The organism is Cohnella hongkongensis, assembly GCF_042654645.1.
Lineage (GTDB): Bacteria > Bacillota > Bacilli > Paenibacillales > Paenibacillaceae > Cohnella > Cohnella hongkongensis.
In genome coordinates this window covers 1-57,671 of record NZ_JBHSEP010000017.1, presented here as the reverse complement: position 1 = coordinate 57,671, position 57,671 = coordinate 1, and the positions used below count along the sequence as shown (strand labels likewise).

Genomic DNA, 57,671 nt, shown 5'->3' with positions numbered 1-57,671 from the left:
AGCGAGAAGCTGAACACTTCGCGGCTCTGGATAATTTTAAGCTGATGCGTAAGGAGATCGTCCAGCCGTTCCCCGGCGTGCAGAGGCTGCTGCTCAGCGCTCACGAGCTCGCACCTCCCTTTGTAGTCCTTCTGCCCCTTAGCTTACTTGATTCGGAGCGGGATCGCAAACGGGGCCAGCCTCATCGGCCGGGCATCCGACAAAAGGACACCCCGCCGGGTGTCCTTATATATTAGAAGCGACATTGCTCGCCTGCTCGTCCAGCTTCTGGACAAAGTCGACGATGCTGTCGAAGTCCTCCAGCGTCACGCCGATCTGCTGCTGGCCTTCCGCGACGGAAGACTGGATGCGGCGGACTCCGTCGGACATCTCGGAGATCTCCCTTGTAATGCCGGTAATCGTGCCCTGCACCTGAGTGATAGACTCGGACACTTCATTAGACAGCTTGCGCACCTCCGAAGCGACGATCTCGAAGCCTCTGCCGTGCGGACCCGCATGGGCGGCCTCGATGGCGGCATTGAGAGCGAGCAGATTCGTCTGCGAGGCAATATCGCGAATGGTGCGGACGATGCCCTGGATCAGCCTGGCCTGCTCCTGCAGACCTGCCAGGGTTCGGGTGTTGTCCTCCGAGACTTCGGCAATGCGGTTCACGCTGGATAACAGCTCCCGGCTTCGGCTGATGCCCTGTTCCGCTCGTTGATTCAAGAACCGGGAGGTCGTCTCCAGCTCTTTCACCACTGTCGTCAGACTCGCCCGACGCGCCGTAATGTCCGTGGCAATCTTGGAGACGCCGATTACCTCCGATTCCTGCTCGTCATAGATCGGCATGTAGGTGGCCTCCAGCCATACCGTCTCTCCGCGGACGTTTTTCCTTTCAATTTTGTCCTGAAAGCTCTGTCCCGACAGCAGCGATCCCCAGAACTGCTCGTAATCGGGAGAGTTCGCGAAAGCCTCAAAGCAGAAGTCCCGGTGCTGCATTCCCAGAATACTCTCCTTGGAGTAGCCCATCGTGCTCGCGAATACTTCATTCACGTAGGTGACCTTGCGGTTCGTGTCAAAACGGATCATGGCCAGATTTGTCTCGATCGCTCGGATGACTAATTCGTTCGTGACCTGTCGACTGTTCATGAGTAGCGTTGTCAACCTCCATATATTAGTACTTATAACATATCATAAAAAACTTGCCATGACTTCCAGTAAAATTTCTCCGCGCGTTCTGCGACGAAGGATTCCCGGCTCCGCGATCCGGTCTTATCTTCAAGTTTAAATAAATTTTGTTAATGCGGGATAAATTAAAGCTTCATGTGAACGCTTAATCTTGGATTTTTACGTTGGAGGGATCTGCTGCGAGTCTGCCATGAGCCGGTACGGCAAGCTGAGCCGTAATTTCCCCAAGCAGATGAAGGGCGGCTTCGAACAGAAGAGGGATGGAGGGGAGCGCCCGCATTCTGAACGGCATGGCGAAGGCCTGCCGAACGATCCGCAGCCTCTGCTCGCGGTTCATTACGGCAGGGCAATCGCCGCGATTCGGAGAAGTTCTCCGGAGGGCCGAGTATACGGAGTATCCGACGGAGGGTCGGCAGCGAATCAATGCCGGCTGGCCCGGTAATCGCCGGGAGTCACTCCGCAATATTTTTTGAAGATGCTGAAAAAGTGACGAACGTTCTCGTAACCGACCTTCTCCGAGATTTGGTGGAGGGACATCTCCTGATGCTTGGTCATTAGCTGCTTGGCCTTCTGAATGCGATAGAGGTGCAAATAATGAATAAACGTAATTCCCGTTTCCTTCCGGAATAGAGAGCTGATATAGTTGGGATGCAAGTAGACGTGCTCGGCGATCTGATCCAGGGAAAGATCGAGCGCGTAGTTCTCATGGATGTATTGAATCATTTTCTCCACATTTCTCGACAGCGGGGCGTTATTCTCCAGCCGGATTAACGACGAATCCTTCTCCTCGGCGCTCCCCCAGACGGGCTGGCGGGTCGAAGCCTTATCCATAATCTCGATCGATACGTTGGCCAGCACGTCGTACAGCTCGGTCTTGTTGATCGGCTTGAGCAGGTAGTCGATCACTTGGCAGCGGATCGCTTTTCTCAAGTATTCCGTATGGTCGAAGCCCGTCAGCAGAATAAAGCGTTTGCACAGCTCGCGGCTTTTCGCTTCGGCAATCAGCTCGAGCCCGTTCATCTCCGGCATCTGAATGTCGGTAATGACCAAGTCCGGTTTAAACTCCCGCATTTTCTCCAACGCTTCGATGCCGTCGTACGCGCATACGATTTCCGAGCATGGGGTGCTGCCTTTTTCAATAATGTTGATGAGTCCTTTATGGATAATCGGCTCGTCGTCTACAATCATCAGGTTCAGCATCTTTTCACTCCCAATCTCAACGTGTAGGTCGTGCCCGCTCCGACGGTGCTGTTGATTTCCAGCCCCGAACGTTCTCCGTAGAACGCTTTGATCCTCTCGCTTACATTATAGAGACCGAGGCCGGAGTCTTCCGTCTGCAGGACGCTGCGATCGACTTTGTTGTCGAGCACGTCGCGGATAATCTTCAGTCTCTCCTCGGGAATGCCCGCTCCGTTGTCCGAAATTTCGATCCGGATCCCGTCTTCCTCCTGGTCTACCGTAACCCGGATCTCGCCCTTGCCCCTTCTTTTCGAGATGCCGTGATTAATGCAATTCTCCAGCAGCGGCTGCAGAATAAATCTCGGGCAGCGCATATCCCCGATTTCCGCGCGAATCTGAATGTCGTAATGCAGCAGATCCATCATGCGGGGCTTATGAACGTCCAGATAATGCGTTACGTTGGCTAGCTCCTTCTTGAGCGTCGATTCGTTCTCCTGCGACGACAGGCTGTAGCGCAGCAGCTTGCCCAAGGAGTAGATCGCATCGACGACTTCGTCATCGTCGTGGATCTCGGCCAGCATCCGAATCGACTCCAACGTATTATAGAGAAAATGAGGCTTGACCTGCGCTTGGAGCACCAGATAATCGGCTTCCTTTTTCATGAGCTCCGCTTTATGAACGGTATTGAGCAATTCGTCGAGTCTATGGATCAAGGAGTTATAGGAGAGGATCAGGAAGCCGATCTCATCCTTGCTGCCCTTGTCCTTGAACGGCGCCAGGTTGTTCTCGTTCACTCTCCGCATATGCTTGGTCAGGTTCAGTATCCGTTTCGTCAGCATGGACGCAATCGCATAGTAGACCGCCGAGAGCAGGAGGAGCAGGCCGAACATCACCCATGCCAGATTTTCCGTCTGCTTGGACAAATCCGAGAACAGAGCCTCCGTGGAGGTCATAAAATAAAACGTCAATTGAAGGTCCGGAATAGAGATCGAGTTCACGAGAATCCCCCGTTCGCTCCAGATGGCCCGTTCCGGGCTTTCACTCCGAATCTTCCCTAGAATGGAACGGTAAGCCTCCGGGTGAAGTCGCTGCCCGAAGCTCTCGTATACGCTTTCATGATCTTTAATCGCAATGACGCCCACGTTGTCGTTAATGTCGACCGCATCCAGAAAGTCGCCGATAATGCGGCCGTCGACGCGAATTTCCAGCACGCCCAGCTGGTTGGAATAGTTCTCGTTGTACAGATTCTGATAGTAGATCAAGCCGGGAACGCTGCCGTTATTGGAGGAATCGGTGACCCACCTCTTCTGGTTCATTCTCAGATTCTGAAAAACGTCTCTGGCCGTAAGCGATTCGGCCTCCTGAATGTCCCGGATCTCGTTCCCGACCGGCATGACGGCCGGCTTCGTCTTGTACAGCCGCACGGACTCGATCGAAGGATTGGAGCTGTTGGCGAAGGTGAAGATGGGCCGAATATCCTTCAGAAAATAATAAACGTAGTCGCCGGGCGTCTGATAAAGCCCTTTCAAATATTCAAGCATCTGCGAGTTATGCTGGAACAGAGCGTGAATCGACTCCACCTGGGTCAGACTGACCTTCAGGCTGTTGGAAGCTTGAATGATCAATTGCTGCTTGGCCTGGGAGAAATCGTTCCCGATCTTGGCGTGAAATTGATTGTAGATAAACGTTGCCGACAGAATAACCGGCAGCAGCACAAGCACGATGTAGCCGAGTATCATCTTGTGAACGATCCGGATGTTTTTCAAATATTGAATCACGACGATCCCATCGCTTCCCGGTGTAAAATGACAATACGGGTAAGATTCCGGAGAATCTTACCCTGCCGACTCAAGATCATCGATCGTATTACTTCATTAACGCTTTGGCTTCATTATACTCCTTCGTCGCCCACTCTTCCAACCGCTCGATTCCGATGTCTCTGGCTTTGTCCAGCATCGCCTTGAACGCCGCTTTGGCATCGTCCTCGGACTTGGCCAGATAGATTTTCATTTCCTCGTTCTTGATCATGTTGTCGATATTGGCCTGAATGACCTGTTCATTGGAATCCGCTTCAGGAACGACCTTGCCGAACAACGAGTCGACCTCGGTCACTTTTTTCAATTCCAGCATCGCTTCGGTGGAAGCGGAGTCCGGAACGTAGCGCTGCAGACTGGAGGTTTCCCCTTTATCGGCGAGAATGCCCCACCATACGACGCCCATCTGAACCTGTTTATCCTGATCCTTCGAATCGAACGTAAACACCGGGTACCCGTCCGGGTGCATCGTCCAGTCCTCGCCCTCGATCCCCCACGAAGCCAGACGCTGTCCTTCAATGCTGTACATATATTGAATAAACTTGATTGCGGCTTCCGTATTTTTCGCGGTTTTCGGCACGTACATGCCGGACCAGCCGATGCTGTTCGCATATACCTTCGCATTCGCGCCCAGATTTTTGACGACCTGCGTCATTCGGAAGTCTTTGCCGTCCGATTCGAGGCGAGGATTCAGCGTCTCCGAGTCGCCCGAAGCGTTGAGCAGGGAGAATGCTTTGCCGTTGAGAATCTGATTTTCCGCTTCCGTCCGCTCCTGCCAGGTGAAGTTCTCCGCCACGATGTATCCCTCGCGGTAAAGCTTGTTCACGTACAGGTAGAAAGCCTCCTGATCGGGATGATGGATATAATACTTGGCGCCGTCTCCGGCGTTATAGAAGGAGAACCGGGGCACACCGTGCTGAACGCGCAAGTAGCTTCCCGCTTCCCCCGGAGTGATGACCGCAGGGATGAGATCCGGGTATTTCGCCTTCACCTGTCCGAGAATGTCCAGGTAATCTTCCAGCGTCTCCAGCTTCGGATTGCCGAGCGCTTCCATAATATCGGCGCGAACCGACAGCCCTTGGCCGGGATTCAAGCACTTGTCGCACGCCGCCAGCTCTTCGGCCGTCATGAATCCGTTGCGGACGGTGTAGAGCCGGCCGTCCTTCGTCGCGTTAACGGCTCTGACGATCGGAGCGATCTCGAAATCCTGCAATTGATACTGATCGATCAATTCGTCCCACGTGTACGAGATGTCCGGGTTGGACATCGACTGATGGTTATTGTACGTATAGACGATGTCGGGCATTTGGGCGCCGGATGCGATCATCAGCGGCAGCTGCTGAGCGTCGGCCGCAATCTGCACGTTAACCTTGATGCCGGTTCTCTTGGTGATTTCCTCCGGAATTTTGCCCTTCCATTCGGTCATCGGCCACCAGGGGTGATCGACGAACAGGGTGATTTCCCCCAGCTCCTGAGCCGTCTCTTCTCCGTTCCCCGTCTGCGCGGGAGCCGACGAGCCGGCCGCGGGCGATGATGGGCCGTTGCCGCCTTCCGACGAACAAGCCGCAAGCAAGGCGATGACGATCGCCAGCAGACCGAGCGTTTTGAACGCTTTGCCGGTTTTCTTTTTCATGGCTTTAACCCTCCTGCTGAAAGATTGTATTGGTTGTATGTGAACATGCAGCGACGAGAGGGGCGATTCCCCCATGATCGTGCAAGCCGATACCGAAGCGTCGTCATTAACCTTTGACCGCGCCGATCATCGCGCCTTTAACGAAATACTTCTGCAGGAACGGATAGACGATCATGATCGGCACGACGGCCACCACCATGGAGGTCACCTGCAGCGAATACGTCGTCACTCTTGCCGCATTGGCCGCGTATTCGATGCTGACCGCATCCGTCGGGATATTTCCCCTGTTGATGACCTCGATCATCCGGTAGGTGAGCGTCCTCAAGTTTTCGTTCTGCACGTAATACGCCGAGTCGAGCCAGGAATTCCACTGGCCGACGCCCAGGAACAGCGCCATCGTCGCCATTAAGGGCTTCGAGATCGGCAGTATAAGCGACCGGAAAATTCGCAGATCGCTCGCCCCGTCGATCGTGGCGGCCTCCTTCAGCTCGGAAGGAATTTCCCGGAAAAAGGAGACGGCGATGAACAGGAAGAAAATATTCAGCATGGACGGAATGACGTACACCCAGAAGGTGTTCAGCAAGTAGACGTGCCTTAAAACAATGTAGAACGGAATCAACCCGCCGGAGACGTACATGCCGAAGACGAACAACGAGAAATAGATTTTCTTGAACACCAGATCCTTATGCGCCAAGCCGTAAGACACGAGGCAGGTGAACATGACGCCGAGCAGCGTGCCGACCGCCGTTCTCGCCACGGTGACGAAGAACGCCAGCGTCCATTTGGGATCGCCCATGATCTTCTCGTAGTTGGCCAGCGTAAAGTCTCTCGGCCAGAAGTAGATGCCCCCGAGTCCCGTATCCAGTCCGTTGTTAAACGAAATCACGAACAAGTAATAGAACGGATAGGCCGTTACGACGAAGATCAGGAGCAGGACGGCATAGATGATTCCTTCTACGGAGTAATCCTCCAAAGTTCTTTTTCTCAAGCGAATGACGCCTCCTTCCTAGAACAAGCCCGATTTCGTCGTCTTCTTGGAAATCCAGTTGCTGCCGAATATGAGAATGACCGAAATGACGGCCTGCAGCAGATCGATGGCGGTTGCGAACGAGTAGCGGCCCTGCGACAGCCCCACCTTGAAGGCGTACGTCTGCAGAATCTCCGACCTGTCCGCATTAACGGGATTGCCGAGCAGGAAGGCTTGCTCGAAATTCGAGCCGACCAGTCCGCCGCCTAGCAAGCTCCCGATCGCCAAAATCAGAACGACGATCGTCGTGCTCCGAATGCCGGGAAGCGTAATGTGCCAGATTCGGCGCAGGCGGCCGGCCCCGTCAATATGCGCCGCCTCGTACAGCGCCGGCGAGATGCCGCTGACGGCAGCCAGGAAGATGATGGTCCACCAGCCGGATTCCTTCCATACCGCCGTGCTTACGGCTAGTCCCCAGAAGTTGCCGGGATCGGACAGGAAGGCGATCGGTTGGTTGATCAGGCCCAGCCCCATAAGCAGTTGATTGAATATGCCGCTGCTCTCGGACAGGAAAACCGAAGCCAATCCGGCCACGACGACCCAGGAGATGAAGTGCGGCAAATAGCTGGCCGTCTGCACCGCCCGTTTGAAAAAGCCGTCCCTGATCTCGTTGAGCATCAGCGCCAGCAGAATCGGAACCGGGAAGGCGAAGATCAGCTTGAGGAAGCTGATTCCGAGCGTATTGACGACAATCGTGCTGAAGTTGTAGCTGTTCACGAACTCCTTGAAGTATTTGAGCCCGACCCATTCGCTGGTGAAGATCCCGGAGATCCCGGAAGCGATCTTGTAGTCCTTGAAGGCGATCAGGATGCCGAACATCGGGAGGTAATGGAAGACGAACAGGGAGATCAGGCCGAGCCATACGAAGGCTTGCATATATTTTTGCTGTCTAAAGCGCTTCCATACGAGGCCGACGGATTGACCCGATTTCATCTCTCGTTTCTTTGCCGTTTGCAGTTCCAATCGAATCACTCCTTATCAGCGCGTATTGCAGCCTCAATTCGAGGTTACAATACGCGCTCGAACCGCTCAATTGTTCATTTTACAACTCTGATGATCGATTTTAAGATCTCTAGGACGTTTCTTCGCAGATTTGAACCGGTCCGTACAGCCCCCCTGCGGCGAAGCGCTGCTGCCAGCTCGGATCGATGCCGGTGTTCCAGTAGGAAACTTTAGGATCGGTGCTGCCTCCCACATTATGCGAGGGCCTGCCGATTTCATAATGCGCGCCTAGCGTGTTCGTCACGCGAATGCGCAGACGGTGGGTCCCTTTCTCCAGCCCCTCGCCAAGCTCGAAGCGATAGGGACGCCATGCCCGGACGCCCATCGGGCGCCCGTCCAGCCACACCTCGGCCGTGCCGCGGACGTGTCCCAGATCCAGCGTCGTCCGCCGGGCACCCCCCAGCTCCATGAGTCGTTCATACTCGATAGCGCCGCTATGATGCGGCAGGGCGAGAGCGGTCCGCCAATCGCCCAGCGCGCCGGACGCGGGCGCGAGGCTGAACCGGATCGGCGCCAGCAGGACGTCGGCCTCCGAGCAGGGCCCGGCCGGTTCGATCCGGATTGCCGCCATCGTCCCCGCCGCCTGCGGCGGGAAGACGACGCGGCCGTCGCGCGCGGCGAACTCCCGACCGGCCACCCAGACGGTCATCGAGCCGGCGGCCCTGATGTCCATGCCGCAAGCGCCGACGGGCAGCGGGAACCGCACCCAGACGGGACGGCCGATCGAAGCCGGATCGCGTTGGAACGGCAGCGGCTTCGGGACCGGCACGGATTGAGGCATCAGCCAGCCGACCTCCGGCAGCGGGTGCGGCCGCGGAGACAGCCACAGCGTCTCGGTCTCGGCGAACTGCAGCACCGCTTCGTGCAGAACGGCCGCAGCATAGCCTTTCTCGTCCACCCAATCCTCCCCGGTCCAGAACTCCATCCGCTCCCCGTTCGCCAGCTCGACGACTCCGTCTGCGAGCACTTCGCCGGCGCCCTCGGGCAGCTCAAACCGGACTTCGTTGACGCCCTCCCGCCACAAGGAGGTGATATCCGCCTCTTCCTGGCCTTGGCGGATATAGGGATTGAAATCCCCGTGCTCCGTTACCTTCGTTCCGTTCACATACAGCGAGACCCGGCCGCGAGCGGCGAACACAAGCCTTACGCGCTCTACCGCCTCGCCCGCCTTCTGCTCGATCGTCCGGGTCAGGCGCGAGCCGGCGTTCGGATTCGTCGTCAGAATCCACTTGGGCAAGGAGGGCCGCGCTACGTCGTTCACTTCCACGCCGGCTCTGATCAGACCCGCGACGATCGGTTCCGCCCGCAGCGTTAACTCGTTCGGACCGGCGTTCAGATCCAGCCAGGCGGTCCGCTCTTCGGGGCCTCCCTGCCATCGGATCTCTGCGCCGTTGATCCGCCCGGTCATCTCGGCGTTGCTCTCGACGCGAATCCAGTAGCGCCCTGCCGCAGGCGCGAGGACGTAAGTGCGCGCCCACACTGCCTGACCCCGCTCCGCCTCGCCCAGGTTCAGAAATCTTCGCGGCACCCGGCCCATTCGGCCGGCCCAGGACCTGAATTGATGATCTCCGAACACAAGGCTGTATACGACCGGCCTGCGATGCTCGGGCTCGAATCGCTCGTTCGGGCAAGCCTCCCAATAGGCCGCCTCGCTCCATAGCCGACTCGCCCAGGCTGCGTCGTCGAAGCCGGGAAGCTGCCATCCGGCCCGCTCCCCGGAGACGCTGTCCGCCTCCTGCCTGACCCGGACCAGACGCCGCTCGATCGGCGCGTTCGGCGTACGTTCCCCGTGCAAGTCGAAGTCTCCGTACAGATTGTCCAGCGTCGGCACAGCCGTAATCCGCCAGCCGTCCGACGGCAGCTCCCGACGGGCCGGCGCGGCGGGGAGCGGCGCCGATCGGGCGGGCATTACCGCACGCTCCGCTGCCGGGAAAGCCTCGCCGTCGGCCGCTTCATACGGGCAGACGACCAGCGCGGCCGGCCAGGAAGCGAAGTCGACCGTCAGCTCCGCCCATTCGCCGTCGCGCACGTATGTCGCGGGAGCGATAGCTCCGCTGACCGGATCCCAGAGCTGGGGCCGGCCGGGCGTGCGCAGCCGGTAAACCGCGCTTTCCTGCACGGCCGTATGGCTGTCGGCCGGCTGGTGCATCGTGAGCAATCGCCCTTCCTCGGGCAGCAGCAGGAAGATGTCCGCATCCTCAGTCCGCCGATGGAGAGACGCGCCCGGCCCGTGAACGAAGCGGGCAATCCGCTCGCCGAGCAGACGGACGGCTTCGGCGGCGGAGCCGACCTTGACGACGCCCTCGAATGCCGGATCGTCCTCCGGCACCTCGACGCCGATCACCCATCCCCCTTCTTTCATCCAGCGTTCCACCTTGCGGCGGGCCGCCTCGTCCATCCTCGTCGTCCCGCACAGCAGAAGAACGCCGAACGTCTCGCCCGCGATACGCAGCTTGCCGTCCTCCACCGTGCTTTTCTCTAATGCCGAATCGTCGACGACGTCGAAATCGAGCCGCGCCTCGCGCAGCGCGCCAGTCCGATGCTGATCTCTGCGCGCGTTGCGCCCGGCGACGTCGGCATACACTCTCTGGAGATGCTCCATCTCCCGGTTCGGCGTCCGGTTGGCCACCAGCATCGGATGCTCGGAGCTCTTGCCGTCGTTTAACGACATATAGCCGGCAGCGGCATAAGACGGATAATGCACCGCGATCGGCGCGACATGCGTTCCTGCGCTCAGCAGGGAGCAGACGCGGCTGACCGTATCGGCGAACACCGAATAATGCTCGAAGTACGGCTGCCGCCAGCCGGTATCGGGCGGCGCCCATTCCCACCAGCCGCCTCTCGTGCTGTAGTAGACGGAATGCGGACTGTACAGGGTGACGCCCGCCTGAAACCACGGAAGGAGCCAGTGCAGCGTTTCCTCCAGCGTTCCGCCCCAGCCGCTCGTATGGAACGCTTCCAGGAAGACGCGTTTTCCTCCGTGCAGGTGGACCATCGACGAATGAGGCTTGATCTCTCCGTCCATGTCGCAGCCCGCCGCATTGTACCAGCGGTGCGTCCGGATATAGTCCAAATACAGACGCTGCGCCCCATGCACGTCTACCTTCCTCGCCGGCCCCGCCTGATCGCAGCACAGCAGCATATCGTGCTTCTCGTGCCACCTCGCGATCGGAATGAAGAAGGCCTGCTCCGCGAGCTCTGCCGCCAGCTCGTAGACTTGCCTGCGAACCTGCCCCGACTCCGGCAGATCGTCGAACAGCGCCGGAAGACGGGACAGCAGATCTTCCCCGTAACGGGCCTCGTACAGCTCCGCGACCTGCGGCGTCCATAAAGGCAGCGGAGGCAGCTCGTCCTGGAAGCTTCCGGCGATCGTCCGTCCCAGATCGTGCGGAAATCTGCGCTCGAACTCCCCGTGCACCCGGTCGAGCAGCCGGGAACAGGCGTCCGGGTCCAGCCAGTTAAACCCTTGGCGCACGGAAGCGTACCGGTATTCCTCCGTCCGAAGCAGCAATGTCGAGCCTTCCGGCAGCCGTTCGTCCGCAGCGAATCTTCGCAGAACGTATCCGGCGCACTCGGGGCTCTCGGCGACGATCCGCGCCGGGAAGTTCGAGCCCGAAAAGCCGATCTGATCGTAGAAGTAGAGATACATGCCAAGGCGCTCCGCTTCCCGCAGCGCCGCTTCGAACATCGCCCACCACCGCTCGCTGAAGTAGAACGGGTTGTCGCTTACGCTTCCGTACTGGGGACCGGTCGGCGCAATATTGATAATGCCGATGTTGCGCAAGCCGCCCGCCCGGAATTTCCGCAGCTGCCAGCGAATGCGTTCCTCCGTCACTTCCTCCGCACTCCACCACCAGAAAGGCACCGGCCCGTAACGCGGATCGGCGGTTCTGAACTGACGTCTCAATCGTTCTATCTTCATCGTGTCCCCTCGCTCGCCTCTCTCGTTTCGCCATTCCATACCCCCTATCTTAGAAGCCCGCCGGATGCGGTGTATAGCGATCATTCTTAATCAAAAGCCTTAATTATCCGGATATCCATCCGTGTTATGATGGTTCAAACTTCAATCGTCCTCAGGACAAGGAGGGAACATTCGCTTGAATATCCGCCCTTACTTAACGCCCTGCAAGTATGGCCGGCCCGTACTGATCGGCTCCGGAATCCCCGGCAGCTTCGACTGCCACGCGGTCGATTGCCCGTTCGTCTTCCGGCACCGGGACCGCTTCTATATGATGTACGTCGGCTTCGACGGCGTAGGCTACCAGACCGCGCTGGCGACAAGCGACGATCTGCTCCGCTGGGAGCCTCTGTCGACGATTCTGGACAGGGACGAAGGCTCCCGCTGGGATTCGCGCAACATCGCCGGTACGTGGATTCTTCGGGAGAACGATCTGCACGGCGCGCCGACGCTGAAAAAATGGCAGGGGAAATACTGGCTCACCTATCATTCCTATCCCGGGGACGGTTACGAAGCCGGGCCGGCGAAGATCGGGCTGGCCTGGACGGAGGATGAGAGTCTGCTGACTTGGCATCGTCTCGAAGAGCCGATTCTATTGCCGGAGGACGGCGCGGATTGGGAGCGCGGCGGCTTGTACAAGGAATGCCTCGTGGAGCACGAGGGAACGTTCTATCTGTTCTACAATGCGAAAAACCAGGATCACGGCCGCTGGGTCGAGCAGACCGGGCTGGCCGTATCGACCGACCTGCTGCATTGGCGGAGGCACGAGCGCAACCCCGTTCTCCGGGTGACCCCCGAAGCCTGGGACAGCGGCTTCGTCAGCGATCCCTGCGTGCTTCGCGACGGCGACCGATGGGTGATGTACTTTTTCGGTTACGACTACAAGAAGGCGCAGGAAGGCATCGCACTGTCGAACGATCTGCTGCACTGGGACAAATATCCCGAACCGATTATCGAGACGGGCGCGGAAGGCGAACTGGACGCCATCTTCGCGCACAAGCCCTCCGTGATCAGTCATAACGGCATTCTGTACCACTTCTATACCGCCAGCCGGCGACCGCAGGACGGGGACCGGACATGCAATATTTTTCCCGAGTTTCGCACGATCACGGTCGCGGCGTCCGAACCGCTGACCGAATCTTCGCCTTCAGGAGGAACAAAATGACCGAGCTGCAGATCGAATCGATGTGGACCGAAGGCCGGCGCTGTCCGCTGGGATTGGATGCAACCGCTCCCATGCTCGGCTGGACGTTCGCATCCTCCCGGTCGCCCTCCCGCGCGCAATCCGCTTACCGAATTCTGGTGGCCACGAGCGAGGAGCGTCTGGCCGACGGGCGGCCCGACGTCTGGGACAGCGGGAAGCGGGCCGGCAGCGGCCATGCCGCGATCGCGTACGAAGGCGCCGAGCTGGAAGCCCGGCGCCGCTATTATTGGCAAGTCACCGTATGGGACGAACAGAATCGCTCCTCCGACAGCCCCGTCTCCTGGTGGGAGACGGGCATGCTTCGCGGCGGGCGATGGATCGGGCGGTGGATCGGAGGAGCCCCGGAAGGCGATCTGCCCCTGTTCCGGCGCAGCTTCCGGATCGAGAAGCCCGTACGGCGCGCCAGGGCGTACATTAGCGGTCTTGGGCACTATGAGCTTCGCCTGAACGGCGTCAAAGTCGGCGACTACGAGCTGGATCCCGGGTGGACCGATTACGACAAAACGGTGCTGTACACGGTGTACGACATTACCGATTCGCTCGCGCAAGGAGAGAACGCCTTAGGCATTCTGCTCGGCAACGGCTTCTATCATGTCGAAGGCGGCCGGTATACGAAATTCAAGGACTCTTACGGCGCGCCCAGGTGCCTGGCCGACCTGGTCGTCGATTATGCCGACGGGACGAGCGAGACGATCGGCACGGACCGGTCGTGGCGAACGGCCTCGGGTCCCCTGGCCTTCTCCTGTATATACGGCGGAGAGGATTACGATGCGGGAAGGGAACCCCACGGCTGGGATCGGCCCGGCTTTGCCGAAGGCGTCGACTGGAGCGGCGCCGCGGAAGTAGAAGCGCCTTCGGGCGAGCTGGTTGCGCAGCCGGCGCCGCCCGTCAGGGTAATGGAGCGGCTGACGCCGGTCTCCGTAACGGAGCCGAAGCCCGGAGTGTTCGTCGTCGACCTGGGAAGAAATTTCTCGGGCTGGGCGGAAATCGCAGTCTCGGGCTCCCGCGGCGCGACGGTCAAGCTGGTTCCCGCCGAGCTGCTGACCGACGAAGGGCTGGCCAATCAGAAATGGACCGGCTCCCCTTACGAATGGAATTACACGCTGAAGGGGGAGGGCACGGAATGCTGGAGGCCGAGGTTCACGTACTACGGCTTCCGGTACGTACAGATTGAGGGCGTCGAAGCGGTCGCCCCGGAAGACGGCAGCCTCGATCGCCGCGGGCGTCCCCTCCTTCATCGCATTGAAGGTCAGATGATCTACCCGGACATTCGGACGACGGGAAGCTTCCGCTGCTCGGACGACCGGTTGAACCGCATACACGAGATCATCGACCGGGCCATCCTCAGCAACATGAAGAGCGTGCTGACCGATTGTCCTCACCGCGAGAAGCTGGGCTGGCTGGAGCAGGTTCATCTGATGGGTCCGTCGATGATGTTTAACTACGACATCGAGGCGCTGCTGATGAAGGTGCTGGCCGACATCGCCGACGCCCAGCAGCCCGATGGGCTCATTCCGACGACGGCGCCGGAATACGTCGTGTTCCGGGAGCCGTGGGACGTCTTCCGGCATGCGGCTGCTTGGGGCGGCGCCTTCGTTCTGGCAGCCTGGGAGCTGCTGCAGCGCTACGGAAACGCCGGCGTTCTGCAGCGGCATTACGATTCGATGAGACGTTACATCGATTATTTGACGGCAACCGCGGACGGCCACATCCTCCGGGACGGGCTGGGGGACTGGTACGACGTCGGTCCGAAAGGTCCGGGCTTCTCTCAGAACACCCCGGTGCCGCTGGCGGAGACCGCCATCTATTATAAGCTGACGGTCGTCATGCAAAGCATCGCGGTTCAGCTTGGCCTCGAGGGAGACCGCGATGTCTACGCCCGTCTGGCCGATTCGATCAAAGCCGCCTTCAACCGCGAGTTCTTCGACGAGCGGACGGCGCTCTACGCCGAGGGAAGCGATGCCGCCCTGGCGATGCCGCTGGCCATCGGACTGGCTCCGGACGTCCATCGCGACGCCTTGTTCGCGCGGCTCGTCCGGAACATCGAGGAGCGCGGCGACCGGACAACGTCCGGCGACGTAGGGCACCGTTACGTGCTGCTTGCGCTCGCTCGGGGCGGACGGGCGGACCTGATCTATCGGATGACGCGAAGCACCGATACGCCCGGCTACGGCTATCAGATCGCCAACGGCGCGACCACGCTGACCGAAGCCTGGAACGGCCCGACCGTCGGCAAATCGCAGAACCATTTTATGCTCGGGCATCTGGAGGAATGGCTGTACGCCGGTCTTGCCGGGCTGGATTACCGGTATCGGCCGGAGACCGGACGGTTCGCCGTGACGGTGAAGCCGACGGTCGTCGGCGACGTGCGGTGGGCGGAAGCCCGCCATAAGCTGCGCTCCGGTCTGTCATCCGTTCGGTGGGAACGAGGCGAAGGACGCGAGCTGTCCGTTGCCGTCGAAATTCCGGTCAATGCCGACGGTTTCATCCATATTCCGGCCTCTGGGCCGGATGCGGTCGCCGTAACGGGCGACGGCGCGCGGTTCGTCGGATACGAGGAAGGCTGTGCCGTCTATCGGACCGGCTCGGGCGCGTTCACGTTTACAAGGAGTGGATCGGCATGATCAGCAGAGCGTGGAACAAGATGTATTACGGCGGCGACTACAATCCCGAGCAGTGGCCCCGGGAGGTCTGGGACGAGGATATGCGGCTGTTCAAGCTGGCCGGCATCGACGTCGCGACGATCAACGTGTTCTCGTGGGCGTCCGTCCAGCCGGACGAGAACACGTACTGTTTCGAGCGGCTCGACGAGATCGTCAGCCTGCTCCATCGCAACGGCATTCGGATCGTGCTCGGAACGGGAACGGCCATGTATCCGGCGTGGATGGCGACGCGGCATCCGGACGTGCTGTCGGTCGATTTCGCCGGGAAGAAGCGCAAATACGGCATGCGGCACAACAACTGTCCGAACAGCCCGACCTGGCGGCTGTACGCGGAGCGGATGAGCCGCAAGCTCGCCGAGCGATACGGAAGCCACCCGGCTCTGCTCGTCTGGCACGTCAACAACGAGATGGGCTGCCAATGCTACTGCGACAATTGCGAGAAAGCTTTCCGGGTATGGCTGCGGACAAAATACGGCTCGCTGGACGCGCTGAATCGAGCCTGGTACACCCGGTTCTGGGGGCATACGTTCTACGATTGGGACGAGATCGTGCTGCCGAATCTGCTGAGCGAGCATCTCGATCCGAGCGATCCGGACAAAACCGCCTTTCAGTCGATCTCGCTGGACTACCTCCGCTTCAACTCGGAGAGCGTGCTGGAGACGTACCTGCTCGAATATGACGCCATTAAGGCGCTGTCGCCGGACGTTCCGATTACGACCAACCTGCACGGACACGGCACTTATCAGCCGCTCGATTATTTTCAGTGGGGCAAGCGCTGCGATATTGTCGCCTGGGACAACTATCCGGCCTTCGACACGCCGACCTCCGTCACCGCCTTCCGCCTCGATCTGATGCGCGGGCTGAAGAACGGAGCGCCGTTCATGCTGATGGAGCAGACGCCGAGCCAGCAGAACTGGCAGCCTTACAACTCGCTCAAGCGTCCGGGCGTCATGCGGCTGTGGAGCTGGCAAGCCGTCGCCCGCGGGGCGGATACGGTCATGTTCTTCCAGCTGCGCCGCTCGTTCGGCGCCTGCGAGAAGTTTCACGGAGCCGTCATCGAGCATGCCGGCCATGAGCATACAAGGGTGTTCGAGGAGGCGACCGCGCTCGGCTCCGAGCTGCAAGCGATCGGCGATACGCTGCTCGATTCCCGCGTGGAGGCCCGCGTTGCGATCGTGTTCGACTGGGAGGTCTGGTGGGCGGCCGAGCTGTCGAGCGGACCGAGCGTTTATCTGAAATACGTCGACGAGGTGCAGAAATATTACGATGCGTTCTTCGCGCGGAACATCCCCGTCGACATCGTGAATGCCGGCGGCGAGCTCGACCGCTACAGTCTCGTCGTTGCGCCGATGTTGTACATGGTCAAGCCGGGTTATGCGGATAAGCTGGAGCGATTCGTCGACCGGGGCGGCACGCTCGTGACGACGTATTTCAGCGGCATCGTCGGCGAGACCGATCTGGTGACGCTTGGCGGCTATCCCGGAGAGCTGCGCAGGCTGCTCGGCCTGTGGGTGGAAGAGACGGATGCGCTCTATCCCGGCCAGAGCAACCGGATCGTGCTGCGAGAGAGATTTGGCGGCAGCGAACGGACGGAATACGGATGCGGCATCGTCTGCGACGTGCTTCATCCCGAGGGCGCGGAAGTGCTCGCCGTCTATGGCGACGAGTTCTATCGGGGCAGCCCGGTTCTGACCCGAAACCGGTTCGGTCAAGGCGAGGCTTGGTACGTCGCGTCCAGCCCGGACGCGGATTTCCTGCTCGACTGGACGGCGGAGCTGTGCCGGGGGCTCGGCATCTCTCCGCTGCTGGAAGACGCGCCGGCGGGCGTGGAGATCACGCAGCGCGCGAAGGACGGACGGAGCTATTGGTTTCTGCTGAATCACAGCGGAGAAGAGCGCTCCGTGCCGCTAGGGAAACTGAAGCTAAGAAACCTGCCGGACGGGCGGCTGCTCGAAGGCACGATAAAGTTGGAGCCCGCAGGCGTAACGATTGCGGAGCAAATCGGACAAGGGAGTGGATGGAGCAATGAATAAACGGCTGATCCCCGACACGCTGCTGCTCGAAGAGCGAGCGGTGCACGCGCTTAACGCGACGGTGGGCATGGCGGACGAGGACCATGGGGGAATTCCCTTTTTTAACGCCGACCTGAATCATAAACCGGCCTTCATGACGCACGGAGATTGGGATTACGGCTCCTCTCACGGCCGGATGATCGATGCGATGACGCTGGCCAGACTGATGTCGGGCTCGACGTTCGGCATCGAGACGGAGGAACGGTATCGGGCCAACCTGCTCAGCTTCTTCAAGGAGGACGGACTGAGCTATCGCGGCGTCAATCCGGTGCGGAAGTGGGAGCCGAACGCGAACCTGATCGACCAGCGCGCCGTACTGCTCGCCCTGACGAGCTGGTATATGACGACGGGCGACGCCCGGGCGAAGGAAGCGGCGGACCGCCATGTGGCGGCGCTGAAGCGAATCGCGGTGAAGGAACGGGACGTCTGGTATTACCCGGCTTCGGAATACAAGGAGGGCGGCTGGCCGTCCCTAAACGCCGTGCAGCTGCGGCTCGCGCCCGATCCGGCGGCCTTCTGCGGACGGCTGGTTATGCCCCTGCTGAAATATCACGAGCTGACCGGCAACTCCGACGCTTACGAGCTGTGCCAGTATTTTACCCATCTGATTATTCACCGCAGCGGCGTGTTCAACGAGGACGGCAGCTTTAATTCCTCTTTGGCCTACCGCAGCGGGCATTTCCATACGCGGCTCGGCACGCTGGACGCGATCGCCCGATTCGGGTATTACACCCGAGACGCCTCGATGATCGCTTGGGTGAAGAGAAGCTACGACTGGGCGCTCACCTGGTGCACCGCGTTCGGCTGGACGCCGGGCGACATGCAGGAGCAGGCCTACGAGCACGAAACCTGCTCGCTCGTCGATCTGATTGCGACGGGCATTACGCTTGCGCGGAGCGGGTATACGCATTATTGGGGCGTCGTCGAACGGTTTATCCGCAATCATCTCGCCGAATCGCAGCTGCTCGACCTGAGCTGGGTCGAGGAGACGGACGACAAGTCGAGGGACGTTCAAGGCTGGCTCTCTTACTATAAGGTGGCGCAGCGCACGAGGGGCTCGTTCGCCGGATACTCGGCTCCGAACGACTTTATCTGCGACCACAACCACGGCCGGGGTCATACGAGCGATCTGCAAATCTGCTGTCTCGGCTCGGGCACGCGAGGCCTGTTTATGGGATGGAGCAACGCCATTACGGAGGAGCGAGGCACGGTCAGCGTCAATTTCCTGCTCAGCCGAGGCTCGCAAAAGCTGGACGTCAGCAGCTATCTTCCCTATGAGGGCAAGGTGGTGCTGGACATTCGCGAGGATATCCCGAAGCTTCAGGTGCGCATACCCGAATGGGCCGGATTCACGAAGGTGCGGTTTACTCGCGAGCTTGGCGGGGAAACGACGGAAGGCTCGGGCTCGGAGCCGAGCCGGTGGGCCGGACAATGCTTCCTTCAGTTGGGCGCGGCGCGCGCGGGCGAGAAAATCTCCGTTACGTTCCCGCTCAGCGTGCGCACGACGATCGAGACGGCGCTCGGCGAGCGGTTCGAGACCCATTGGCGCGGAGACGACGTCGTCGACATCGCGCCGCGAGGCAAGCGGAAGCCGCTGTACAGCGGCCGCAAGGTTGCGGATCAGGCGCCGATGCGCGAAGGCGACTATTATCGCCCCGAGCGGCAATTCGTCTGGTAGTTAAGTCTCTCTTAAGGAGGAATCGCGCATGACCAAAACGGTTGCGGCCATCTACACCGGCCAAGGGCTGGCGGAGCCGCTGAAGAAGGTGTTCGGCGAGCTGCTGCCGGATTGCCGCCTCGTCAACATTATCGACGACAGCCTCATCCACGACGTCGTTCGGGCGGGCGGCGTAACCCCCCAAGTCGCCGGAAGGCTGCTCGGCTATTATCGCAGCGCGGCGGAGCTTGGCGCCGACGTCATTCTGAACACTTGCTCCTCGGTCGGCGAGGCGGCGGATCGGGCCAGAAGCTTCGTGAACGCGCCGATCGTGAAAATCGACGAAGGAATGGCACAGGAGGCGGTCGGCCTCTACGGCCGGATCGGCGTCATTGCGACGCTGCCGACGACGCTGGCGCCGACGATGGCTCTGCTGCGCTCCCAGGCGGAAGCCGCCGGCAAGGCGGTCTCGCTGACGGAGGGCTTGGCGGCCGGCGCCTACGACGCCCTGGTCGACGGGCGGCCGGAGGAGCACGACCGGAGAATCGCGGAGACTGCGGCGGAGCTCGCCTCCTCCGTCGACGCGATCGTGCTGGCGCAGGGCTCGATGGCGAGAATGGAAGCGTCGCTAAGGGAGATCACCGGCAAGCCGGTGCTCTCCAGCCCGAGATTGGGCGTATTGGCGGTCAAACGGCTGTTGGAGTCTCTGGATTAAATCGAAGGACGAGGTGTTGCATATGAAACGGGTGATCGCAACCTACCTGGCGGAAACCCCGTTTACGCTGGAACGGGCGGCGGAGGCGATCGCCGGCGAGCAGTCGACCGGCACGTTCACCGCGGTCCCCGGCGAGACGACGGCGCTGAAGGAACGCTTCGGCGCCCGCATCGAGCGGGTCGTCGCATTGGAGCAGGTGCGGCAGCCGTCTCTGCCGGGAGCGGCGATACCGCCGGGTCACAACGACGTCTATACGCGCGGAGAGATCGTCGTCTCCTTCCCGCTGCACAACTTCGGGCCGTCGATCCCGAATCTGATGGCCTGCGTGGCCGGCAACCTGTACGAGCTGCGCGAGCTGTCAGGCCTTCGGCTGCTCGACCTGGAGCTGCCGGAAGAGTTCGCGGCGGCTTATCCGGGACCGCGCTTCGGCATCGAAGGAACGAGACGGCTGACCGGCGTCCGGGGACGCCCGGTTATCGGCACGATTATTAAGCCGAGCGTCGGGCTCGGTCCGGCCGAGCTGGAGGCGCTCGTCTATGCTCTGGCGACCTCGGGTCTGGACTTCATCAAGGACGACGAGCTGAACGCCGACCCGCCCTATTGCCCTCTGCCCGTCAAAGTCGCGGCGGTGTCCCGCGCGATCGAGCGGGCGGCGGAGGCGACCGGCCGCAGAATCATGTACGCCTACAACATTACGGGCGACATCGAGGCGCTGAAGCGGAATCACGATACGGTCGTCCGGGCCGGAGGAAACTGCGTGATGGTCAGCGTCAACAGCGTCGGACTCGCCGGTCTGGCCTATCTGAATACGTTCAGCGAGGTTCCGATCCACGGTCATCGCAATCAATGGGGCATGCTGACCCGGCATGGACAGCTGGGCATGGATTTTCAAGTCTATCAGAAGCTGTGCCGGCTTGCCGGCGCGGATCACCTGCACGTGAACGGACTGGGAAGCAAGTTCTATGAAAGCGACGATTCCGTCGTGGCGTCCGTGCGGGCCTGCATGCAGCCTCTGCTCGGCGGCTATGCGACGATGCCGGTGCTGTCCTCCGGCCAATGGGCGGGCACGGCCGAAATCACGTATGCGCGGACGAACACGGTGGACGTGATGCATCTGGCCGGAGGCGGCATCCTGGCTCACCCGGACGGTCCGTCTGCCGGCGTCGAGAGCCTGAAGCAGGGATGGGAGGCGGCCATGCTCGGCATTCCGGCCGAGACGTACGCGGAGAGCCGCGCGGAGCTGCGCCGCGCCTTCGATAAATTCAAACGCAAGGAAGCTGCGCGATGATCGGTCAGAACCACAAGAGCCGGAGGCTGCTCTGTTACTATGGAGACGATTTTACCGGCTCCACCGACGTCATGGAAGCGCTGACGACGGGGGGCGCTGACACGGTGCTGTTTCTGGAGCCGCCGTCGGAGGAGCAGTTGGCGCGCTTCCCGGACGCGCAGTGCTTCGGCGTAGCCGGCGTCGGACGCTCGATGTCTCCGGAGCGGATGGACAGCGAGCTGAAGCCGCTGTTGGAACGGCTGAAGCATAGCGGTGCAGCCGTCGTCCATTATAAAATCTGCTCCACCTTCGATTCCTCGCCCCGCGCAGGCAGCATCGGCAAGGTGCTGGAGCTCGGGCGCGAGCTCTTCCCGGGCCAGCGGTACGTGCCGATCGTCGCCGGAGCGCCGAGACTGAAGCGCTATACCGTATTCGGACACCATTACGCCGCCGGCGGGGACGGCACGACCTATCGGCTGGACCGCCATCCGACGATGGCCCGTCATCCGGTCACTCCGATGTCCGAGGCCGATCTTCGCCTTCATTTGCGGCAGCAGACGGAACGGCCCGTGGCGCTGATGGAGCTGACCGCGCTGGCGGGGTCGCCGGAGGAGGCCGCAGCCCGGCTTCGGGCCAAGCTGGCCGATTCGGAAGCGGAGGCCGTGCTGTTCGACGTGCTGGACGACGAGCGGCTCGAGACGGTCGGCCGGCTGATCTGGCAAGAAGCGGACGCGGCGAACGCGGCGCTGTTCGTCGTCGGCTCCTCCGGCGTATCGGACGGCTTGGCCGCTTACTGGAAGCGGCTGGGGCTGCTTCGTCCGTCGAACGCGATCCTGCCGGCGCCGGAGGAGACGGACCGGCTGCTCGTGCTGTCCGGCAGCTGCTCGCCCGTTACGCAAGCGCAGATCGAACGGGCGATGGCCCGGGGCTATGCCGGCATCCAGGCTCCGGTGGAGGATTGGCTTGACCCGGAGCGGGCCGAAGCGGCAAGCGACGCCGTCTTTCGGGAGGCGCTCCTCCATCTGGAGGCGGGCCGCAGCGTCATCCTCTATTCCGCAAGCGGACCGGACGACCCGGCGATCGCGGCGATGCGCGGCCGAATGCGGACGCTCGGGCTGGAGACGGCGGATTCGGGCCGGCTGATCGGAACCCGCTTCGGCCAGCTTGCCCGCCAGCTGGTCCTGGAGGCCGGCCTGCGACGGCTTCTCGTGGCAGGAGGAGACACGTCCGGCTATGTCACGCAGGAGTTGGGCATCGACGCGATGTCCTGCCTGAGCGCCATCGTACCGGGGGGACCGCTCTGCTGCTGCTATTCGCACGACGCCCGGATCGACGGGCTTGAGCTGTCGCTTAAAGGCGGCCAAGTCGGCGGCGACGATTATTTCGAGCTTGTTAGACGAGGAGGTCGATCCGTATGAACCCCGCCAGCGAAGCGCTGCCGGACTGGGAGAACTTGCAGGCGCTGCAGCGCAATGCCCTGCCGCCGCGAGCGACGTCGATTCCTTACGCAAGTCGGCAGCAAGCAATCGACTCGGTTCGGGAAGCGTCCCCTTATTACCGGCTGCTGAACGGAATGTGGAAATTCCGCTATGCGGAAAGCCCCGCCGATGCGCCAGAGCTTTTTTACGAGGAATCGTTCTCCGCGGACGGCTGGGACGACCTGCCGGTTCCGTCCAACTGGCAGCTGCACGGCTACGGCGTGCCGCTTTACAGCAGCAGCAAGTACCCGTTTCCCGTCGATCCTCCCCATGTTCCGGCGCTCAATCCGACAGGCTCCTACCTGCGAGCTTTCGCCGTTCCCGAGGAATGGCGGAACAGAACCGTGATTTTGGCGTTCGACGGGGTTGATGCGGCCTTCCACGTCTGGCTCAACGGGAAGCTGGTCGGCTTCGGCCAGGGCAGCCACAATCGGATGGAGTTCGACGTGACCGATTTCCTGAAGGACGGGGATAACCGCTTGGCCGTTCGCGTCTACCAGTGGTCAACAGGCAGTTATTTGGAGGATCAGGACAAATGGCGGCTGAGCGGCATTTTCCGGGACGTCTATCTGTTGGCGGTTCCTGGCGCGCATCTTCGCGATGTGCAGCTTCTGACCCGGCTGGACGAGAGCGGTGCAAACGGCGCGTTGGAGGCCCGAATTCAGCTGTGCCGCAGCGGAGCCCGAGCCGAGCCGGCGGCTGCGGGCGGATACCGGCTGCAGGCCGAGCTGTTGGACGACAAGCTCCGAACGGTGCGGGCGCTGACGCTGGACGGCGAGCTTCCGGCTCCAGGCGGCGAGCTTCGGCTTCATGCCGAGCTTCCTGTTCCGGCGCCCAGGCTGTGGTCGGCGGATCGCCCCGAGCTGTATACGCTTCTGCTCACGCTGTCGAACGAGTCTGGAGACGTAGAAGAGGTGCACCGTTATGCGGTCGGCTTCCGGGAAGTGTGCATACGGGACGGCCGGCTGCTCGTCAACGGACGTCCGATCGTCATTCGCGGAGTGAACCGCAACGAATTCGATCCCGACCTGGGTCATGTGACGACGATCGAAGCGATGAAACGGGATATTCTGCTCATGAAGCGGCATAACGTCAATACCGTTCGCTGCTCGCATTACCCGAACGACTCGCGTTGGCTGGAGCTGTGCGATTTCTACGGCTTGTACGTGATAGATGAAGCAGACTTGGAGACGCATGGCTGCGTCTTTCTCGGCGAAATCAGCCGCTGGATCGACAATCCGGACGAGAAAACGGCCTACGAGAGCCGTCTGGCCGAGGATCCGGCTTGGCGCGACGCCTTCCTCGACCGCGCGAAGCGAATGGTGGAGAGGGACAAAAATCATCCCTCGGTCATCGTCTGGTCGCTCGGCAACGAGTCGGGCTACGGGCCCAACCACGACGCCATGGCCGCGTGGGTGAGGGAAGCCGATCCGACGCGTCCGGTTCATTACGAGCGGGCGAAGGACGCGCCGGTCACGGATATCGTCAGCAGCATGTATCCTTCTGTCGATATGCTGATCGAGGAGGGCCGGAAAACGGAGGATAAGCGTCCCTATCTCATGGTCGAATTCGGCCATGCAATGGGCAACGCGCTCGGCAACCAGAAGGAATATTGGGACGCTGTCTATCGCTATCCCCGGCTGTGCGGCGGCCTGATCTGGGAATGGACGGATTTGTCCATCCGCCGCAAGCGTGTCGTGCCCGGCGGGGACAGCAGCGGCTTCGAATATACGTATGGAGGCGATTACGGCGACGCTCCGAACAGCGGGCACTTCTGCCTCGACGGCCTGCTGTTCCCGCATCGCGGGATCAAGCCGGCGCTGCTGGAATTCAAGAAGGCGATCGAGCCGGTCTCCGTCACGCCGATCCCCGGCGAATCGGGGACGGAGGCGGCAGGGGAGCTTGCCGTTCGCATCGAGAACCGGTACGACCATGCCACGCTCGCCCACCTCGACGGGCATTGGACGCTGCTGCACGACGGGGAGATCGCGGAGGGCGGACGCCTTCCGCCCCTCTCCGCTCCGCCCGGCGGGTACGAGGAGCTTCGGCTGATCTTCGGGACGCGGCCCGAAACGCTGAAAGGCGAATGCTGGGTTCGCCTGAGCTTTACGCTTCGGAATTCGACTTCGTGGGCGGAAGCCGGGCACGAGGTCGCTTGGACCGATCTGCCGCTGAGCGAGCCCCGCGGCCGGCGCAGTTCCGACGGCCCGGATCGGGCCGACCGGAAGACGGCGCCGCCTCCTCTGGCTTTGACCGAGACCAGGCGTCTGGTCGTCGTCTCAGGCTCCGGGTTCAGGCTTGCATTCGATAAAACGCTCGGCCGCCTCGCGAGCTGGATCGCGGGCGGGGTCGAGCTGCTGGAGGCGGGGCCTTCCATTCGGCTGTGGCGCGCGCCGCTGGACAACGACGTTCATCTGGCCAAGCGCTGGATGGAGGCGGGATATCATGAGCTGGAGCTGTATGCGCGGCAGACCGTCGCGGAGAGCTGCGGCCGAGACGGCGCGCGAATTCGGGTGGAAGGCATCCTGGGCGTTAAGGGCTCCGGGCCGTTGTTCGCCGTCGTTCAGCAATACTCGATCTCCTGCGCCGGCGAGCTTGTCGTCGACACGAGCATCGAGCCGAGGAAGGAAAATCTCCCGCCTCTGCCGAGGCTCGGCCTGGAATTGATCCTGCCGAACGGCTTCGACCGTCTCGCCTGGTTCGGCCGCGGACCGCACGAATGCTATCCGGACCGCCGGGAAAGCGGCAAGCTCGGCCGATACGAAGGAAGCGTGTCGGAGCAGTTCGTGCCTTACATCAAGCCGCAGGAAAACGGCGGCAAAGCCGACGTGAGATGGGCCTCCGTCGCCAACAAGGAAGGCGCCGGCCTGTACATGGCGTCTGATTCGCCTTTTCAGATGAGCGCCCGGCATTATACGACCGAGAGTCTCGGCACAAGCCGGCGCGTGACCGATCTGCAGCCGATTCCGGCAACCGTCGTCAACATCGACGGCTATCACTCCGGCGTCGGCAACCACAGCTGCGGCTACGCTCCGACGCTGCCGCAATATTTGATTCCCGCGGAACCGTTATCGTTCCGGGTTGCCTTGCGTCCCCTTCTTCGCGAAGGACAAGAGGCTAGATAAGGAGGCTGCAAACCGATGAACCGCAAATGGTCGAAAATCGTCTACGGCGGAGATTACAATCCCGAACAATGGCCAAGAGAAATCTGGGACGAGGATATGCGTCTGTTCAAGCTGGCCGGCATCGATATCGTCACCTTAAACGTCTTCTCCTGGGCGCTGAATCAGCCGGACGAGCGCACTTACCGGTTCGAATGGCTGGACGAGGCCATGGACCTGCTCCACGAGCACGGCGTCGCGGTCTGTCTGGGCACGAGCACGGCCGCGCATCCGGCCTGGATGGCGCGTAAGTATCCGGACGTGCTGACCGTCGATTCCGAAGGCCGCAAGAAGAAGTTCGGGCGCCGGCACAATTCCTGCCCGAACAGTCCGACCTTCCGCCGCTATTCGGCGCTTATGGCCGGCAAGCTGGCCGAGCGTTACAAGAGCCATCCGGCGCTGCGGCTCTGGCACGTCAACAACGAGTACGGCTGGCGCTGCTATTGCGACAACTGCGAGCGGGCGTTCCGCGAATGGCTGAAGAAGCGGTACGGCACGCTGGAGGCTCTGAACGCCGCCTGGTATACCCGCTTCTGGGGCCATACGTTCTACGACTGGGACGAGATCGTCCTCCCCAGCCTGTTGTCCGAGCATATCGATCCGGCTCATCCCGACAAGACGGCGTTCCAAGGCATCTCTCTCGACTACGCCCGGTTCGCCTCGGACAGTCTGCTCGACTGCTATAAGCTGGAGAGGGACGCCATCAAGGCGGTCATTCCGGACGCTGTCGTGACCACCAACTTCCAGGGCAACGGCGCTTATAAGCCGCTCGATTACTTCAAGTGGGCGAAGGAGCTCGACGTCGTCGCGCTGGACAGCTACCCGACGAACGACATGCCGATGAGCCAGATCGCCATGCGGCACGATCTGATGCGAGGATTGAAGGGCGGAGATGCCTTCCTGCTGATGGAGCAGAGCCCGAGCGTGCTGAACTGGAAGGACGTCAACCCGCTCAAGCGTCCCGGCGTGATGCGCCTCTGGAGCTATCAATCGATCGCGCGCGGAGCGGAGAGCCTCATGTTCTTCCAGATGCGGCGCAACGCGGGAGCGTTCGAGAAGTTCCACGGCGCGATTATCGACCATGCCGGCCATGAGCATACCCGCGTATTTCGCGAAATCTCGGAGCTGGGAGGCGAGCTGCAGCTGTTGGGCGACACGCTGCTCGGCGCCAGAACGCCGTCCAGGGTCGCCATCGTCTTCGACTGGGACAACTGGTGGGCAATCGAATATTCCAGCGGCCCGACCGTCGCGCTGAAATATCTCGATCAGATTCAGCGCTATTACGACGCCTTCTACGAGCAACACATTCCGGTCGATCTGATCGGAGTGGAAGACGATCTTGCCGCCTACGACCTGGTGCTGGCTCCCGTGCTGTATATGGTCAAGCCGGGTTATGCCGACAAGCTGGAGACTTACGTGAGCGGCGGCGGAACGTTCGTCACCACCTTCTTCAGCGGCATCGTCGGAGAGAGCGATCTGGTGACGCTCGGCGGCTACCCGGGAGAGCTTCGCAGGCTGCTCGGCCTATGGGCGGAGGAGATTGACGCGCTGTTCCCGGAGCAGGCCAATACGATCGTCATGACGCAGCCGCTGGGCGCCGTTCAAGGCCAATACTCATGCGGTCTGCTCTGCGATCTGATTCATCCGGAAGGCGCCGACGTGCTGGCGGAGTACGGAGACGACTTCTACCGGGGCAGACCTGCGCTTACCCGTCATCGCTTCGGGCAAGGCGAAGCCTGGTACATCGCCTCCAGCCCGGAGCCTCGGTTCCTGTCCGACTTCGTGTCGGAGCTGTGCGAGCGCTTAGGCATCCGCCCGCCGCTGAACGCGCCGAGCGGCGTCGAGGTCGCGCAGCGCGTTAACGCCAACGGACGGTTCACCTTCCTGCTGAATCATCGCGAAGACGAGGCTGAGGTGGACGTCGGTCCCGATGCCTGCAGAGAGCTGCTGTCCGGCTCCGATCTGCAGGGAACGGTCAAGCTCCCTCCGAAAGGCGTTCTCATCCTGCAATGCGCTTGCGAAAAGGAGGCTCTCCCATGACCGGCGGCGATAACAAGCTCAAGCTCTGGTACCGCCGCCCCGCAGCGGAATGGGTCGAGGCGCTGCCGCTCGGCAACGGACGGCTGGGCGGCATGGCGTTCGGAGGGATCAAGCACGAACGAATCCAGCTCAACGAAGATACTCTATGGTCCGGACGTCCGACCGACCCGAACCATTACGGAGCCGCAGCGCATCTGGATGAGGTGCGGAGGTTGAATTTCGCCGGACGATACGCGGATGCGCAAGCTGTGATCGAGGAGCATATGCTCGGTCCTTGGGTCGAATCGTATCAATCGATGGGCGATCTTCGCCTTGAGTTCGAAGGGGACGAGACGGTCGAGGACTACCGGCGCGAGCTGGACTTGCGGGAAGCCGTCTTCCGCACGAGCTTCGTTCGCCAGGGGGTTCGTCATACGAGAGAAGTATTCGTTTCCGAGCCGGACCAGGTCATGGTCGTTCGTCTGGCCGTCGATCAGCCCGGCAAGCTGCATGTGAAGGCCTCGCTGGACAGTCCGCTTAACTATTCGGCAGGGCGGGCGGACGGACGCCGCATCGTGCTGTCCGGCCATAGTCCGGTTCACGTCGAGCCCTATCACGTCGACACCGAGCAGTCGGTATTCTATGAAGATCGGCAAGGATTAAAATTCGAGATTCATCTTCAGGCCGCATCGACGGACGGGCGGGTGGAGACCTACGGCAACCGCATCGTGATCCAGCATGCGACGGAAGCCGTACTGCTGCTGGCCGCAGCGACCAGCTTCAACGGCTTCGACCGCGATCCGTGGCACGACGGGAAAGATCCGGCCGAACAGTGCCTCTCCCGGCTGAGCGCCGCTTCTCCGCAAGCCTACGAACAGCTGCTCGCTCGCCATACGGCCGACTACCGTCGCCTGTTCGACCGAGTCGAATGGCGGCTCGATGCCCCTGGCCTCGATACGCTGCCGACGGACGAACGGATCGATGCGCTGCGCGCCGGGAGAAGCGACCCCCAACTGGCGGTGCTCTTCTATCAATACGGACGCTACTTGCTGATCTCCAGCTCCCGTCCGGGCACGCAGGCGGCGACGCTGCAAGGCATCTGGAACGATATGACCCGTCCGCCCTGGGCTTGCTGCTACACGATCAATATCAACACGCAGATGAACTATTGGGCGGCGGAGGCGAACCACTTGGCCGAATGCCACGAGCCGCTGTTCGACCTGCTGGACGATCTGCAGAAGACGGGAGAGCAAACGGCGAGAATCCATTACAACAGCCGCGGATGGGTCGTTCACCACTCGACCGACCTGTGGCGGACGGCCACCCCTTCCGGCGGTCCGTCGAAGGGACCCGCCAGCTGGGCATTCTGGCCGATGGGCGGCGTCTGGCTTTGTCGGCACCTGTGGGAGCACTACGAATTCGGCGGAGACCGGGCTTTCCTGCGGCAGCGGGCCTATCCGGTTATGAAAGGAGCCGCCCTGTTCTGCCTGGACTGGCTTGTGGAGGACGGCGAAGGGCGTCTCGTGACGAATCCGTCCACATCTCCGGAGAACACGTTTATCGGTCCGGACGGACGCAAGGCCGCCGTCAGCATCGGCTCGACGATGGACATGATCTTGATTCGGGAGCTGTTCGGACACTGTATCGAGGCCGCTTCGATTCTGGACGTCGACGGGGAATTCAGACGTACGCTGGAGCAAGCCCGCAGCCGGCTGCTTCCGCTGCGAATCGGCCGATACGGCCAGCTTCAGGAGTGGTTTCGGGACTTCGAGGAAAGCGAGCCGGGCCACCGGCATACGGCCCATCTGTATGCGCTGCATCCGGGAAACGAAATCGTCCCTTCCCGCGATCCGGAGCTCGCCGATGCGGTCAGAACAACGCTCGGACGAAGGCGGGAGCATGAGAAGCTCGATACGATCGGGTGGTGCTTCTCCTGGATGATCAGCATGTATGCTCGGCTGGGGGACGGGGAGACCGCTCACGATTATTTGGAGAAGCTGCTCCGCAATCCGTTCCCGAACCTGTTTAACGCGCACCGGCATCCGAAGCTGGTTTTCTATCCGATGACCATCGAGGCGAATTTCGGGGCAACCGCAGGGATTGCCGAGCTGCTTCTCCAGAGCCACTCCGGGGAAGTTCGTCTGCTGCCGGCGCTGCCTTCGGCTTGGCCCGACGGCGGCATTCGCGGCTTGCGGGCGCGCGGAGGCTTCGAGGTAGCCATGGAGTGGCAGGGCGGCAAGCTGATCCGCGCCGAAATCCTCTCTCGTAACGGAAGTTCGTGCCTGCTCCGAACGGACGTGCCGTTCGTCGTCGTTGCGGCCGACTCCGGCGAGCGGCTAGCCAGCGATGAGCTCTGCGAGGTTCAGTTTGCCACGCGATCGGGCGGCGTGTACGCTATCGAGACGATGCAATAAATGTCTTCGCTGAACGAGCTGATGCTGGCCTATTATTGGCAGCGCGGCATCCTGTCCAGAAGCCAGAACCGCACCGTCTGCTTGCCGGAGCGCATTCCCCGAAGCTCGGCAGCCCCGATCTGGGCTTTGAGCGGACAGCCGCCGAGCAAGTGTCTGCTGAATAGAACGAAGGAGAGGGGAAGCGCTTCCCCTCTCTTCTGATGTTTCCGAAACGGGAAGCCCCGCGCCCGGATTTCTTGTCGGAGCCCGACTGGCGGCGCCGAAAAGGATGATCCCGCACCGCCATTTCGCTCATTCCCTCGATAACCGGACAAGCAGGTCGTTCAGCCGGTCGAAGTTCTGCTCGTTGCCTTCGACGCAGTACGTCTTCGCTTGTTCGAACTCTTCCGCTTTCCCGAAAACCTGGCGGAACACGATTGTTGTGCGACCGGCCAGCTCCTCGAAGGTGGCGGTCACTTGAAACTCGGGGCTGTTCCGATGCTTGATCACGATTCGCTCATGCGGCACGACCTCGACAAATTCGTTATGGTTCGGGTAGTCCGTGCCATCCGGTCCGTGCATGACGAACCTCCACGTGCCGCCCGGACGCATATCGAATTCGTGGAACGTATTGGCGAACCCCTTCGGTCCCCACCAGCGAGCCAATTTTTTGGGGTCGGTCCAAGCTTCAAATACTTGTTCGCGCGGGAATTCGAACTCCCGCGAGGAAATGACTTCATTTTCCCCTACGATTGCCGCCATCCTGCTTTCCTCCTCCCTTAGAGCGACTTGCCCAGAGCGTCCAGCATTTCGTTCGTGCCGTGCTCGCGGATTTCCGGCGTATCGTGCCCGTCGATGAAAGCACCCTGTTCGGTGAATACGAGCTTGGTGCCGTTCTCGACCGGAATGAACTCAACCGTCGTCAGCGAGACGGAAATCCGCGTATCCCCCGCGTCCAGAGTGTAGGTGTAGACGATGCGCTGCCCGGGAACGATCTCGTTGTAGCGCGCCTCGAAGGTGAAGATCGGCCCCTCCGGCGGTCCTCCGCTGCTGTATTCCCGCCCTCCGACGCGGAATTCGAACACTTCGGGCTTCGAGAACCACTTGGCTTTGGCCTCCGGGTCGGACCAAGCTTGATAAACCCTCTCGGGTGCTGCGGAATAGATCTTTTCGACGACGAAGGTGGCATGTTTAACGAATCTCTCGGTCACGGTTTGTCCTCCTTTAATGTTGTCCCGTTTCGTCCCTCGGCTAGAAACCGTCCCAATGCGTCCAGACGGTGCTCCAAGCTCTTGCTGCGTTCGATGACCAGTTTTTCATGGCTTCTTTTCATCGCCTGCAGCAGCTTCGCGAAATCCTCGACGGCTAACGGTTCTTTTCCCTTAATGCTCTTGGCCAGATGCTGGAGCTGTTCAAGAAGATTCTGCTGCAATCGGATCTGCTCTTTGATCCGAGCCGTCTGCAGGTCCACGATCTCAAGCGCGCCGATCTGCCCTTCGGCCAAAACGGATTTGATTTCGTCAAGGGACAAGCCCAGTTCCTTGAGAGACAAAACCTGCTGCAGACGAGACAGATCGGAATCGTTGTACAGTCTGTGCCCGGATTCCGTCAACTCGGATGGCGAGAACAATCCGATCTGATCGTAGAACCGCAGGGTACGTACGGTAAGCCCCGTTAATTTGGCCAGATCTCCTACCTTCCAATACCGTTCCATACTGTCTCCTTCGTTAGCGCTAACTGTTTACCGGTGATTTGATTATAAAACATGACGTAACGTAAGGTGCAAGCAAAAATAAAAAAGAGCCCACGATCGAGAAACGATCCGTGGACTCGGAAGTCCTCCACTTATCTTGGCGTTAATCGAACGACCGAATGGCCGCGGTCAACTCTATTTCCACCGGGGCATTATACGGCAGCTCGGCTACGCCGATGGCCGAACGAGCATGGGCCCCCCGGTCTCCGAAAATATCCAGCAGCAAGGCCGACGCCCCCTCCACCACTTCCGGCTGATTAACGAAACCCGGAGCCGATGCGACGAATCCGGTCATTTTGACGAATCGCTCGATGCGGTTCAAGTCGCCCAGCACATGCTCCAGCTCGGACAGACAGTTGAGCAGCGACAGCCGGGCCGACTCCTTGCCTTCCTCGATCGTGACCTCCCGGCCGAGCTTCCCCGTATGGACGAGCTTCTGCTTCACCGTGCCGGTCTGGCCGGCGGAATAGATCAGCCCGTTATAGATCACGGCCGGCTCGTAGGACGCTACCGGCTTCGGCAGCTCCGGGACGGCAAGACCCAGCTCTTCCAATCGCTTATAAATGTCCATAACTTGCAATCCTTCTCCCTTCTATCCCATATAGGTTGAACCAACCATCATATGAAGTCCCTTTCGTCATTGCGCTCAGTCTGCCCGTTGTCGCCTCTTTGGTTCAACCTATATCGTTTATTCGCCCACCGATAATCCGCCGTCTACGTAAAGCACTTGACCGGTAATGTAAGCCGCCTTTTCCGAACCGAGAAAGAGCACCGCATTCGCGATGTCGAGCGGAGTGCCTACCGTACGCATCGGCACCCCCTTGGCATCCGCGGGATGCGGCTGCCTCTCGATCCAAGGCCGCGTGGCCGGCGTGTCGATCAGGCCCGGGGCGACCGCGTTGAAGCGGATACCGGAAGCGGCATACTCCAGCGCCAGCGTCCGGGTCAGCGTATCGATGCTGCCCTTGGACCAGGCGTAGGCCGCAAAGCCGGGAGCGCCAAGCGCCATCGTAGACGATACGCTGACGACGGCGCCCCGCCCGCGATCCATCATCCCCGGGAGAAAGCCTTGCACGCAGCGGACGCAGCTCATCACGTTCGTCTGGTACGAGGCATGAAAATCGGCCTCCGTGTGACTCAAAATGCCGCCGCTCCGATAATTGACCCCGACATTGTTAACCAGAACATCCGCATATCCGAGCAGGCCGACGGCTTTGTCGATAAATTCGCGCATCTGCGTCGGATTGGACAGGTCCGCCTGAATGAACTCAACCTCTCCGCCGCAGGATGACGAGGCGATCGCCTTCGCCGTCTCCTCCCCCGCGGAGCCGTTCCGGTCGGCGAACACGACGGTCGCCCCGGCTTCGGCGAAAGCTTCGACGATGCCTCGGCCGATCCCCATGGCGCCGCCGGTCACCACTACTCGTTTGCCCGCAAAATCGCCCAACTCATGCCCTCCTCATCAAGGCCGCCACGGCTTTATATACGGCATTTCACTTCACGGCCAGATAACGCAGCTTCTGCTCGTCCACCTCGACGCCGAGACCGGGGCCCTCCGGCACGAGGTAGCTGCCGCTGTCGATGCGGATTTTCTCGGTCAGCACGTCGTCGCCATGAGCCTGGTAGGTGCTGTCCATCGCGTAGCTGAAGGCCGGCATCGTACTGGTCGCATGCAGAATGGCCGCCAGCTTGACGCCCATATCCCAGCCGCAATGATGCGCAAGAGGCAGATCGGCCTCCTGGGCGATGCTCTCCAGCCGGATCAGTTCGGTAATGCCGCCGAGCGGCTCGAAATCGACGATGGCGATGTCGATGGCGGCGCGTCGGATCGCCTCGAGCAGGTTGCCGGGAATGTAGCAGTCCTCGTTGATGCCGATCGGCGTGCGGGTGCGATCGCGAAGCGACTTCAGGTCGTCGAACTTGTTCACTTTAATGGGCTGCTCGATATATTGCAGATCGCAGTCCTCGACTCCGCGCAAATAACGCAGCGCCGTCGGCGTATCGTAGCCTTGGTTCATGTCGACGCGGAGCTCGAAGTCATCTCCGGCCGCCTCGCGCATCGCAATCGCCCGTTTGACGTCCCAGACGACGTCCTTGCCGCCCTTCGTCTTGAGTGTTCGGAAGCCTTCCGCTTTCACCTGCGCGATTTTTTCCTTCGTCTCCCCGATGTCCAGCATGCCCAGGGCGTACGCAATGTCAATCCGCTCTCTGACCTTGCCGCCGAGCAGCTCGTATACCGGCTTGTTGACCGCTTTGCCCATGATGTCCCAGCACGCCATCTCAATGGCTGTCAGGAAGCTTTTCGTATTGATTTGCGGATTGTACACCGGGCTGAACGCTCGCATGATCTTCTTGAGCTCGAACGGATTCTGGCCGATCACGAGCGGAGCGATATAATCGTCCAGCAGCGCCTTCGTCAGCTTGACAGAAATAATAGGGTTCATTTCTCCCCAGCCCGCGATGCCTTCGTCGGTCGTCACTTTAAAAATCAGACTGGTTGCCTTTGTCGTTCCCACTTTGTCCTGACTGCCCCGGTAAGGCGCGATCCCTCCCTCGGAGAGAGGGATGACGGGGATTTCCACGGGCGTCATTTCGATTCCGATGATTTTCATGAGAGCACCCTCCACGTTTCCTTATTCACAAGCAAGCGGTTTATCCTTTGACGGCGCCCTGACCCAGACCTTGCACGAAATATTTTTGCAGCCACAGGAAGAACAAAATCGGCGGCAGAGAGACGAGCGTGGCCGCAGCCATTGTGCCCCCCCAGTCCACGTCGAACATCGTCGAGAACTCGGTCAGCCCGATCGGAACCGTACGCGCCGCATCCGACGATGTCAGAATAGACGCGAGAACGAACTCGTTGTAGGACATGATGAAAGCGTAAATGCCCGTTGCCGCAATGCCTGGCGCAGCCAAAGGCAGGATGACGACGAACAGCGCCTTCAGATGGGAGCAGCCGTCCATCTGGGCCGCTTCCTCCAGCTCCCGGGGAATCGACGCGAAATAGCTTCGGCACATCCAAGTTACTACGGGCAAGGTGAGAATGAGATGGGCAAGAGCCAGACCCGCGATCGAATCAAGCAGTCCGAGCCGCAGCAGGATAAAATAAATCGGGATCATCAACACCGTCAGCGGCAGCATCTGGCTGAATAGCATAAACAGCGACAACGGCTGGCTTCCCTTGAACCTGTAGCGCGCGAAGCCGTAACCGGCTGCGCCTCCTAGCAGAAGCGACAATAAAGTGGTGCCGAGACCGACGAGCACGCTGTTGGCGAAATACCGGGGAATCGAGGAATGCTGCAGTACGTTATCGTAATGCTCCAGGGAAATTTTGCTCGGAATCCAACGCGGCGGAATCGAGAATACCTCCGATGACGGCTTGACGGACGTGCTGAGCACCCAGGCGAGCGGGAAAAGGACGAAAAGAACGAGCAGAACGAGCAAACCGTAGGTTGCCGCCTTGCGCGGCCATTTGGCTTTGCTTCTATCCATCCCTCACACCTCCTTGGCAGATCTGCGAATGTACCAGATCGCGAAGACGAGACTGATCAGCAGCTGCAGCACCGAAATAGCGGAAGCGCCGTGAATATCGAAATCGCGGAACCTATCGTATATGGACAAGGCCAGCACTTCCGTGCTTCCCGCCGGTCCCCCCTGGGTCATGATCCAGATCAGCGTAAAGCCGTTTAGAGACCAGATGATCAGGATGAGCAGCGCGATGAAAATGACGTCCTTGAGCAGCGGAAGCGTAATGAGCCGCAACCGCTGCGTACCGCTTGCCCCTTCCAGATCGGCCACCTCATACAAGTCTTTCGAAATGGCCTGCAGCCCGGCGCTCATCATCAGCATGGCGTAAGGGAACGTTTCCCAGACTTGCACCAGCATAACCGAGGGCAGCGCGAGCGACGTGCTGGACAGCCAAGACACCGGCTCGCGGATCAAGTGCAGGCTCATGAGCATATGGTTAAGCATGCCGAAATCGTAGCTGTACAGCCACTTCCATACGACCGCCTTGACGACGCCCGGCGTGATCCAGGACAGCATCAGCACAGTCCTCCACAGGTTGCGGCCCCGGACGAAATCCTGGTTCAGCAGCAGCGCCGCCCCCGTGCCGATCGCGAAAGCCAGCGCTACCGTCCCGACCGTCCATATGGCCGTGTTTCCGAGCATTTTTCCGAACAGGGGAGAGCGGAATACGGACGAATAATTGTCCAGCCCTACGAACGCGGAGCCTTCGTTCACGAAGCTGTAGTACAGCACGGACAAGATCGGATATAGGATCAGCAGCGTAGTGACGAGCAAACCCGGCGCCACGAAAGCGATTCCCCGCCTCTCGGACGCCGTAAACCATTTGCCAAGCATGGAAATCGACCCTCCCCGCGTTAATAAATGAACCGGCCAGGAGATCGCTCTCCCGACCTAACGTCACGATTTCAACGCGGCATCCACTTCGGCCGTCATTTTGTCCGCGGCCTCCTGAACGTCCATGTTGTTCAAAATGACGAGTTGGATATAGCGGTACATCGTTTTTTCGATGTTCGACCAGTTCTCGTGGATCGGCTTCGACTTGCCTTTTTCCAGCTGATCGGAGAACGGCTTGAGCAGCGGATCGGAAAATTTCGGCTGCTCGAGAGCGCTCTTGCGTCCGGGGAACGTCGCCGTCAGCTCCGCCATGTGCTCCGGTTGGGCGATGAACTGTACCAGCTTGCGCGCTCCGTCCTTATGCTTGGCCGGTTCAGGCACGATGAGCGAAAATCCGTCAACCGTCGTCGTGCCCATGCCGCCCGTTCCCGGCAGCACGGCCGTTCCCAGCTCGATGGACGGCTTGTCCTTTCCGATCGGCTCGATATCGAACTGGCCGCCGATGTACATCGCGATTTTCTCGTTCATGAACAGGTCTCGCATCGACGTATTGTCGAGTTCCACCGTGCTCTTGGGCGCCTCGCCGTTCTTGATCGTGTCAGTCAGCTTCCGCAGCGCTTCAACAGCCTCCGGCGTATTGAGCAGCGATTTCGTCTTGTCTTCGTTGAACACGTCTCCGCCCTCGGTGAACAGCATCTGGATGTAGCGGGTCACCGCATTCGCCTGGTTGCCGAGCGGCCACGCCGTGGCATATTGATCGGTAGTGCCGTCCTGGTTCGTATCCTTGGTCAGCTTTTGCGCCGCAGCCATGAATTCGTCCCACGTCTCCGGGAATTTGTCCGGATCGAGGCCGGCGTCCTTGAACATCTTCTTGTTATACAGGACGCCGGACCCGTCATGCCGGAAAGGAACGCCGTATACGCCGCCGTCGTAGGTGTTGATCTCCAGCGCCGATTTGATGAAGTCGTCCTTGGGCATCTTGTCGTCGAAATAATCGTCCAGCTTGAGCAGCAAGCCTTTGGCGGCATAGCCCTGAATGCGCGATTCCAGCTCGGTAATGACATCGGGCACGTCTTTCGTCATGAGAGCGACGCGGATTTTGTTCTCCATCGTATCCCATGTCGTTACGACGATGTCTACCTTCACGTCGGGATTTTCCGTCTCGAACTGCGAGACGAGCTTTCGTGCCGTCGCTTCATCCCAGTTTGGCAACCACCAGGTGACGGTCTCTTTTTTACCGCTTTCGCCCGCGCTCCCTCCGTTCGATGCTGCCGTACCTTCCGAGTTCCCTCCGCCGCAAGCGGCCAGCCCCAACATAGCAACGATGACAAGCATAAGTCCCCATTTCCGCATTCCGTTTTCCTCCCTAAGAAAATTGTTTATCCATGACCCCCGTCTGGCTCGCATTTGTCTAGAAGGAAGGGGGACAGAACCGTATGCGAATGCTACAAAGCGCTCATGTAAGCGATTAAGCGCTTCAGATTGTCGACGGACAGCTCCAGCATGCGCCGGCCCTGCGCAAGATCAGTCTTGGCCGGATTGCCGGTAGCCCCCGTCGGAGAGAAATCCTTAACCGTCTGGGAAATCATCGTCCCTTCATAGAATTGCCCCCATTCACCAGCGCCACGAGAAGAAGCTTCGTACTGATCCGGCTGGATATAGTCGGGTTGGATCGCCATGAGCATGGACGTCTCCGTCTCGTCTGCATGCAGCGGAGGCCGGCGGCCGTACATGCGGACGATCTCCGGCTCGATGCTCTCGAACCATGTCCAGACGACCACCCGAATGTCGGCATCCATCATGACATATCGGGCCATCTCCTTCAGCGGCTCCCGGTTCCCTCCGTGTCCGTTAACGACTATGACTTTCTTCACGCCATGATACGCCAGGCTTTTCACGATTTCCCCGACGTACCGCTTCAGCGTCTCGGGGCTTACCCACAGCGATCCGGCGAAATGACGGTGGTATTCGGCCACGCCAACCGGAACCGAAGGAAGCAGCATCGCGTGCTCCACCCCGTCAACCGACTGGGCCAAGCCTTCCGCGATGTACAAGTCCGTTCCGAGCGGCGCGTGCAGTCCGTGCTGCTCGATGCTTCCGACCGGCAAGATCGCGACCGTCGCTTCCGTCAGCTTTTCCCGGAAATCGTGCCATGTTCCTCTTCTCATCGCCTTCGCCCCCTTTACTTAATCTCTCCAAGCCGGCGAAGCTGATCGCCGAACGCCACGACGTTCTCTTTGGGCGCCTTGCCGTACCACAGGTGCAGCATGTAGCCGTCCGCGCCGCCTTTGTGGGCCATCGAAACGGCTTCTCGCACGTCGTTCGGCGTCGCCGGCGGATCGCCGACGAGCCCGGCAATGATTTTGTGTTCGGGGCCTACCTCAAGCTTCGCCTTCTTCACTTCGTAGTAGACGTTTTCCACCCCGACGCCCTCTTCCTCGAAGCCGCGGAACGAATCCGGTCCGGTGAACGCTTTGAGCCGGAAATACTGGTCCAGCAGCTCCTCTTCCTTGATAGCCGGAATCGCCTGCTGAATTCGCTTCAGGGGTTTGATTTCAAACGAGCCGATCCGCTTGTGGTAGAGCATCAGCTTCGTCAGGTCGGTAATCGCCGGCTGGGTATGGTACAGCTGGCCAAGCGTCCAGGAGAAGCTCGGAGATACCAGGTCGCTGGACACGAGAATGCCGGGATCAATGCCTTTGACCATGCGGTTAATCCCGCTGACAAATTCGTCGACCGAGCTCCCGCGGAACTGCAGCCACTTCACGAGGTCTGGATGCTTGATTACGAAACGCATGACATCAAACAGGCCGCGGTACGAATCGGCGAAATTCTTGAAATTGTCGTACGTCAGTGTAGTCGCTTCTTTATACAAGGCGCCGATTTCCGCTCTGATCTTATCGATGTCGAGACCGGCGTTTCTAGCCTTGGCCATGCAGTGATCGCAGAAGCAGTTGCCGATGGCCAGCTGACGGAGCGGATACAGCTCGGGAAGCACCCAGTCCGGGACGACCTGCGGATCGTAGAAGTCGATGCTGACGACGTCCAGCTCCACTTCCTTGATTCCCTTGTAGTTGCGGAGAATGTCCTCCGTCCTGCCGAAGAAATAATGCCGTACGTCCGGATTGTTCGGACACATCCAGTGCTTGCTGCGCTTGCCTTCGATATCGACGACCGCCGTATCCGGATAGGCCTCGACGATCGGATCGCTGACTCCCGGCGTGATATCGAAATCAAGGCTCAAGCCGTACCGGTTTGCGAGCGCATTCAATTCGTCGAACTCGGAATTAATCAAATTAAACTTGGTTCCGAACGCGTCGCCTACGTTCTTCTCGTAATCGATCTGTACCCACGGGTCGATTTTGGTCTGGCGGTAATACTCCTCGTGAACATCGAAAGCATGAGCGATGCCGCCATACATGATGTGGGTGATCCCGGCCTCCTTATACCTCTGGAAAGCAGTCTCCAAACCCTCCGCGTAATCCTCCTCGAAAACGCCCCAAACGCCCACGTACTTCGTTCCCACCGCGAAAGCCTCCTTAAGTTAAGCAGGTTGTGAAAGAAATTATAAGGAAATTATAAGAGAAATAGTTTCCTTATTTGTCCCCAATTATACTCCGTTAAACCGTAAATGCAACATTTTTTTCTCGTTCTTTCGAAGGGTCGTTCCGACTAAATTCCTATTTAATTGCCAATTTTCGTTGATTTATTTGATATTTATCAGGTTTTCTTTTATGATATAGCTGAGAAAAGAAATACATTTATGATGGAAACTATTAAGAAATTATTTCTCTGTCGTTTCGTCCGATTTCGATTGCAAGGATTGAAAATGGATATAACAGGTTCATCCCTATATAATGGGAGATGATAGGACACGGAACGGCAAAGGACATAAGTTTGAATCCGTTAAAGGAGTGTTCAGGATGTCCGTTACCTTTAAAGATGTCGCGAAGGAATTGGGGGTGTCCGCTTCGACCATTTCCAAAGCGATCAACGATCGCCCCGGCGTCAGCGAGGATTTGCGCAAGCGCATTTTGCAGGCGCTGGACGAAAAAAATTTGCGCCCCAAGCAGCGGATCGGCGGACTGGTGAAGGAGGCAGGAGTCAGCATCACCCTCCTGGTCCGTATTAACCAGTCGGTGAAGACGGACCCGTTTTACGCGCTCATCACGGAAGCCATCTCTGCGGAGCTGCAGAATCACCGCTGCAGCCCGCTGTACAACGTCATGCACGAGCGGCGCCTGGAGCCGGAGGCGTTTCATGAAATGTTCGAGTCCGGTTCTATTAGCGGCGCGATCATGGTCGGCGCGGACTTCGACGTCGAACTGCTCGAGCAGGTGGCGCGCCTGGGCGTTCCCGTCGTCACCGTGGACAATCAGTATGACGGTTTCGGCTCGGTCAATACCGATAATTGCGCCGGCGCAATGGATGCGACCCGCCATCTGATCGAACTCGGCCACCGGAACATCATTTTTCTTTCGGGTCCGCTGGACCACAAGAGCATCCAGCAGCGCTACAAGGGCTATCTGGACGGCCTCAGCGAGGGCCGGGGCGGAAGTCCCATCTTTATCGAATGCGAAGGCGTCAGCGTCGACGACGGGTACGATGCGATCCGCTCCTGCAGCCACGGCGATTTCACCGCCGTTTTCGCCGCCAACGACAAGCTTGCCATCGGGGCGATCAAGGCTTTGAAGGAGAAAGGCAAGCGCATCCCGGAAGACATAAGCGTCGTCGGCTTCGACGATATTGAATGGGCCCTGCATACGGAACCGCCGCTTACGACCGTGCGAACGGCCAAGCATCAGTTAGGCGCGCTTGCAGCCCAACTGCTCATGCATCAGATGAACGGGAACGAGGAATTCCACGCCGTTAACATTACGGTGGCCGCCAAGCTCATCACGAGAGGCTCCACGGCTCCGGTTAAGATACGCAAGAACTAATCCGGAGAAGAGGTCCGGATGGCATGGTCGAATTGATCGTTAAACGATGCAAAAAGCACCCGTCCCTTCAAAGAGGGGATGGGTGCTTCTATTCTGTGCATTATTTTTAACGCAGCTGCAAATCAACGCATTGGATACCGACGATCAGTCTAATATTTGCCTCGCCAGCCTCAGAGACAGCTCCCGCACCTGCTCGACCTCCAGCCGGAAGGTGGCGTTCAGCTCGCTGGCGTCCTTGGAGCGGCCGATGCAATTGTGAAGCACGCCTTCAAGCATCAAATAATATTTGGCGTTGATCGGGTAAAGCTGCTTTTCCACCCAAGAAGCCGCCGTCAGAATCGGCATCAGGCGCTCGGCCTCCTCCGGGCGGTCCTGCCAATGTCTCACCAGCCACGCGTACAGCTCCGGATGGAAGTTCGCCATCACGCCGCTGTATCCGGATATTCCGAGCTTCAGCGATTCCAGCAGAGTCGTCGTGTTGGCGTTGTAGATTTTCAGCCCGCTGTCGCGAACAGCCTCCATTCGGCTTCTCAGCATCTCCAGATCGCAGCAGGTATCCTTAAGGAACGCAAACCGTCCTGTCTCGGCACACCAGCGGAGAAGCTCCGGCGTAACCAAGCGCTTGTAAGGATACGGACATTCATAGAAGCCCAGCGGCAGCTCCTTCGGAAGCCGCTCCAACAGTTGCGCCAGCCGGCTCTTCAGCGTCTCGTCGCTCTCCTCCGGTCCGGCCAGCCGGTTCGTGATGAGCACCAGCGCGTCGATGCCGGTGGCGCCCATCGCGTTCAGCTCCTCAACCTGCTCCTCGAAGCCGCCAGCAATATGGCCGGAGGCGATGACCGGCACGCGGCCGGCCGCCCGGCGCACCGTGTACTCCGCGACCTTCACCCGCTCCTCCAAGCTCAGGTAGAACATCTCGCTGGACTGGCAGACCGCGAACAAGCCGTCCACGCCTCTGTCCAAATACCACTCGATCAGACGGCCCAATGCGTCGTAATCGACTGCTCCCTCCGCCGTATACGGAGTCAGCATCGTCGGCCATACGCCGCTGCGGATACTGTGGCTCCTCATAATATAATCTCCCAAAAGGCAATCCGTTCGCGTTTCCAAGTATACGTAATATACAGTACGTTCCCGCGGGCCACGATCGCCGGATAGGAATATTCGCCCTGTTCGTCCTCCAGTACGAACTCGCCGCCCCACGAGATCCCGTTATCCTCGGAGAAGCTGACCACCAGAGGCGTGCGCGGCGAATTCGTGGCGAAGCCCCGGACAGGATTATAGACGAGCGCCAGCGTTCCATTCTCCAGACGGACCAAGTCGATGCCGCTGTTATTGTTCGGCAGCGCCGTGGCGTACGCCATGGACCATGTGTTCCCCCCGTCCGACGAATCGCTGCGGAAAATTGAGCCCTCGGTGCTGCGCAGCAGCATATGCACGTTCCCTTGCCCTGTCGACCAAAGGGTTGGCTGGATCAACCCTTTGGCGAACCACTTCTCCGCACCGACATATTGGTCCAGTTCCATCGGAACCGGCTCGCTCTGTCGCCATGTCCGTCCGTCGTCGGGCGAAATGTCAACGAACGCATGCCAGATTTCCTGGCCGGGACGATCCGGATCGCGCCGCTCGACCGAGGAGGGAGCCAGCAAGGTTCCGTCCTCCAGCCGGATCGGCTTGTTGCGTACGGGACCGCGCCCGCCGACGTCGCCAGGTACTAGCTCCCGCGGCTCGGACCAGGTCAGACCGCCGTCGCGGGACCGGATAACGCGTGTATGCCAATCCGCAATCTCGTGGCCCACTTTGTAATAGAGACTCACGTCCGAGCCGTTGACATCGAGCACCGGATTCCAGTGAGCGACTCCTTCCTCGTCGGCCGCTTGAATGGGAACGGACCATTGTCCGTCCGTGCGGACGGACAGCCAGATGGCGACATCACTGGCCTTCTCGTGCAAGCCTCCGAACCAAGCCGCAAGCGCCTTGCCCCCAGGCAGTGCGGCGACCGTGGAAGCATGGCAGCTGGGGAAGGGACGATTCTCCTCGAAAATATATTGTTTCTCTGCGGATAGAACAGCCATAAGACCGACCTCTTTTCCAATAAGTGATTAGCGTCCGTCGCGCTCCTCCTGTTTTCTCGTCGCCCTCGCCTGTCTGCGGTAATCGTTGGGGGAGAGACCCTCCAGCTTCTTGAAGGTGCGCAGAAACGTCGTCCGATCGAAAATGCCGACTTGTCTGGAGATCGCGGCGACGAGCAGGTCGGTGTCGCGCAGCAATTGCTTGGCTTTGTCGATACGCAGTTCGCTAATGAAGCTCGTAATGTTGACGTTGTACGTCTCCTTGAACAGCCTCGATACGTATTTCAGTGAGACGCCCATCTCCTCCGCGATTTTCTCCAGGTGAAGATCGGATGTATAATGCTCCTCCACGTACGCTTTGATGGTGGCCGCAAGATCGCTGGGTTTCCTTGGCGTCCCGACGCTGACGGTCCGGTCGATGATCCGGTGAAAAAAAGAAACCAGAACTCTCTTTCGTTCGTCGTACAGCATCGGAAGTCGCCCGGGCTGCAGGAGCAGACGCTGCTCGTCGGCGGTCAGCAGTTCCCTGGCGTCCTCTCCCTGCTCAAGCAGGAACCGTCGACCGGTCTCGAAAAGATGCGTAAAGAGCGAGTTCAAGGAATGGGGAGCATCGTTCTTGCGCCGTGCAAGCTCCTCGATGAGCTCGGCCGATCCATCTTTATGACCGATGCGAAGCAGTTGGAATAGCCTATTCTCGTCGGCATGCGTGTAGACAGGCTCGCAGGCGGGATCGGTGCCCGTATGTTCGACAATTCGATAATCCGGCTCGTTCGTAATCTGATGCAGCGCTGCGACGCCGTCCCGATAGGAACGCGCAATGCCCTCCATTCCTTGGCGAACCGACCCGATTCCAATGTGGAGTTGACAATATTTCCAGTCGCTGCTGAAGATGTCGACCAGTTCATGCATCCCCGCCTTAATAGAGTGAAGGGAATCGTCCGGACTGACATTAAACAGAATAATGTACAGCGAATCTCCGGTTTCCAAGACGTACGCGCTGCCGTACTCTTTCATCAGACCCTGCAGCAGATTTTTCATTTTATTCTCGATAACGATGCGCTCCACATCCTGAATTTCGACAAGGAAGCGTTCTTTGAAGCGAAGGCTGACCGCACAGCAGAGAAAGCCGTCCTGCCCGAACGACAACCGGGAGCGCATCACCTGCATTAGATTATCCTGCTGTTCCTTGGAAAACAGGCTTCCCTGAACAAGCTGAAGCAGCGATTGATCGAGATATTCCTGCGTCAGCAGCTCCATCTGGCTTCGATACTCGGATTGATGGTGCAGCAGCCGGTTAATTCCCGCTCCGATATGCTGCAGATCTAGCGAGGACCGACCGCCTTCCCCGATGTCCCGCTCCCCGGCCGAACCGCTCTCGAGCGCTTCGCCGATTCGCCGAATAGGCGTATAGAGGCGATAGGAAAATACGAAGGCGAAGATCACGCTAATGATGCACAAGATGATGCACAGGCTGACGACAAAGTTAAGAATGCCTGAAGCTTGCTGATTAAAGGCTTCTACCGGGGTCAGCGTATAGAAGGTCCAACCGATCGAGCTCATTGCGGACTGTTCGGTCATATAGCGATTGCCGCCCACCGCCAGTTCCGTCGCGGAGCTGTCCGAATTGAGGCCTGCCTCAGCGTCGGCGGTCCTCTTCAGGATGGCCGCCAGCGCTCCCTCGTTATCGAATTCCGGATCGGAAGCCATGACAAGCCGTCCGTCGTTATCGGCGACTACAATGCGACTCGTGCCATGATCCAGAATAGGGGCGAGCGTTCGCCATATTTTGTTAACCTGGACAGTGGCCGCTAATATGGCGCGATGATTGCCAATTTGGCTTGCTGTCAGAAACGTGATGACCGACTGGCCGCCGAAGGAGGTATTGACCTGCCTGGGACCGAGTATATCGACATAGCTCACTGTATCCAGCAGATCCGTCCAGTAATCGTCATCGTAGCCTTGATAGCTGTAATACTTATTAAAATACGGCTTAAAGTCGTTAATCCCGTTGTCGTTAAACACATACTGGTCATCCACGTAGGCGAACAGTTCTTCGACGAACGTATTGACATGGAACTTGGCTTTGTTAATGCTGGCGCGAAGGTACATCAGATTGGCCCGATCAGCCTCGCTCCACTGGCTTCGGGGCTTCATCAGCCTTAGAACGTTGGAGTCGCTGAAGAAGCTTGTCGAGGTTTCATGAATGCGCTGCCAGAAGCTCTCGATCGTATCGGTGGACGCCGTCAGATTCAACCTCAGCTTCTCCGCGTAGTCCTGCTTCAACCCCGCAACGAAGTTGGTATAGGTCAGTGTTCCTAGAGCGACAAGGGGAAGGAGAAAAGAGAGGAAGGAGAGCAAAATTTTCACGAATAGCTTGTTGACGCGAAGGCTTTCCCAGAATGTCTTCAATTCGCCGCTCCCCTTCCTGCTCTCGTCATGTGTTATTGGACGCGTTTCAGCGCTTCATTATAGATGTTCTCCAACTGCTCCGCTCCCGCCTTAGTGAGCTGCTCCGCCCATTGGTCAAACTCGGTCAACGGCTTGATGCCCATCACGAATTTAACGACGTCCTCCTCGAGCGGTGCCGTCTTGGAGGTAATTCCCTTGATCAGCTTGGTTTCCTCTGAAGTGAAGGCGGGAACCAAGGCTGGCGCATACCGAGCGCCCGGATCGTTGACAAGCTCCTCCCCCCAGCGAACGAGGTTCGGATCGGACAGCTGCGTGAACGGCCCTTCGTCGACGTGAACGGCCAGTGCGAGCAGGCCTGCGCCGATCTCGGAGAGCATGACCCGGGCCGGATCGGTAGAGCCCTTGTATTTCTCCAGCGTGGCGTCGGTCATCTTCGGCTGACCGTCTACAATCTCGAAGGTTTGCCCCTCGATGCCGTAATTGGTTACGTTCGTGCCTTCCTCTCCGTACATCCAGTCGAACATGTCGATAACCGCTTCCGGATTTTTTGTATCAGAGCTGATGGCGTAGTTGTCGGTCAGCCAGCCTTTCGGATAGAGCCAGCCGCGGATATCCCCCTTTGCGTTCTTCAGATACGGGATGCGGTCGAAGCGGGCTCCCGGTTCGGCCTGCTGCAGGGCCGCGGTATAGTTGACGGCAAAGGAGTTATTGTCATAGTAGAAGAACGACTTGCCCGTGCTCATCTTCTCGTCCCAGTTCTGCTTCGTATTGATGGCGAAGTCGGGATCGAGCAGTCCCTCGCTGTATAGCCTGTTCAGGAAAGTCAGCACTTCCTTGAACTCCGGCTTGTTTTGTCCGTAAAAATAGGCGCCTGTCTCATCGTCGTAGGTCATCCCGAACCCACCGCCCATCCCGAAGGCAAATGCGTCCAGGAAGGCGGGAATGCCCCGGGAGGAGAAAGGATAGGAGTCCGGATAAGCTTCCTTCATCTTCTTTAAAACATCGTACAGCTCGTCGAAGGTCGTTGGCACCGCAAGGTCCAGCTTCTCCAGAATGTCCATGCGAATCATCGGGGCTTTGCCGCCCTGAATTTTGAAATGCTCCGCGACGGGAAGAGAATACAGCTTGCCGTCGATGAACAGCTTCTTGATCTCCGGATTCGTCTCCATCACCTTCTGGAAATTGGGCATCCGGTCGAAATAGTCGGAGATCGTCAGGAACATGCCCGTGCCTGCGAATTCGGCCGCATCGCTAGCGGTGATGCCGATAATGTCCGGAATGTTGTTGGTCGCGAGCAGCGCTCTCTTTTTATCTTCGTAGTTGCTGCCTGGCACCGGCTCCAGATTGATCTTCACGCCCGTCTTCGCGAGAATCTCGCCGATTACGGGCGTGTCCTGTTTGACGGCTTGTGCGGGATTCTCTCCGCGCATCCAGCGGACTTCCACCGTCGACTTGCTCGCGGAGCCGGAGCTTTCTGCGGTATTCGGAGTTCCCCCTTGTCCATTCGAGTCCCCGCCCGAACTGCAAGCGCTTGCGATGAGGGCTGTGCTCAGCAGCAGGCTGGTCAAGACCGCGCTTTTTCTTGTCATCGTCCTTGCACCTCTTCTGTGATATTTTATAGTATCAACGTCAGAGCCAAAACACAATCGCTCCCTAGCTTCGCCGGCGGCGCCTCCGGCGGAGCCTATCCTTTGAGAGAGCCGATCATCATGCCCTTGACGAAGTACTTCTGGATAAACGGGTAGACCATAACGATGGGAAGAACGGCGATAATAATGACGGCATATTTGATATTGGTAGCCGTCACCGACGCATATACGCCGCCGAGCTCCTGGGTCTGATTGGACATCTCCCCCATCACGACCATGTTCCGCAAAATAATCTGTAAAGGGAACTTGCTCTTCTCGTCCAAATAAATCATGGCGGAGAAAAAGCTGTTCCAGTGCCCTACCGCGTAGAACATCGACATGGTGGCGATAATCGGCTTGGACAACGGCAGCGTAATTTTCATAAAGGACATGAAGTCGCTGGAGCCGTCGATGTGGGCGGATTCGTACAGCTCATTCGGGATTCCCTGGAAAAAGGTCCGCATAATGATCATGTTCCACACCGCGATGGCTCCCGGAATGACGATTGCCCACATCGTGTTCAGCATGTGAAGCTGCTGCACCAGCAAATAGGAGGGAATTAGCCCGCCGCTGAAAAACATCGTAATGACGATAAGCAGCGTGAAAAATCCTCGACCGTAAAACTCCTTCTTGGACAGCGGATAGGCGCACATCGCGGTGCAGCATACGTTAATCGCCGTCCCTACCGCGGTATACAAAATGGTGTTCGCATACGAACGCCAAATTGACGGATCGTCAAAAATAAGCTTGTAGGTGCTGAAGGTCAGACCTTTCGGCCAGAAAGCCACTTCTCCCCTCATTACCGCATGGCCGTCGCTCAGGGAGACGACCAGGACATAGTAGATCGGGTAGAAGGTGACGAACACCAGACCGAGCATGAACACCACGTTTGCGCCGTCGAACAGATGAGAGCCGAATCCTCGCTTGATCGCGTAACTCCGTTTTTTTACCATAAGCTCGTTTCACTCACTTTCTTGCTAATGGCGTTGCCGATGCTCAGGAAGATCAAGGCGATGACGGAGTTGAACAGCCCGACGGCCGTCGCGTAGCTGAAGTCGCTGGACACGAGTCCTCTCCGATAGACGTAAGTGGCGATAATATCCGACGTTTCGAAGTTGGCCCCGTTAGATAAGAGCAGCACCTTCTCGAAGGATACGGACATGATCGCTCCGATGCTGAACAGCAGCATAATAATGATCGTCGGAGCAATGCCAGGCAGCGTCACGTGCCGGATCTGCTTCCATCGGTTGGCGCCATCCATTCTGGCTGCTTCATAAAGCTGGGGATCGATGTTCGTGAGCGCAGCGAGATAGATGATCGAGCCCCAGCCGACTCCCTGCCAGATTTCCGAGGAAACGTAGATCGTACGAAACCAGTCGGGAATCATCAGGAAGTGAACCGGCCTAAGCCCGAGGAATTGAAGAAACTGATTGACGATGCCGTCGAACGAAAGGAAGTTGACGAGAATACCGCAGACGACGACCGTGGACAGAAAGTGCGGCAGGTAGCTGACCGTCTGCACAAACCGCTTGAACAGCTGATTTCTAAGCTCGTTCAAAAGCAGCGCCAGAATGATCGGAGCCGGAAAGGCAAACAAAATTTGATATAGGCCGATCACCAGCGTATTGCGAATCAGCTTATAGAAGTAAGGGTCGGACAGGAAATCGCGGAAGTACTCCATCCCGACCCACTCGCTCCCTGCGATCCCCTTAAACACGGAATAGTCCTTAAAAGCGATAACGATGCCAAACATCGGAATATAATGGAAGACAATAAAATAAACGAGCGGAATCGCGAACATCGCATAGAAAAAACGGCTTTTTTTGATGGACCTCCACACGCGCCGCGCGTTCGGCTGGCGAAATACGGTGGGTTCGACAGCGATGGCTGGCTGGACTTTCATGGCTCCTGACTCCCTTCGGGATAACTGATCTCGCAAGCGCCGTCCGCTTGCTTACCCTGAGATTAATGACGGGAAGGGCATGCGGCAAGAATCAACATCCCGCACGCGATGCGTTTTTCTTCTCGTGGCAGGATGCTTTTTTCCACATTGCGGCGTTTTTCCTGATCCGCTTGCGAATGAGGCAGTTTAGGCGTTTGGAGGGTGCCGCAACGACAAAAAAAGCAACGAGCCCGCTAGGGCCGTTGCTTTAACTAGGGAATATCGATTCCTTATTTGCTTAAAAAAGACAAACAGAACAGGCAATCGCCTTCCATCCGCAGATGACCGTAATACACGTTGCAGATGTGGAAGCCTTCGTGATACAGACGAGCGAGATTGTCGTAGCCTTCTCCGACGCCCGCGCTCGCCGCGGGGGCTTGTTCGTCGTTCCCTTTCACGGCAGCCGGTTCTTCCGCCGCTTCCTGGGTCGCCGCTACGGATTCCGTTTCTCGCTTCAATACTTTTCTAAGCTGCTGATTTTCAATTCGCAGCCGCTGGTTCTCTTCCAGCAGATCCTTTAACTTCAGCTTGAGATCTCCGAATTCGTCATATACTTTACCCAAATGCGATTCGAGTTCATCCATATGAAGGAAAATGTCTTTCATGAACAGATATCCACCTCAAGGCATCCGCTTATGTCATTTCGGAAGGTCGGTCACTCACTTCAAGACGACGTCGTCGAAGGGCAGCTCTTTCACCTTGCCCAGCTCGAACAGTTGTACGTGTACGCTTCGGGATCCGAGGTTAATGCCTACCACTTTGCCCTCTCCTAGAGACGTCACGACCATCTTGCCTACCGCAGGCAATTCTTCTTTGGCGCTTTCGTAGTTGTCGTGCTCATATTTCAAACAGCACATCAAGCGGCCGCACAAGCCGGAGATCTTCGTCGGATTCAGCGACAGGTTCTGGTCCTTCGCCATCTTGATGGATACCGGCTCGAAATCTCCCAGCCACGAGGAGCAGCACAGCACTCGCCCGCACGGCCCTATTCCGCCAAGCATCTTGGCTTCGTCGCGCACTCCGATCTGCCGCAGTTCGATGCGGGTCCGGAACACGCCAGCCAAATCCTTCACGAGCTCCCGGAAGTCAACGCGTCCTTCGGCCGTGAAATAGAAAATGATTTTATTCCGGTCAAACGTGTATTCCACGTCCACGAGCTTCATCTTGAGCGCGTGATCCTTGATCTTCTGCAGTCCGACGGTAAATGCGTTCTTGGCTGCGTTGCGGTTCTCCTCCACGGCCTTCGCGTCAGGGTCTCCCGCGATGCGAATGACCTTCTTGAGCGGGAGAACGACATCCTCTTCTCCTACCGTCTTCGGGCCGACGACGACTTTGCCGTATTCTACGCCGCGTGCCGTCTCCACGATGACATGCTGATCTTTGGATACCGGATGCTCGGCGGGATCGAAATAATAGATTTTGCCCGCTTTCTTGAAGCGAACTCCCACCACATCGTACAAATCTACCCCTCCCGCACTTTCACCAGAAATTGCTCCAGCGCCAGCTGCGGCGCCACATGAGCTTTAATTCTCCTTGCCGCCGTCAGAGCAGACTCCATGATCCCTACCCAGGATCCGATCGGTCGGCTCCAGGCCGTCTTCGCGATCCACTCCGTCTGGTCCGGGAATACCATCAGGCTCTGACGGTCGGTCATGGCGTAAATCATATCTCTATACCACAAAGCTAACATTTGTAGCAATATGTCAACATGTTCGGCGAGCTCCGTCTTAAACACCTGCTGCTGCGCATGAAGCAGACTGGCGGCGAACCGGGACGGACTCTCCTTGCCTAATTGTATCACTACGTTTCGGATATCTGCAAACCAATTCTCATCTACCAATTTACGGCTGGCTCCGAGCCCGGACGACAGATGGACGGCCGCGCGGGCCAGCAGCGGCGATTTGCCCTCCTGGACGAGGATGCTTTCCAGCGCCTGACGGTCGCCCGGAACGAACGGCACGAGCTGCGTTCTCGACAGAATGGTCGGCAGCACGGCCTGGGCGCTCGGAGCGAGCAGTATGGCGACGACGGGAGAAGGAGGCTCCTCCAGAAATTTCAGCAGGCTGTTGCCCGCCTGAGTCGTCATCGTCTCGGACGCTTCGATGATATAGACTTTATAGCCCGCTCCGGCGCTGCGATAAGAGAGGTCTCGCTGCAGCGAACGAATCTGCTCGATCTTGACGGAAGAACCGTCCGGCTGGATGACATGGAGATCCGGATGGTTGCCATGCAGCACCTTGCGGCATTCCAGACACTCCCCGCAGCCGTCGCTGCCGCCCCTCTCGCAAAAAATCGCCTGCGCGAACGCTTGCGCCATCTCCATCCGTCCCGATCCGGGCGGTCCCGCGAACAGGTAGGCATGCGCAAGTCGATTCGCCGCAAGCGCATGGCGCAGAAGCGATTTCGCCCTGTCTTGTCCCGTAATCTGTTGAAAACCCATCCAACGAAGCTCCTTAATTTTGAGACTCAAAATACGATATTAATCAGAAGTCCGCGAATTTCTCCCACCTTCTGCAGCAGGTCGATCCGCCCCTCTTCGCTTTGCAGCAGCTCTTCTCCCATGCCTACGAGCATCGCATCGACCTCCTCCAACAGCTTATACCGTTTGCCGCGGCCTCTCCGGTCCCAGCCTCTCGTCTCCTTCAAAGCGATGCCGCGGCGAACGGTATCCTCCAGGAACGCCTTCACCATCTGCCGATACAGCACCAGCTCCCGAATCGTCATCGACCGGGTCAGACGCTCGCCCTGCAATCGGATGTCCTCCAGCTTGCGCTGGAGCTCCTCATGCGTCCGCTGCTCGTCCTGCTGATGCATCAAGTCCCCGAAGCTTTGCGATTGCGCCGGTCTGGACGGGACGTCTCCCCGTTGAATCGTCTTGCCCACGGGATACAATCCCGGTTGGATTTTCATCTCCGTTCACACCGCCCAGCCGTTAGAAATGTTCGAACCGTTCAACCGGCAGCACGAATACGGCCGCTCCGCCCACCTGCACCTCGACGGGAAAAGGAATGTAGGAGTCCGCCGCTCCGCTGACGGGCGACACCGGCGTTACCAGCTGGTCGCGCACCTTACAGCTTGCACGGATGACGTCCAGCGCGCTCTGCACCCGGTCGTCTTCGATGCCGATCAGGAACGTCGTATTGCCTGCCCGAAGGAAACCGCCCGTGCTGGCCAGCTTGGTCGCCCGGAATCCTTCCTTAATTAAAGCGTTGGACAGTCGGTTGCTGTCCTTATCCTGAATAACCGCAATCAGTAATTTCATGTTCAGGCCTCCTCTTTCACAAAATAGGGGTCTGTCGACTATCTGTTGTTATCTATATTAAATTGGACACCTTCATGCGAAAATCCTTTTTTTAACGATTACGTCAGCGATTTCTGCACCCATCTCCATGCCGCTTCCGCCAACCGGTCAGGCTCCTCGCTCGCATCGAGCGTGCGGATGCGCTCCGGAAACTTCTCCGCCATCTGCAGATAGCCCTCGCGCACCTTCCGATGAAACGCCAGCCCCTCCAGATCCAGCCGATTCACTTCTCGATGCTCGTTGTCCGCGATTCTCGCCAATCCGACCTCCGGCTCGAGATCCAGATACAAGGTGAGATTGGGCATGCAATCCTCCGTGGCGAAACGGTTGATGTCCCAGACTTTATCGACGCCAAGTCCGCGCGCATAGCCTTGGTACACCAAGCTGCTGTCCACGAAACGGTCGCAAATGACGATGCTTCCCTTCTGCAAGGCCGGCATCACAATCTCGGCCAAGTGCTGCCTGCGGGCCGCCGCATAGAGCAGCGCCTCCGTTCTCGGATCCATCCTCGTGTTTTTCGTATCGAGAATGACGCCCCGAATCGCTTCCGCGATCGGACTTCCTCCAGGCTCGCGGGTTCTTATCGTTCTTTTCTTCGTTTCCCTGTATATTCTTTCCGTTAATCGCGTGATCAGCGTCGTCTTGCCCGCTCCTTCTCCGCCTTCTATCGTGATGAACAATCCGCCCCGCACCCGGTCTTCCCCTTTCCAACGTTACGCACGGCTCCGGACTTGCCTCTCCGCAAGCTTCATCGCTCCGTAGAACGCTCCGGCTATAACGCTTACTACCATCATATCAAAGCAGACGTTAAACATAAACAAATGCTTGCCGAGATCGGCCTCTCCGTCCCCGACGAGCGGAACGACGCAGGAGAACGCCCCGGCCACAGCGACGACGGACAGCGTCTCGACTCTGAGCCTCCAGGCGCCGGAACGGCTTGATCGCCATATCGCCGCCAGGGTGATGGCATATGCGAGGAAAATAAGAAAGTACCCGATCGCGCTGCGGGGCATCGCATAGACCTTAAACTCGCTCCAGCCGCCGAACGAATGCGAGATGGCCCCGGGGGGCTTGCCCGCAGAAGCATCGTAATTGCCCAGGTAGTAAGGGCGAATGTACATTGCGTTCTCCGCCGCTCGGTCCAGCTTCTGCATAAACCGGGAAGGATGCTTCAAATAATAAATCGCGATATCCTTATGACTTAGCTGCTGCAGCACCTCGCGGTGCAGAACGGGATCGTTCTGCGGAATCGCCGTATCCTTCTGGAAATAATTCGTGCCTGCCAGCGCTTTATACTTCTCGGGAATGCCCAACTCTGCCATATCGCGCTCCAGGTGCGGCGTATCCCTCAAAACGCCGAAGAAAATGGACTGATACAGGTTGACGTGCTTTAACCGATCTGGCGCCGCCACGAGCATAAGTGCGGACCCGACGAGCAGGACAGCGACTCCCGTCCATACCTGGCGCTGCCATCGGCGATCCTTCCTCAGGCGGATCATTCTCCAGGCAAGCAGCGCAAAGACGAAGCCGAGCGGCGCGTTCTGAATTTTCGAGGTGGCCACTGCCAGAGCGGCCGCCACGAATAAGGCGAACATTCGTCCCGAAGGCTCCTCCGACGAGGCCAGAGCGAACGCCGACGCGACCAGCAGGAGCATGGCGATCAGCGCATACGGCTCGCCGAAGAACGATTGGAAGTAAGCCGCATACCCGATATCACTGAATACGAACAATAAGGCTCCCGCCAGCACCGCGGCCATACACAGCGTCTTCGCCTGCCCCTTCATACGGGGAGAGTGGCGCACGAACAGCGCGATCGCCCAGATGTAGAACGCCGCGTAACACGCCCCAAGAATGCGGATATCAAATACGGACCCGTCGATCAGTCTTCCGATCCATCCCGCAGCGGCCACGAATAAGACATGTGTCGAGACATAGCCGCCCAGCGTGAAGTCTCCGTATCCGAAATAGGAATGCGCATAGTTAAAATAAAGTTCCTCGTAGCTCTGTTCCGGATGAAGCACCCGTAAACCCGATACGCCCAACACGCGTCCGAAATCTCCGCTATCGGCCAATCCGATAACGGGAGGAATCATGATTAATCCGATCAGCAGCATCCCTGCCGCAATCCCGGCGAACACCGCGACCCGGACGCGAATGTCCCTGCCGTTACGATTACTAAACATACACTCACCCTCTAGCTCCCATTATCTTGCCATACCTGGATCTCCAGGAGCTGCGGATCCCGTATTCCTTGGATTCGCGCGCCTTCGTGACGCCAGCGCAGCAGTTGGCCGACAAGACTCTTCGTTATGGTTTCGCCCGGAAAAAGCGCCGGTATACCCGGAGGATACGGGATCACCCATTCCGCCGCCTTGCGGCCGACGCTGCGCTCCAGCGGCACCGTAATTGCTGTTCGTTCCTCCCGATCAAATTCGACCGGCTCCGGTATGGCGATTTCTTCTGCTTTCTCATGCGGCCTCCGCCCGCTCATGCCCGCTTCCGGCCGCCCTTCCGGCCGCCCCTTCTGCCGGCGACTGGCGAGCTGCAGCAGGGCTTCCTTCAACCGCCGCCCGTCCTCTTGCGTCGTGCCCGGACCGAGTGCCAGCACCGCGTACTTCTCGTCCGCCATCTCCGCGATGCAGCGATGCTCTTCCAAGGCGTCTCTCAGCGCGAATCCGTCAAACGTTCCCGTTTCATCGAACAGCACCAGCTTTAACGGGTCATAAGCGATGTCCGCGCTTGCGTATCTTCCGTAGCCCAAAGCGCGGAACGGCGTCCTCTCCAACGCTTCCAATACGTGTTCCAGCGCCTCTATCGCATCGGAGAACAAATGTTCCCCGCTCGTATGAAGCTGCCTTCTGGCCAGATCCAACGACGCCAGAATCGGAAAAGAGGGACTTGAGCTCTGCACCATCGTCAGCGCCTGCCGCACAGCCGATCTCGGAATTCTTTCGCCTTGCATATGCAGCATCGCGCCCATCGTCAGCGCTCCGAGCATCTTATGCGTAGACTGCACCACGATATCCGCTCCGGACCTCAGCGCCGACCTCGGAAACCGCGGATGGAAGCCGTAATGCGCTCCATGGGCTTCGTCGACCAGCGCCGGAATGCCGCGGCCATGGGCAATCGCAATAAGTGTCGTCAGGTCCGGACTCATGCCGTAATAATTCGGCGACGACAGAATAAGAGCTTTGGCTTCCGGATAGCGCTCGAGCGCCTTCGCCACGAGCCGTTCGCCCGGAACGGTCGCCAGCCCCGACGCCTCGTCGATCTCAGGCGACAGGAGCACTGCACGGGCGCCCGCCAACATGAGTCCGTGAATGATCGATTTATGTACGTTGCGCTGCACGACAATCAAATCTCCTGGGCGGCATAAGCCGAGGATCATCGCCAGATTGCCCGACGTGCTGCCGCCCGCGAGAAACCGGGTTTCCTCCGCGCCGAAGCAATCCGCCGCGAGCGCCTGTGCCTCCAGCAGCGGCCCCTGCGGGTGATGCAGATCGTCGGTGTCCGACAGTTCCGTAACGTCCAGAGGGAGCAGAGAACTGTAGTAGGCGGCCGCCCGCTCATCGCCCCAAGCCGCCCGCGACTTATGGCCGGGCACGTGAAAGGCGGCCGCTCTCAGCCGATCGTGAGCGACCAACGCTTCGAACAACGGGGCTTTATGTTTATTTTGCACGACAATCCCTTCCCCATGCGTTCTCTCAGGTTCGTTCTTAATTATAGCAAAATCCGGTGGCTGAAGTCGGCCTTTCACGCAGAAGGGCCGGACAAGATGATCCTGCCCGGCCTCTCTCGATCAAATATGAAATCGAACCCATAGCTGCTTCAATTGCCTGACGAAAAATGGATACTTCTCGTCCTCTGCCCTCGTGTTCACCATCTCGGATTCGCATGATGTACATATAAATTCCGTTACGACCGTAATCCCTTCATCCTTCGGCTCCCCGCACACGATGCAGGTTTTCCTTTCCGTCGCCTCCATGAACTCCCCGCCTTTCCCTCATGTTGGCTCTAGTATGCCCGAATTCTATGAAAATATACGCATTCATAGTCCGAAAATAGCTTGAAACATAACATTAAGATCGGATTTATCCGATAGTATTTTATGGACAGAAAGCGTTCGCGCCAGGAGGAATAACGTGAATGAGCGAGCCGCACGTCAAGAGAGAAGCGACCTTCTATAATTATACCCTCGTTCGCAAAATCGCTTTGCGTCCCGAGAGCAAATATAGCTATTTGTCTACCGGTCTACTGCTAGTGACCGTCCTATACTTCGTCGATGGATGGCGCGGACTGATCTACTCTTTGGTCGGAGGCGCGCTCATGCTTCTCGTTCATGCGCTAGTGCTAAGAATTACGCTTCGGCGAGTCGACAAGCTGTCGGAAAAGAGATGGACCTTCCGCCGAGATTGGCCCTGGATCGGACCTCTTCCGATTATGGATACGCAGCTAGCCTTGTTTCGACGCCTGCACTTCCATCTGTTCCTCGTCGGCTGCTGCGTCTCCGGCTTATTCTACCCTTGGGCCCCCTCTTCTCTTGTCATCTCCATGATGTACTGGCACATCTGGCTGCTCACGCCGCGGCTGAGGCTGCTTGTGGCGCTGCGCCGGGAACGCAGAGACGGGGTCGTTCGGCTCGAATCCAAGGAAGTCTCCTTCTATCATCAATAAAGGACGACGGAAACCGCAAAAAAGCACCCGGTTAAGGGTGCTTCTTCGGTTTGCCCGGCCTGGCGACGTCCTACTCTCCCAGGACCCTGCGGTCCAAGTACCATCGGCGCTGGAGGGCTTAACGGTCGTGTTCGGGATGGGTACGCGTGGAACCCCTCCGCCGTCATCACCAGACCAGATC

The 57,671-nt window shown here is 59.0% G+C and carries 48 protein-coding genes and 1 rRNA gene (1 of these 49 running past the window's edge); 14 read left to right on the top strand and 35 right to left on the bottom strand.

What is annotated here, in order from left to right:
* Together ACFO3S_RS20020 and ACFO3S_RS20015 are read right to left on the bottom strand one after the other, a co-directional pair.
* A protein-coding gene (locus ACFO3S_RS20020) for a tRNA1(Val) (adenine(37)-N6)-methyltransferase (protein WP_378099719.1) crosses the window boundary here: on the bottom strand, positions 1-104 show its 5' end (the start). 721 nt of this gene lie to the left of the window's left edge; only the first 104 of its 825 coding nucleotides appear in the window; the start codon lies at positions 102-104; its stop codon lies beyond the left edge, outside the window.
* Positions 105-225: 121 nt separating this feature from the next.
* Positions 226-1,128: a methyl-accepting chemotaxis protein gene (locus ACFO3S_RS20015; RefSeq protein WP_378099717.1), complete on the bottom strand. Its 903-nt coding sequence runs from the start codon at positions 1,126-1,128 to the stop codon at positions 226-228.
* Between the two features lie 190 nt (positions 1,129-1,318).
* Between ACFO3S_RS20015 and ACFO3S_RS20010 the strand changes: the two genes are divergently transcribed.
* The gene (locus ACFO3S_RS20010) at positions 1,319-1,609 is read left to right on the top strand and encodes a hypothetical protein (protein WP_378099715.1); all 291 of its coding nucleotides are present in this window, start codon (positions 1,319-1,321) and stop codon (positions 1,607-1,609) included.
* Here the strand turns inward: ACFO3S_RS20010 and ACFO3S_RS20005 are convergent.
* From ACFO3S_RS20005 to ACFO3S_RS19980, 6 genes are all read right to left on the bottom strand, one after another.
* Positions 1,588-2,367 (bottom strand): response regulator transcription factor, encoded by a 780-nt coding sequence (locus ACFO3S_RS20005; RefSeq protein WP_378099713.1) that lies wholly within the window; start codon positions 2,365-2,367, stop codon positions 1,588-1,590. The two genes, ACFO3S_RS20010 and ACFO3S_RS20005, sit on opposite strands and share 22 nt — an antisense overlap.
* On the bottom strand, positions 2,361-4,124 hold the full coding sequence (locus tag ACFO3S_RS20000; RefSeq protein ID WP_378099711.1) for a sensor histidine kinase: 1,764 nt from the start codon (positions 4,122-4,124) through the stop codon (positions 2,361-2,363). The genes ACFO3S_RS20005 and ACFO3S_RS20000 overlap by 7 nt, the downstream gene beginning before the upstream one ends.
* A gap of 88 nt (positions 4,125-4,212) precedes the next feature.
* Positions 4,213-5,793, bottom strand: a complete 1,581-nt coding sequence (locus ACFO3S_RS19995) for an extracellular solute-binding protein (RefSeq protein WP_378099709.1) — start codon at positions 5,791-5,793, stop codon at positions 4,213-4,215.
* Between the two features lie 106 nt (positions 5,794-5,899).
* Positions 5,900-6,781 carry a carbohydrate ABC transporter permease gene (locus ACFO3S_RS19990; RefSeq protein ID WP_378099708.1) on the bottom strand — a complete coding sequence of 294 codons (882 nt, stop codon included), beginning with the start codon at positions 6,779-6,781 and terminating at the stop codon, positions 5,900-5,902.
* An 18-nt stretch (positions 6,782-6,799) separates the two neighbouring features.
* Positions 6,800-7,753 (bottom strand): ABC transporter permease, encoded by a 954-nt coding sequence (locus ACFO3S_RS19985; RefSeq protein WP_378099854.1) that lies wholly within the window; start codon positions 7,751-7,753, stop codon positions 6,800-6,802.
* A 139-nt stretch (positions 7,754-7,892) separates the two neighbouring features.
* On the bottom strand, positions 7,893-11,744 hold the full coding sequence (locus ACFO3S_RS19980; protein ID WP_378099706.1) for a hypothetical protein: 3,852 nt from the start codon (positions 11,742-11,744) through the stop codon (positions 7,893-7,895).
* A gap of 175 nt (positions 11,745-11,919) precedes the next feature.
* Between ACFO3S_RS19980 and ACFO3S_RS19975 the strand changes: the two genes are divergently transcribed.
* The 11 genes from ACFO3S_RS19975 to ACFO3S_RS19925 are packed head-to-tail and all read left to right on the top strand — an operon-like array spanning position 11,920 to position 30,631.
* A complete protein-coding gene (locus ACFO3S_RS19975) occupies positions 11,920-12,945 on the top strand; it encodes a family 43 glycosylhydrolase (RefSeq protein ID WP_378099704.1) in 1,026 nt (341 codons plus the stop codon).
* Positions 12,942-15,608: a family 78 glycoside hydrolase catalytic domain gene (locus tag ACFO3S_RS19970; RefSeq protein WP_378099702.1), complete on the top strand. Its 2,667-nt coding sequence runs from the start codon at positions 12,942-12,944 to the stop codon at positions 15,606-15,608. Before ACFO3S_RS19975 ends, ACFO3S_RS19970 begins: the two co-directional genes overlap by 4 nt.
* Positions 15,605-17,680 (top strand): beta-galactosidase, encoded by a 2,076-nt coding sequence (locus ACFO3S_RS19965; RefSeq protein ID WP_378099700.1) that lies wholly within the window; start codon positions 15,605-15,607, stop codon positions 17,678-17,680. Before ACFO3S_RS19970 ends, ACFO3S_RS19965 begins: the two co-directional genes overlap by 4 nt.
* Entirely contained in the window at positions 17,673-19,397 is a 1,725-nt protein-coding gene (locus ACFO3S_RS19960; RefSeq protein WP_378099698.1) for a glycoside hydrolase family protein, read from the top strand. Before ACFO3S_RS19965 ends, ACFO3S_RS19960 begins: the two co-directional genes overlap by 8 nt.
* A 28-nt stretch (positions 19,398-19,425) precedes the next feature.
* On the top strand, positions 19,426-20,091 hold the full coding sequence (locus tag ACFO3S_RS19955) for an aspartate/glutamate racemase family protein (RefSeq protein ID WP_378099696.1): 666 nt from the start codon (positions 19,426-19,428) through the stop codon (positions 20,089-20,091).
* A gap of 22 nt (positions 20,092-20,113) precedes the next feature.
* On the top strand, positions 20,114-21,379 hold the full coding sequence (locus ACFO3S_RS19950; RefSeq protein ID WP_378099694.1) for a ribulose-bisphosphate carboxylase large subunit family protein: 1,266 nt from the start codon (positions 20,114-20,116) through the stop codon (positions 21,377-21,379).
* Positions 21,376-22,776, top strand: a complete 1,401-nt coding sequence (locus tag ACFO3S_RS19945; protein WP_378099692.1) for a four-carbon acid sugar kinase family protein — start codon at positions 21,376-21,378, stop codon at positions 22,774-22,776. The genes ACFO3S_RS19950 and ACFO3S_RS19945 overlap by 4 nt, the downstream gene beginning before the upstream one ends.
* Positions 22,773-25,961, top strand: coding sequence for a glycoside hydrolase family 2 TIM barrel-domain containing protein (locus tag ACFO3S_RS19940; RefSeq protein ID WP_378099690.1), 3,189 nt, complete (start codon positions 22,773-22,775; stop codon positions 25,959-25,961). The genes ACFO3S_RS19945 and ACFO3S_RS19940 overlap by 4 nt, the downstream gene beginning before the upstream one ends.
* A 15-nt stretch (positions 25,962-25,976) precedes the next feature.
* The gene (locus ACFO3S_RS19935) at positions 25,977-28,037 is read left to right on the top strand and encodes a beta-galactosidase (protein WP_378099688.1); all 2,061 of its coding nucleotides are present in this window, start codon (positions 25,977-25,979) and stop codon (positions 28,035-28,037) included.
* Positions 28,034-30,430, top strand: a complete 2,397-nt coding sequence (locus ACFO3S_RS19930) for a glycoside hydrolase family 95 protein (protein ID WP_378099686.1) — start codon at positions 28,034-28,036, stop codon at positions 30,428-30,430. Before ACFO3S_RS19935 ends, ACFO3S_RS19930 begins: the two co-directional genes overlap by 4 nt.
* The gene (locus ACFO3S_RS19925; protein WP_378099684.1) at positions 30,431-30,631 is read left to right on the top strand and encodes a hypothetical protein; all 201 of its coding nucleotides are present in this window, start codon (positions 30,431-30,433) and stop codon (positions 30,629-30,631) included. It abuts the gene before it with no gap.
* Between the two features lie 90 nt (positions 30,632-30,721).
* Here ACFO3S_RS19925 and ACFO3S_RS19920 read toward each other — a convergent pair whose 3' ends face one another.
* The 11 genes from ACFO3S_RS19920 to ACFO3S_RS19870 all read right to left on the bottom strand — a co-directional run bounded on the left by ACFO3S_RS19920 (position 30,722) and on the right by ACFO3S_RS19870 (position 40,050).
* The gene (locus ACFO3S_RS19920) at positions 30,722-31,171 is read right to left on the bottom strand and encodes an SRPBCC family protein (protein WP_378099682.1); all 450 of its coding nucleotides are present in this window, start codon (positions 31,169-31,171) and stop codon (positions 30,722-30,724) included.
* 17 nt (positions 31,172-31,188) lie between these two features.
* On the bottom strand, positions 31,189-31,620 hold the full coding sequence (locus tag ACFO3S_RS19915) for an SRPBCC family protein (RefSeq protein WP_378099680.1): 432 nt from the start codon (positions 31,618-31,620) through the stop codon (positions 31,189-31,191).
* Complete coding sequence (locus ACFO3S_RS19910) at positions 31,617-32,123, bottom strand: MerR family transcriptional regulator (protein WP_378099678.1); 507 nt, start codon at positions 32,121-32,123, stop codon at positions 31,617-31,619. Before ACFO3S_RS19910 ends, ACFO3S_RS19915 begins: the two co-directional genes overlap by 4 nt.
* 142 nt (positions 32,124-32,265) lie before the next feature.
* On the bottom strand, positions 32,266-32,733 hold the full coding sequence (locus tag ACFO3S_RS19905; protein ID WP_378099676.1) for a RidA family protein: 468 nt from the start codon (positions 32,731-32,733) through the stop codon (positions 32,266-32,268).
* A gap of 117 nt (positions 32,734-32,850) precedes the next feature.
* Positions 32,851-33,609, bottom strand: a complete 759-nt coding sequence (locus ACFO3S_RS19900) for an SDR family NAD(P)-dependent oxidoreductase (protein ID WP_378099674.1) — start codon at positions 33,607-33,609, stop codon at positions 32,851-32,853.
* A 46-nt stretch (positions 33,610-33,655) separates the two neighbouring features.
* The gene (locus ACFO3S_RS19895) at positions 33,656-34,774 is read right to left on the bottom strand and encodes a mandelate racemase/muconate lactonizing enzyme family protein (RefSeq protein WP_378099672.1); all 1,119 of its coding nucleotides are present in this window, start codon (positions 34,772-34,774) and stop codon (positions 33,656-33,658) included.
* A 40-nt stretch (positions 34,775-34,814) separates the two neighbouring features.
* Positions 34,815-35,654, bottom strand: a complete 840-nt coding sequence (locus tag ACFO3S_RS19890; protein ID WP_378099670.1) for a carbohydrate ABC transporter permease — start codon at positions 35,652-35,654, stop codon at positions 34,815-34,817.
* 3 nt (positions 35,655-35,657) lie between these two features.
* Positions 35,658-36,524: a carbohydrate ABC transporter permease gene (locus ACFO3S_RS19885; RefSeq protein WP_378099668.1), complete on the bottom strand. Its 867-nt coding sequence runs from the start codon at positions 36,522-36,524 to the stop codon at positions 35,658-35,660.
* A gap of 63 nt (positions 36,525-36,587) precedes the next feature.
* Complete coding sequence (locus ACFO3S_RS19880; RefSeq protein ID WP_378099666.1) at positions 36,588-37,877, bottom strand: ABC transporter substrate-binding protein; 1,290 nt, start codon at positions 37,875-37,877, stop codon at positions 36,588-36,590.
* A gap of 92 nt (positions 37,878-37,969) precedes the next feature.
* Positions 37,970-38,692: a creatininase family protein gene (locus ACFO3S_RS19875; protein ID WP_378099664.1), complete on the bottom strand. Its 723-nt coding sequence runs from the start codon at positions 38,690-38,692 to the stop codon at positions 37,970-37,972.
* Between the two features lie 14 nt (positions 38,693-38,706).
* Positions 38,707-40,050 carry a glycoside hydrolase family protein gene (locus ACFO3S_RS19870; protein WP_378099662.1) on the bottom strand — a complete coding sequence of 448 codons (1,344 nt, stop codon included), beginning with the start codon at positions 40,048-40,050 and terminating at the stop codon, positions 38,707-38,709.
* 397 nt (positions 40,051-40,447) lie between these two features.
* Between ACFO3S_RS19870 and ACFO3S_RS19865 the strand changes: the two genes are divergently transcribed.
* On the top strand, positions 40,448-41,464 hold the full coding sequence (locus tag ACFO3S_RS19865) for a LacI family DNA-binding transcriptional regulator (protein ID WP_378099660.1): 1,017 nt from the start codon (positions 40,448-40,450) through the stop codon (positions 41,462-41,464).
* Positions 41,465-41,608: 144 nt separating this feature from the next.
* Here ACFO3S_RS19865 and ACFO3S_RS19860 read toward each other — a convergent pair whose 3' ends face one another.
* The 15 genes from ACFO3S_RS19860 to ACFO3S_RS19790 all read right to left on the bottom strand — a co-directional run bounded on the left by ACFO3S_RS19860 (position 41,609) and on the right by ACFO3S_RS19790 (position 56,801).
* Positions 41,609-42,535, bottom strand: coding sequence for a dihydrodipicolinate synthase family protein (locus ACFO3S_RS19860; protein ID WP_378099658.1), 927 nt, complete (start codon positions 42,533-42,535; stop codon positions 41,609-41,611).
* On the bottom strand, positions 42,532-43,539 hold the full coding sequence (locus tag ACFO3S_RS19855; protein ID WP_378099656.1) for a sialidase family protein: 1,008 nt from the start codon (positions 43,537-43,539) through the stop codon (positions 42,532-42,534). The genes ACFO3S_RS19860 and ACFO3S_RS19855 overlap by 4 nt, the downstream gene beginning before the upstream one ends.
* A gap of 27 nt (positions 43,540-43,566) precedes the next feature.
* Entirely contained in the window at positions 43,567-45,945 is a 2,379-nt protein-coding gene (locus ACFO3S_RS19850; RefSeq protein WP_378099654.1) for a helix-turn-helix domain-containing protein, read from the bottom strand.
* A gap of 32 nt (positions 45,946-45,977) precedes the next feature.
* Entirely contained in the window at positions 45,978-47,534 is a 1,557-nt protein-coding gene (locus ACFO3S_RS19845) for an extracellular solute-binding protein (RefSeq protein ID WP_378099653.1), read from the bottom strand.
* A 95-nt stretch (positions 47,535-47,629) separates the two neighbouring features.
* Positions 47,630-48,526, bottom strand: coding sequence for a carbohydrate ABC transporter permease (locus ACFO3S_RS19840; protein WP_378099651.1), 897 nt, complete (start codon positions 48,524-48,526; stop codon positions 47,630-47,632).
* Complete coding sequence (locus ACFO3S_RS19835) at positions 48,520-49,476, bottom strand: ABC transporter permease (protein WP_378099649.1); 957 nt, start codon at positions 49,474-49,476, stop codon at positions 48,520-48,522. Before ACFO3S_RS19835 ends, ACFO3S_RS19840 begins: the two co-directional genes overlap by 7 nt.
* A gap of 269 nt (positions 49,477-49,745) precedes the next feature.
* On the bottom strand, positions 49,746-50,099 hold the full coding sequence (locus ACFO3S_RS19830; protein ID WP_378099852.1) for an initiation-control protein YabA: 354 nt from the start codon (positions 50,097-50,099) through the stop codon (positions 49,746-49,748).
* A 75-nt stretch (positions 50,100-50,174) separates the two neighbouring features.
* Positions 50,175-50,975, bottom strand: a complete 801-nt coding sequence (locus tag ACFO3S_RS19825) for a PSP1 domain-containing protein (RefSeq protein WP_378099647.1) — start codon at positions 50,973-50,975, stop codon at positions 50,175-50,177.
* A gap of 2 nt (positions 50,976-50,977) precedes the next feature.
* Complete coding sequence (gene holB / locus ACFO3S_RS19820; RefSeq protein ID WP_378099645.1) at positions 50,978-51,955, bottom strand: DNA polymerase III subunit delta'; 978 nt, start codon at positions 51,953-51,955, stop codon at positions 50,978-50,980.
* 26 nt (positions 51,956-51,981) lie between these two features.
* Positions 51,982-52,425 carry a YaaR family protein gene (locus ACFO3S_RS19815; protein ID WP_378099643.1) on the bottom strand — a complete coding sequence of 148 codons (444 nt, stop codon included), beginning with the start codon at positions 52,423-52,425 and terminating at the stop codon, positions 51,982-51,984.
* A 22-nt stretch (positions 52,426-52,447) separates the two neighbouring features.
* Entirely contained in the window at positions 52,448-52,777 is a 330-nt protein-coding gene (locus tag ACFO3S_RS19810; protein ID WP_378099641.1) for a cyclic-di-AMP receptor, read from the bottom strand.
* 98 nt (positions 52,778-52,875) lie between these two features.
* On the bottom strand, positions 52,876-53,508 hold the full coding sequence (gene tmk / locus ACFO3S_RS19805) for a dTMP kinase (protein ID WP_378099640.1): 633 nt from the start codon (positions 53,506-53,508) through the stop codon (positions 52,876-52,878).
* A 21-nt stretch (positions 53,509-53,529) separates the two neighbouring features.
* Positions 53,530-54,999, bottom strand: a complete 1,470-nt coding sequence (gene wsfD / locus ACFO3S_RS19800; RefSeq protein WP_378099638.1) for a glycan biosynthesis hexose transferase WsfD — start codon at positions 54,997-54,999, stop codon at positions 53,530-53,532.
* A gap of 11 nt (positions 55,000-55,010) precedes the next feature.
* Positions 55,011-56,495 carry an aminotransferase class I/II-fold pyridoxal phosphate-dependent enzyme gene (locus tag ACFO3S_RS19795; protein ID WP_378099635.1) on the bottom strand — a complete coding sequence of 495 codons (1,485 nt, stop codon included), beginning with the start codon at positions 56,493-56,495 and terminating at the stop codon, positions 55,011-55,013.
* A gap of 120 nt (positions 56,496-56,615) precedes the next feature.
* Entirely contained in the window at positions 56,616-56,801 is a 186-nt protein-coding gene (locus tag ACFO3S_RS19790; protein WP_378099633.1) for a sigma factor G inhibitor Gin, read from the bottom strand.
* A gap of 161 nt (positions 56,802-56,962) precedes the next feature.
* Between ACFO3S_RS19790 and ACFO3S_RS19785 the strand changes: the two genes are divergently transcribed.
* A complete protein-coding gene (locus ACFO3S_RS19785) occupies positions 56,963-57,490 on the top strand; it encodes a transposase (RefSeq protein ID WP_378099631.1) in 528 nt (175 codons plus the stop codon).
* A 57-nt stretch (positions 57,491-57,547) separates the two neighbouring features.
* Here the strand turns inward: ACFO3S_RS19785 and rrf are convergent.
* Positions 57,548-57,664 (bottom strand): 5S ribosomal RNA (rrf, locus tag ACFO3S_RS19780).
* Positions 57,665-57,671 lie beyond the last annotated feature (7 nt).

Excerpts from the sequence above, each read along its gene's own strand:
- ACFO3S_RS19960 (WP_378099698.1), top strand. The coding sequence starts at position 17,673 with ATGAATAAACGGCTGATCCCCGACACGCTGCTGCTCGAAGAGCGAGCG.
- ACFO3S_RS19910 (WP_378099678.1), bottom strand. The coding sequence starts at position 32,123 with ATGGAACGGTATTGGAAGGTAGGAGATCTGGCCAAATTAACGGGGCTT.
- ACFO3S_RS19970 (WP_378099702.1), top strand. The coding sequence starts at position 12,942 with ATGACCGAGCTGCAGATCGAATCGATGTGGACCGAAGGCCGGCGCTGT.
- ACFO3S_RS19950 (WP_378099694.1), top strand. The coding sequence starts at position 20,114 with ATGAAACGGGTGATCGCAACCTACCTGGCGGAAACCCCGTTTACGCTG.
- ACFO3S_RS19980 (WP_378099706.1), bottom strand. The coding sequence starts at position 11,744 with ATGAAGATAGAACGATTGAGACGTCAGTTCAGAACCGCCGATCCGCGT.
- ACFO3S_RS19790 (WP_378099633.1), bottom strand. The coding sequence starts at position 56,801 with ATGGAGGCGACGGAAAGGAAAACCTGCATCGTGTGCGGGGAGCCGAAG.
- ACFO3S_RS19865 (WP_378099660.1), top strand. The coding sequence starts at position 40,448 with ATGTCCGTTACCTTTAAAGATGTCGCGAAGGAATTGGGGGTGTCCGCT.
- ACFO3S_RS19925 (WP_378099684.1), top strand. The coding sequence starts at position 30,431 with ATGTCTTCGCTGAACGAGCTGATGCTGGCCTATTATTGGCAGCGCGGC.
- ACFO3S_RS19840 (WP_378099651.1), bottom strand. The coding sequence starts at position 48,526 with ATGGTAAAAAAACGGAGTTACGCGATCAAGCGAGGATTCGGCTCTCAT.
- ACFO3S_RS19815 (WP_378099643.1), bottom strand. The coding sequence starts at position 52,425 with ATGAAAATCCAACCGGGATTGTATCCCGTGGGCAAGACGATTCAACGG.
- wsfD (WP_378099638.1), bottom strand. The coding sequence starts at position 54,999 with ATGTTTAGTAATCGTAACGGCAGGGACATTCGCGTCCGGGTCGCGGTG.
- ACFO3S_RS20015 (WP_378099717.1), bottom strand. The coding sequence starts at position 1,128 with ATGAACAGTCGACAGGTCACGAACGAATTAGTCATCCGAGCGATCGAG.
- ACFO3S_RS19945 (WP_378099692.1), top strand. The coding sequence starts at position 21,376 with ATGATCGGTCAGAACCACAAGAGCCGGAGGCTGCTCTGTTACTATGGA.
- ACFO3S_RS19785 (WP_378099631.1), top strand. The coding sequence starts at position 56,963 with ATGAGCGAGCCGCACGTCAAGAGAGAAGCGACCTTCTATAATTATACC.
- ACFO3S_RS19965 (WP_378099700.1), top strand. The coding sequence starts at position 15,605 with ATGATCAGCAGAGCGTGGAACAAGATGTATTACGGCGGCGACTACAAT.
- ACFO3S_RS19830 (WP_378099852.1), bottom strand. The coding sequence starts at position 50,099 with ATGGATGAACTCGAATCGCATTTGGGTAAAGTATATGACGAATTCGGA.
- holB (WP_378099645.1), bottom strand. The coding sequence starts at position 51,955 with ATGGGTTTTCAACAGATTACGGGACAAGACAGGGCGAAATCGCTTCTG.
- ACFO3S_RS19835 (WP_378099649.1), bottom strand. The coding sequence starts at position 49,476 with ATGAAAGTCCAGCCAGCCATCGCTGTCGAACCCACCGTATTTCGCCAG.
- ACFO3S_RS19995 (WP_378099709.1), bottom strand. The coding sequence starts at position 5,793 with ATGAAAAAGAAAACCGGCAAAGCGTTCAAAACGCTCGGTCTGCTGGCG.
- ACFO3S_RS19880 (WP_378099666.1), bottom strand. The coding sequence starts at position 37,877 with ATGCGGAAATGGGGACTTATGCTTGTCATCGTTGCTATGTTGGGGCTG.
- ACFO3S_RS19875 (WP_378099664.1), bottom strand. The coding sequence starts at position 38,692 with ATGAGAAGAGGAACATGGCACGATTTCCGGGAAAAGCTGACGGAAGCG.
- ACFO3S_RS19895 (WP_378099672.1), bottom strand. The coding sequence starts at position 34,774 with ATGAAAATCATCGGAATCGAAATGACGCCCGTGGAAATCCCCGTCATC.
- ACFO3S_RS19855 (WP_378099656.1), bottom strand. The coding sequence starts at position 43,539 with ATGGCTGTTCTATCCGCAGAGAAACAATATATTTTCGAGGAGAATCGT.
- ACFO3S_RS19885 (WP_378099668.1), bottom strand. The coding sequence starts at position 36,524 with ATGCTTGGCAAATGGTTTACGGCGTCCGAGAGGCGGGGAATCGCTTTC.
- ACFO3S_RS19845 (WP_378099653.1), bottom strand. The coding sequence starts at position 47,534 with ATGACAAGAAAAAGCGCGGTCTTGACCAGCCTGCTGCTGAGCACAGCC.
- ACFO3S_RS19810 (WP_378099641.1), bottom strand. The coding sequence starts at position 52,777 with ATGAAATTACTGATTGCGGTTATTCAGGATAAGGACAGCAACCGACTG.
- ACFO3S_RS19955 (WP_378099696.1), top strand. The coding sequence starts at position 19,426 with ATGACCAAAACGGTTGCGGCCATCTACACCGGCCAAGGGCTGGCGGAG.
- ACFO3S_RS19860 (WP_378099658.1), bottom strand. The coding sequence starts at position 42,535 with ATGAGGAGCCACAGTATCCGCAGCGGCGTATGGCCGACGATGCTGACT.
- ACFO3S_RS19935 (WP_378099688.1), top strand. The coding sequence starts at position 25,977 with ATGAACCGCAAATGGTCGAAAATCGTCTACGGCGGAGATTACAATCCC.
- ACFO3S_RS20005 (WP_378099713.1), bottom strand. The coding sequence starts at position 2,367 with ATGCTGAACCTGATGATTGTAGACGACGAGCCGATTATCCATAAAGGA.
- ACFO3S_RS19890 (WP_378099670.1), bottom strand. The coding sequence starts at position 35,654 with ATGGATAGAAGCAAAGCCAAATGGCCGCGCAAGGCGGCAACCTACGGT.
- ACFO3S_RS19930 (WP_378099686.1), top strand. The coding sequence starts at position 28,034 with ATGACCGGCGGCGATAACAAGCTCAAGCTCTGGTACCGCCGCCCCGCA.
- ACFO3S_RS19940 (WP_378099690.1), top strand. The coding sequence starts at position 22,773 with ATGAACCCCGCCAGCGAAGCGCTGCCGGACTGGGAGAACTTGCAGGCG.
- ACFO3S_RS19905 (WP_378099676.1), bottom strand. The coding sequence starts at position 32,733 with ATGGACATTTATAAGCGATTGGAAGAGCTGGGTCTTGCCGTCCCGGAG.
- ACFO3S_RS19920 (WP_378099682.1), bottom strand. The coding sequence starts at position 31,171 with ATGGCGGCAATCGTAGGGGAAAATGAAGTCATTTCCTCGCGGGAGTTC.
- ACFO3S_RS19985 (WP_378099854.1), bottom strand. The coding sequence starts at position 7,753 with ATGAAATCGGGTCAATCCGTCGGCCTCGTATGGAAGCGCTTTAGACAG.